Here is a 57,534-nt window from a genome sequence, read left to right as displayed (position 1 = left end):
GCCTGGCCACCAATGGATTCAATATGACTGACCGTTTCCGCCAGCCCACCGTCGTCGCGAAGATCAAAACAGACCACCCGCGCGCCGGCGCTGGCGAGACTGCAGGCGATGGTCTGGCCAATGCCGCTGCCGGCGCCGGTGACAAAGGCGACGCGATCCCGCAGGCTAAACAGCTGTTGTGCAAAGTCTTTACCGATCATAATGATTATTCTCTTCAATATAGTGTCGAACATCGGGAGCCAGGCTTCCCGGTTGGCGGCGCGCCTTATCCGGGCTACCGTGCTCAGGACATAATCAAACCGCCATCGATGTTAATGGTCTGTCCGGTGAGATAGCGGGCGTCGTCGGAGGCGAGAAACGCCACCAGCCCGGCGACGTCTTCCGGCTTGCCGGCGCGCTTCATCGGAATGCCTTCGACCCACTCCGCCATCAGCTCGCCTTTGCCGTAGCGCTTCTGCTCGGTGCTGAGAATTTCGCCCCACACGCGGTCGTTGTAATCCCACATTTCGCTTTCAATAATGCCCGGACAGAAGGCGTTGACGGTGATATTCCACGGCGCCAGCTCATGAGCCAGGCTTTGGGTAATGCCGATCACGCCCATTTTGCTGGCGGCATAGTGCGGGGTATAGATGAAGCCCTGGCGCCCCTGACCGGATGAGGTGTTGATCAGGCTGCCGTGATTCTGTTTCACCATATATTTGGCCGCCTCGCGGCAGCACAACCAGACGCCGGTGGTGTTGACCGCCAGCACTTTTTCGAAATCGGCTTTTGGCATCCGGTCGTAGTAATCGATGGTGATCACCCCGGCGTTCTGAATCGAGACGTCAATGGTGCCGAAGCGGGCGGCGGCCTGCTCATACAGCCCCTGCACCTGCGCTTCGTCGGTCACATCGACCTGCAGCGATAAAATGTCCGCCTGATAGCGCTGACGCAGGGTTTCGGCGGTCTCATGAACCCGTTCGGCGTTGGAAACCATTACCAGGTTCGCGCCGTCGCGGGCGAAGCGCTCGGCAATACCCGCGCCGATGCCGCGGCAGGCGCCGGTGATCACCACCGTTTTGTTCTGGAAATCTCGTTGCATATGTTGTTCCCTTTCGCTGAGCCGGGCACCAGGCCCGGCGGAAGATATGAATCGTTGCCGGTTAGCTGGAGGTGGCGCCGTTGGGGGGGATGGCGGCCAGTTTCTCCTCATGGCGACGCATCAGGATGACCTTGCTCTGCAGCTTCTGCTGGAACTGGTCGACGACCACGGCGGTGACGATCACCACGCCTTTAATCACCATTTGCCAGAAATCGCTGACGCCCATCATCACCATGCCGTCGGCAAGGAAGACGATGACGAAGGCGCCGATAATCGAGCCGGTTACCCGACCACGGCCGCCGGCCAGCGCAGTGCCGCCGAGCACGGTGGCGCCGATGGCGTCCATCTCAAACATGTTGCCGGTCATCGGGTGCGCGGTTTGCAACTGTGATGCGACGATCAGGCCGACAAAGGCCGCGCACAGGCCGGAGAAGGCATAGACGAATATTTTCGCTTTCACAATCGGCACGCCGGCGAGGCGGGCGGCGGACTCGTTGCCGCCGATGGCGTAGATGTAGCGGCCAAGCGGCGTTTTGGTGGTCAGCCAGTAGCCCAGCACCAGGAAGCCGATCATCAGCCAGATGGGCAGATAGACGCCGAGCAGGGTGCCGGAGCCGAGGGTGGCGAAACCGGTGTTGCCCAGCGCTTCCATGCCGTTGAGATTCGGGTAGGTGCTCCCGTCGTTAAACAGCAGCGCGGAGCCGCGGGCGACGTACATCATGCCTAAGGTGCAGATAAACGGCGCCACGCCGAAGCGGGTGATCACCGCGCCGTTGACCAGACCGACCAGCACGCCGAAGATCGCCACGCAGAGGATCACTTCCGGGACGTTAAAGAAGAGGATGTCGCCGTTCCACAGCGGCAGGCCGTTGGTCAGCAGCGCGCCTGCCACCATGCCGCAGATCCCCGCCACCGCGCCGACGGACAAATCAATGCCGCCGGTGAGAATGACCAGCGTCATGCCGATGGCCAGCAGACCGGTGATCGCCACGTGCTGGGTCATGATCAGCAGGTTAGAGGCGGTCAGGAAGTTGGGTACCATCACGCTGAAGAATGCGATCACCAGCAGCAGGGCGATAAAGGTGCGGGCCTTCAGCAGGTACATATAAATCATATATTTCTGGTTCATGATGGATTCCAGCCTGATTAATCTTGAGGTGTTGAAGCCGCGATTAACTGTTCGCGGGTCACCGCATGGCGCGGTAGATCGGCGGTAATGCGGCCATCGGCCATCACCAGGATGCGGTCGGCCAGGGCCATCACCTCATCCAGTTCAGAAGATGAAAACATCACCGCCAGCCCCTGCTGGGCCATTTTGCCGATCAGGTGATAGACGTCGGTTTTCGCACCGACGTCGATGCCGCGCGTCGGTTCGTCGAGGAACACCACCTGCGGCTGGGTCATCAGCGCTTTACCCAGCACCACTTTTTGTTGATTGCCGCCGCTCAGCGAGGTGATGGGCAAATTGGCGTCGCTGACCTTGATCGCCAGCTGCTGGATCATCGCTTTCACGCAGGTCTCTTCTTTTTGCGGATTCAACCAGCGCCAGGCGCGGCGAAAACCCTGCAGGCTGAAATCAGAGAGCGTCATGTTGGCCTGAATCGACATCATCTGCACCACGCCTTCGCCCTGGCGGTCCTCCGGCACCAGCGCCAGCCCTTTTTTCAGACGCTGCTGAAAGCGTGCTTTGCCGATGCTTTCGCCATTGAGGTGCACCTCGCCGCGCTGGCAGGGCATCAGGCCTACCAGGCCTTTGAACAGCTCGGTGCGTCCGGCCCCCAGCAGGCCGTAAATACCGATCACTTCGCCTTTGCTGAGGGTGAAGGTGACGTCATTGAGCTTGTAGCCGCCGCTGGGATGCAGCGCGGTCAGTCCCTTGACGTCAAGCACCGCGTTGCCTTTTGGCGCCGGTTGATAATCGAAATGTTTTTTCTTATCGCCGACCATCTGCTCGATGATCCACGGCACGCTGGCGTCGCTGACGTGACGCTCGCTGATAAAGCGGCCGTCGCGGAAAATGGTGATGTGGTCGCCGATCTCCATCAGCTCTTCGAGGCGATGCGAGATATAGATAATGGTCACGCCGCGGCGCTTAAGCTGCGCGATCACCTTGAACAGCACTTTCACCTCAGACTGGCTCAGCGCCGAGGTGGGTTCGTCCATGATCAGCACCCGGGTGTCTTTCGACAGCGCGCGGGCAATCTCGACTAATTGCTGGTGGCCGATACCGAGTTCGCCCAGCGGGGTGTAGGGATCGACATCCAGCTCCAGTCGCTCCAGCAGCGATTTGGCCAGCGCGTACTGATATTTTTCGTTGATGCGTCCTTTCTGAAAGAATTCATTTGCCATGAAGATGTTGTCCATCACATTCATATTGGGAAATAAATTCAGTTCCTGGAAAATAATGCTGATGCCGAATTTCTCTGCCTGATGGGTAGAGTTTAAAGTCACCGCCTCGCCATCGAGAATAATTTGCCCGGAGGAGGGCGTTTCCACACCGGCAAGCATTTTCATCATGGTGGATTTACCCGCACCATTTTCTCCGATCAGCACGTTGACCTTATTTCGATAGACCCGGTAATTGACATTATCCAGGGCGGTCACGCCGGGATAGACGCGCGACAGGCCACGAGTTTCGATAATCACTTCAGACTCAACGGGCTGGGGAGCGACGAGATCGTGCGGCGCCATATTATTGCCCCCCCGCGTGAACGATTTTCGCCGGGGTAATTTCCGGGAGGGTTGGCGGAATATCCCACGCCGAGAAGACGCCGTACACGTCCACGCTGTCGCCGGTTTTGACGTTGGCTGTCTGAATCATTTTGACCGCCTGGCTGTTGATATTCTTGCTGTACTCGCCGAACAGCACCTGGTCGTTAAAGTCCTGATAGCTGGCGCCGCTGTAGCCGTCGCGCAGCTGGGTGCCGCGCAGGGTGGGGCCAATTTGCACCGTCACATTGCCGACGCTGGCGTCGGACAGGGTCATCTTGCCGCTGCGCGAGGCGGTATCGAGCTTGCTGACAGTACCTGAAACCTTGACGTAGAAGATGCAGGGGTTTTCGTCCTGCGCGCGGTAGCCAAGGGCTTTGCAGGCGCTATCGATATCTTTTGCCGCCTTGAGCGCGCTCATCAGTTCCGCCGCCGGGCGCGCTTTCGCCACCACCTGGGGTACGATGCTCTGCTGCCAGGTTTTATCCATGTTCGCCATATGCGGGTTGGGCGGCGATTTCAGATCTGCCAGCTCCTGCTGCGAGACGATGCGACAGCCCCCAAGCGCCAGTACGGCTAGCGTCAGACAGGTTTTCTTAAACATAATGCTCTCCTCTGCGCCCCCGCGGGGGCGCAACCACCCGAACTCAGGACTTAATGTTGAAATCCTGGACTTTATCGGCGTTATCCTGGGTAATCAGAATGCCGCGGAACATCACGCGCTGTTTGGCCGGCTTTTCGCCTTTTTGCAGGTAATTATCCAGATCGGTGACGCCCTGAGCGGCGATGGCCTGCGCTTGCAGCATCACGGTCGCCTGCAGGGTGCCGGCTTTCACGGCGTCGCGCTCATCGTTGCTGCCGTCGATGCCGACGACGATCACATCGCTACGGTTGGCCGCTTTCAGCGCTGCAATCGCGCCGAGGGCGACCGGCCCGTTGCCGCAGATCACGCCTTTCACGTCCGGGTGAGCCTGCAGAATGCTGTCCATGATGCGCTTGCCGTCGATCAGGGTGCCTTTGGCATCCTGTTTCGCCACGCTGACCATATCCGGATACTGGTCAATGACCTGATGGAAAGATTTAGAACGGGTGACGCAGTTATTATCGGCGAGGTTGCAGGTCAGCTCGGCGTATTTGCCTTTCTCCGCCATCTTCTCGACGAAGACGTTGGCGACCTCGGAGCCGGCCTGGAAGTTATTGTGGGTAATTTGTTCCAGCGCCACATCATCAACCGGAATTTCACGGTTAATTAAGACCACCGGAATGCCGGCTTTTTTGGCCTTTTCAATGGCGGCGACGCTGGCGGTGGAGTCGGCGTTATCAAGAATAATGCCCTGCACCTTTTTACCAATGGCGGTGTCGATAAGCTCATTCTGCTTTTTGACATCTTCGCCATGCGACAGCACGGTGGTTTTATAGCCGAGCGCCTGGGCTTTTTCGCTGGCGCCTTTGGCTTCCGAGGCGTAATACGGGTTATCCAGCGAGTTGACCATGATCATAATGGTGCCTTTCTCCGCGGCGTGCGCGGCAAAGGAGAAGGCGGTCAGGGTAGCAGCGGTTAAAAGGGTTATACGTAATTTCATGACTCTGTTCCTGTATTTTTATATTCGAACAAATGAGCCCCTGAGCGGGCAGGCTTTTACGGTCTGAAATTTCCCCTGATGTATTCGGGGATAGCGATATCGTTATGGGCCGGGTTTCTCCTGTGATAAGTGAATGCGTGTTGTCGCGCAGTCTGGCGGTCAGGCTGGCGAGTCCGGTTTCCATAATGTTCGGTCGACCGCATGGCGCCACTCCTGCCAGCGCGTTTGTAAGCGCTGGTGGCGGGCCATGTCGGGCTGAAAGGCGCTGTGTTCGGTTAAGAAGGCCTGCAGATCGGCGGTCGACCCGGGATGGAGCGCTTTGCGGGCCAGCAACGCCGCGCCGATGGCGGACAGCTCCGGCACGTCGCTGCGCATCACCGGGCAGCCGAGCAGATCGGCCTGGTATTGCATCAGCCAGTCATTGTTGGTCGGCCCGCCGTCCACCATCAGCGCCGTCAGGGTGAACTCCTCATGCTGACGCATCGCCACCACCACGTCGGCAATCTGATAGGTGATGGACTCCAGCGCCGCGCGGATCAGATGCGCGCGTTTCACCCCGCGACTCAGGCCGCAGATCACGCCGCGGGCGCTATCGTCCCACCAGGGGGCGCCGAGACCGGTCAGCGCCGGCACGAAGTACACCCCGAGGGTCGAGTCGACGGAGGCGGGAAGGGTGTTCAGCTCATGGGCCAGCTCGGCGGCAGAGAGCTCGCTCAGACCGGTGCTGTCCGCCATCCAGGCGACGGCATCGCCGGTGTGGGGAATATTACCTTCCAGCCCCCACACTAGCTGATCGCCATCGTGCCAGGCGACAGTGGTCGCCAGCGCCTCGATATCGCACTGCGCCGATTTGACCGGCGCCATCACCGATGAGCCGGTGCCGTAGGTGGCTTTCACGCAGCCCGCTTCGCCGAGCGCGTGGCCGAACAGCGCCGCGTGGGAGTCGCCGATCATCGCCATAATGGGAATACCGTCTGGAATAGCGGCCAGCCCTTTGGTATGGCCGAAGAGGCCGCTCGACGGTTTAATTTCCGGCAACGCCGCGCGCGGAATACCGAATAGCGCTAGCATCTCGTCGTCCCACTCGCCGCGGTGCAGATTCAACAACTGGGTGCGGGCGGCATTGGAGTAGTCGCAGCAGAAGGCTTCTCCGGCGGTCAGATTCCACAGCAGCCAGCTGTCGATGGTGCCGAGGCAAATCTCGCCGCGTTCGGCGCGCAGGCGGCCATCGGCAGTCGCATCCAGCAGCCAGCGCATTTTGGAGGCCGAGAATAGCGGGGCGATCGGCAGGCCGGTGGCCTGTTTAATACGCTGTTCCTGACGTTCGTGACGCAGCGTGTCGCAGAACGCGGCGCTGCGGGTGCATTGCCAGGTAATGGCTGCGTTAATCGGTTCGCCGCTGTCGCGATACCAGCCGATGGCGGTTTCCCGCTGGTTGCTGATGGCCAGCGCGGCGACGTTTTCCGCGCCGACGTGGGCCACCGCGCTGGCGATCACCGCCAGCGAGGCGGCCACCAGCGCCTCGCCCGACTGCTCCACCCAGCCGTCGCGCGGCGTTTGGAGCGCCAGCGGCTGCGAGAATTTGACGATAACCTTGCCCCGGCTATCCAGCACCACCGCTTTGGCGTTGGTGGTGCCTTCATCCAGGGCGATGATGAACTCTTTTGCTGTCGCCTGCATCGTGCTCTCCTCGGTCACCCGGTGTCCTGGAACAGCGGAGACGGGATATCTTCCACCGTCTCATGCGTTTACGCAGGCCATGATGTGACATTTCGTTATCATCTTCTTAATCACTGAATATATATTCGATAGTGATTATTTATTTGATACCTTAAGCCACAAACCCGGTGACGGGCTACCGGAAAAATCATCAATTGTGCTGGCAATCACATTTCGCCGATCGGCGAAAGCGGCGGCAGGCGGCTGGAGTGGTAGATTAACTCATTGAATTTCAATGCAATAACTGAGGCAGCCCTGAGGCTAAAAAAGCGCGTCAGGGCGGCAGAGAGGAAAAACAGCGCGGCAGGTTAGTCGCTGACCAGCATGCGGGCGGTAGGATAATCGGTGATTAAAACGTCAATGTAGCCGCCGGTGAGGGCGCCTTTGATGGCCGCGACTTTGTCAGTGCCGCCGGCCAGCGCGACCACGTTCGGGCATTTTTTGACCTTCTCCAGCGCCATGCCGATCACCGGATCTTCATCATCGCGTAACACCGGATGGCCGTTTTTGTCGTAGTAGTGCAGGCAGATATCGCCCACCGCGCCGCGCGCCGCCAGCACCTGCAGCATATCTTCGTGATAGTAGTTCCCGGAGGTTTTCAGCAGCTGGGAGGGTTCGAGAATGCCGATGCCGACGATGGCGATATCCACCTCGTCAAAGCGCGACACTACGTCCGCGACGTCCTTGCTGGCCAGCAGTCGGTTGCGCTCCTCCATGGATCCCTCAATGCTCTGCGACGGCAGCAGCCAGGCGTCGCAGTTCAGGCGCTGGGCGAGGGTCTGGGTAAGAATCGTCGCCTGCACGTTACCGTTGGGCCCGACGCCGCCGAGCAGCTGGATCACGCCGCTGGCCTTCAGGTTCTGCGCATGAACTTCATCGACCATCGCGCGAATGGTTGAGCTCCAGGAGGAGACGCCAATCAGATCTTTTGGCCGTAGACGGGTTTCCAGGTAGTGGGCGGCGGCGGAGCCAATCGCCCGCTTAATGGTGTGATCGCTGGCCTCTTCCTCGGTATCCACCACCACCGCCTGCTTAAGACCGTAGCGATCCTCAAGCCCTTTTTCGAGCTTCAGAAAAATGTTTGACGGCTGTACGACGCTGATTTTGACGACGCCCTCTTTCTGGCAGCGGGTAATGGCGCGGGAGACAAATGACTGTGAGAGCGAGAGAAGTTGGGCGATATCAGACTGCTTTCGTCCTTCCAGGTAGTAAAGCGTGGCAATCTTAACCAATAGCCGTTGTTCATCCTGCTTAGCCATATTAATCCTCGAAAATCATTTATCGCCTGTGTTCAGGCGCTTAGCGGCAGCCATTTTATTTAGGGTATAGAGGCTTCTATCATACGCGAAAAAAAATCACACTTAAGTGTGACAGGCATCTAACTTTTGCCAATCCTCAAAATCGACTATGGACAAAAACAAAACAGCCAGGTCATAATCGAATAAAGAATCATCATTGAATATATATTCAAGGCGATTTCAAGTCAACGTGTTTCTCCGGGCTAAGTCCGGAGCGGGAGGCAGAATGTTCCTGAGTAGGGCGCTGTGGCAGAAGGCTTACCACCCGGCATAGGGATATCTGGTTTTTTTAGTCCTTGCTGGAATAAATATTCCATGCTGAAAATAAATTCAGAGGTGTGAAATGAATCCCTACAGATTTGATATTCAGACGCTGGAGCGTAAAGCCCGCGCGGTGCGGCGCCACATTGTGCGCTTAAACGCCAATAGTCCGGCCGGCGGCCACACCGGGGCCGACCTCTCGCAGGTCGAATTGTTAACCGCACTCTATTTCCGCGTTCTCAACGTCGCGCCGGATCGGCTCGACGACCCGCAGCGCGATATCTATATCCAGTCGAAAGGCCACGCGGTGGGCTGCTACTACTGCGTCCTGGCGGAGGCCGGCTTCTTCCCGGTCGAGTGGCTGGAGACCTACCAGCATGCTAATTCTCATCTCCCGGGCCACCCGGTGCGGCAGAAAACGCCGGGTATTGAGCTGAACACCGGCGCGCTGGGCCACGGTTTGCCTGTTGCGGTGGGGCTGGCGCTGGCCGCGAAGAAAAGCAACAGCACCCGCCGCATTTTTTTGATCACTGGCGACGGCGAACTGGCGGAAGGCAGCAACTGGGAAGCCGCCCTGGCAGCGGCGCATTACGGTCTGGATAACCTGGTCATTATTAATGATAAGAACAATCTCCAGCTGGCCGGGCCGACGCGCGAAATCATGAATACCGATCCGCTGGCCGACAAATGGCGCGCCTTCGGCATGGCGGTCAGCGAATGCCAGGGGAACGACATGGCCTCGGTGGTCGCAGCCATCGAGGGGCTGCAGCAGAAGGGTAAACCAAACGTCATTATTGCCAACACCACGAAAGGCGCGGGGATCTCCTTTATCCAGGGGCGCCCGGAGTGGCACCACCGGGTGCCGAAAGGTGAAGAGATCGCTCTGGCGCTGGAGGAACTGAAAGATGAGTAATGCAGAACACCTGGCTAACGTCATGGTCGAGGCCTTTATCGCCGCTGTGGAAAGCGGTGTCGATCTGGTGCCGGTGGTGGCCGACTCCACGTCGACGGCCAAAATCGCCCCCTTTATTAAGCAGTTTCCCGGCCGGCTGGTGAACGTCGGCATCGCTGAGCAGAGTATGGTCGGCACCGCCGCTGGTCTGGCGCTGGGCGGCAAAGTGGCGGTGACCTGTAACGCCGCGCCGTTTCTCATTTCGCGGGCTAATGAGCAAATCAAAGTGGATGTCTGTTACAACAACACCAACGTGAAGCTGTTTGGCCTTAACGCCGGGGCCAGCTACGGTCCGCTGGCCAGCACCCACCATGCGATTGACGATCTGGCGGTGATGCGCGGCTTCGGCAATATCCAGATCTTCGCCCCCTCCACGCCGCGCGAATGTCGGCAGATTATCGACTATGCCCTTGCTTATCAGGGCCCGGTCTATATTCGCCTCGATGGCAAGGCGCTGCCGGAGCTGCTTGACGAGTCGTATCGCTTTGTTCCCGGCGCCGTGCTGACCCTGCGCGAAGGCGAGGACGTCGCGCTGGTGGCCACCGGTTCGACGGTGCATGAGGTGGTGGAGGCAGCGCAGCGGCTTGCCGACCTCGGCGTTCAGGCGAAAGTGGTCAGCGTGCCGTCGATCCGCCCCTGCGATACCGCGGCGCTGCTGGCGGCGCTTCGGCCGTGCGGCTCGGTGATCACCGTGGAAGAGCATAACGTCAACGGCGGTCTGGGCAGCCTGGTGGCGGAGGTGCTGGCGGAAGCAGGCGTGGGCATGACTCTACAGCGCTTGGGGATCCCGGACGGGGAGTACGCCGCCGCCGCCGATCGCGGCTGGATGCGCCAGTACCACGGGTTTGATGCCGCCGCCATCGTCGCCCGGGTGCAAAACAGGGGCTGATGGCCTGAACGCCCGTCGCGTGAAGCGCGCGGGCGTTTACTGCTGCAATGCGCAAAGCGTGATGACCTGCTCCTCCGACGCGGTCCAGTGCAGCGGATAGCGTTGCCCCGCAAACCGCAGCGCTACGGTGCTTGCCGTTACCTCCACGATCTGAAAGTCGTCGAACCCCAGCGCGCGCTGGCTTGCCGTCGGCGTCGCCTTAAACCCACTCTCTTTCGCCGAAAACGCCAGCGTCAGCGCCAGCGGGAAGGGCAGGCCGCTGTGTAACAGCACCTTTTTTTCCACCTCGTTGATAATGCTGCTCTCCAGCTCCGCCGCCAGCGGTGGCGTAAACCGGCGCTCGATATCGACCCCCACCGGCCGGTCAGTCACTACCGCCAGCGCGCGCTGGCCGCAGTGGCTGATGCTGCCGAACCAGGGCGCGGGCCACAGCGGCTCGCGCCGATCACCGATGGCGGGAGGCTGTTTTTCCCCGACCTCGCGCAGGGCGTACACCGCGGCGATGCGCCCGGCCAGGTGCTCCGCCTGCCGCTTGCGGCCCCAGCCGCTCAGGCTGGCGTGGTAGGGCAGCCACAACAGATCTTCAGGCTGGAAAGTCGCCGGGTCGAAATCGATCTGCTGCAGCGTATAGCCGGCCAGCGGCAGGGTGGCGTGATGGATGCGCATAGGGCAAGAATACCGTGGTTGTCCCCGCCCTTTGTCTTGCAAGGGCGGGGCAGGGAGAACCCGCTATCAGAAGTGGGTGTTGACGCTCAGGTACCAGGTGCGGCCCGATTCGTTGTAGGTCTCGGCGCCGGCGCCGTACATCGTGCCGGTGGCACCCCCGGTGGTCTGGGCGTTGCCCGCGCGCCAGTGGCGCTTGTCGAAGACGTTATCCACGCCGCCGGTCAGACTAACGTATTTGGTGACGTCCCAGGTCGCGCTCAGGCCGAGGATGCTGTAGGGGCTGACCTCGTTCTTCTCGCTGCCGGTAACCGGTTGACCCTTATAGTTGTACTTCTTCGGCTCCTGTTTGCCGTACCAGGTAAAGGTCGATTGCAGCGAAACATCATCGCGTACCTGCCAGCTCAGCGTGGAGTTTAGCGTGTATTCCGGGATAATCGACAGACGATCGCCGGTCTCTTTGTTCTTACTCTGCAGCATATAGGTGATGTTGTTGGTCCAGTTGACGGTCTCGCTCACCGGGACGTTGAGCGTGCCTTCCAGGCCTTCCACTACCGCTTTCGGCACGTTTTCCCACTGGTAGAGATCGGTACCTTTACCGTTTTGATAGACCGGAGCATAGCCTGCCTCAATCTTGTTGCGGTAATCGTTGCGGAACCACGTGACGCCCGCCAGCCAGCCGTCGCGTTTAAACTCAAGGCCAATCTCTTTGTTGATGCTGGTCTCGGCTTTTAAATCTTCATTCCCCTGCAGATAGCAGCCGTCTTTGCTGGCGTAGCAGCCCTGGCCTTTGCTGTAGAGAATGTAGTTCGGGTTGGTCTGATACAGGCTCGGCGCTTTATAGGCGCGGGCGATGCCCATCTTCAGCGTGAAGTCGTCCCACAGCCCTTGGGACAGGTTAAGGGACGGACTCCAGTTGTTGCCGACGATGCTATGGTGATCGAAACGCAGCGCCGGGGTCAGCATGGTGGTGTCGGTCAGCTCCATGTTGTTCTCAGCGAACAGGGAGAAGATCTCCGCCTGCGAGTACGGGCTGCGGCCGGTGCTGTCGTAGCCCGGAATTTCTCCTCCCGACAGCGCCTGGGTATTGGAGGCATTATCCTTCATCCGCTGCTGGTTCCACTCGCTGCCCAGCGTCAGGTTCTGATTAACCAGATAGTCGAACGGGATGCTGACTTCGCTGTGCAGCATCACATCCGCCAGATCGATATCGGTGAACTGGTTGCTGTTGAAGATCCCCTCGGTACCCCCGGCCAGACCTTCGCCTTTGCGCGAGTTGCGGGTGCGTTCGTACTGCGCCCAGTTGCTGGTGGTCACGCCGTTGTCCCAGGCGCCGTTCCAGGTGACCGAGTAGGTGTTGCGGTACAGACGGTTGGTCTCTTTGCCGTAGTTCTCTTTCACCAGGTCGTTGGAGTTGGTGTTCTGAGTGTCGCCGGCATAGAGGTTCCCCTGGCGGCTGTAGCCGGCCTCAAACTCCAGTGACTGCATCGGGGCGAATTCCCAGCGCACCAGACCATCGATGTTTTTATTTTTTACCCCTTCGCGCCCGGCCGGCAGGGTGTCGGCATAGATCCCGGTGCGTTCGGACTGATGACCCTGGTTGATGTCCCAGGCGTCGGCCTGCGTTTTGTCGAGGTTACCGAACAGGCGGAAGCTGAAATCGCCGCCCAGCGGGCCGCTGAGGCTGAAGTTGGTGCGCTTGGTGGAGCCTTCGTCTTTGTGCTCCGGGGCGTTCATATAGGTGTTCCAGGAGCCGTGCCACTCATCGCCGGTTTTTTTGGTGATGATATTCACCACGCCGCCGGCGGCGCCGTTACCGTAGCGGGCGGCGGCCGGGCCGCGAATCACTTCGATGCGTTCGATCATCTCCGGCGGCACCCAGCTGGTGTCGCCGCGGGTGTCGCGCTCGCCGCGCCAGCCGAGACGCACAGAGTTGCGGCTGGTGACCGGCTTGCCGTCGATCAGGATCAGGGTGTTTTCCGGGCCCATGCCGCGGATATCAATCTGGCGGTTATTGCCGCGCTGGCCGCTGGTGGAGTTGCCGGTCAGGTTGACCCCCGGCATGGTGCGAATGATCTCCGAGACGTCGCGCGCCGGCGGACGCTTGCGGATCTCATCGGCGGTGATGGTGGAGACGCCCGGCGCCTGCAGGTTCTGCTCGGCGGCGGTGACCACCATGGTCTCTTCCGCGGCGCTGTTTTTATCGTCGGTGGCGGTTTCCGCTGCGCTTAACGGAAAAGCAACCCCGTAAATTCCCAGATTGACCAGCAAGGCCAGGGATTTGATCCTGTTATTCATTGTTATTCCTGCTTTTTTGTCGCCACGTTCCCCAAACGCCCCTTCCCACCGGGAGGGGAGGCGGCATAAATGTTGCCGGAAGAGGGCAAAGGCACTCCGTCGCTAGCTGAATAAGCTCTCTTCGACATGTGTTGTGAAAGACGCGCTTCCCACGGCGCGCTAATACGCTATTGCAAATGCAAATAGTTATCAATAATATTATCAATAAAGAATGACAATTAATTAAAAAAGTCACGCGATACATAGGGTTAATGACAGAATGTTAACGACAGGAAGCGAGGAGTGGTGGCGAACCCTGCAGGGTCCGCAGTCCCGGGCGGTGGATGACGCCATCGAGGTGACGTTCTGGTGGCGGGATCCGGCAGGGGATGAAACGCGTTCTCCGCGCCGTCGGGTATGGCTCTATATCACCGGCGTGACCGACCACCATCAGAATGCGCGGCCGCAATCGCTGCAACGTCTGCCCGGGACCGACGCCTGGTGCTGGCGAACCACGCTGTCGCCGACCTGGCGCGGCAGCTACTGCTTTATTCCCTCCGACCGTGACGATGATTTTTCCCCTGAGGTGTTCAGCGCTGATAAGCCGGACCGCGCGCTGCTGCGCGAAGGCTGGCGCAAACTGCTGCCGCGGGCGATAGCCGATCCGCTGAACCCGCACAGCTGGCGGGGTGGACGCGGCCATGGGGTCTCGGCTCTGGAGATGCCGCAGGCGCCGGCGCAGCCCGGCTGGGACCAGCTTAATGCAGCGCATCCTCCCGCTCGTTGCCTTGAGTGGCGCAGCGCGCGTCTGGGCAACCATCGCCGGGTCTGGATCTACACCCCCGGCGAGGCCGTCGATCCGCAAACACGGCCGCTGGCGATCCTGCTTGACGGCCAGTTCTGGGCCGAAAGCATGCCGGTGTGGTCGCCACTGGCCGCGCTGACCCGCGAGGGGAGACTGCCGCCGGCGGTCTACCTGCTGATCGACGCGATCGATAACCAGCGCCGCGGGGTTGAGCTGCCCTGTCATCGCGATTTCTGGCTGGCGGTGCAGGAGGAGCTCCTGCCCCTGGTCCGCGGCCATGCCCCGTTCAGTGACCGCCCGGATCGGACGGTGGTGGCCGGGCAAAGCTTCGGCGGCCTGGCGGCGATGTTCGCCGCCCTCAACTGGCCGCAGCGATTTGGCTGCGTGCTCAGCCAGTCAGGCTCCTACTGGTGGCCGCATCGCGATGGCCGCGGGGAGGGCTTTATCGGCGAACGTCTGCGCCAGGGCGAGGCGTCCGCGGCCGGGCTGCGCATCTGGCTGGAGGCGGGCCAGCGTGAACCGATTATTTTTCGCGCCAACCAGGCGCTGCTGGCGCAACTCACCACCACGCAGCAGACAATTTTCTGGCGTCAGGTTGACGGCGGGCATGATGCGCTCTGCTGGCGAGGCGGGCTGACGGCAGGGCTTATCCAGCTCTGGCAGCCTCTGCTGTCGCCCCCTTAGCACAGCGCTTTACGACAGGAGTTTGATATGCAATTCAGTAACCCCTTCGACAATCCGCAAGGGCAGTTTTACATTCTGCGCAATGATCAGCAGCAGTACAGCCTGTGGCCGGGGCACTGCGCGCTGCCTGCCGGATGGACGGTAGTGTGCCCTCCGCAGTCGGTTGAGGCGTGCAACGCCTGGCTGGCGGCTAACTGGCCGACACTGACCCCCGCTCATCATGCGGCATAAGGAGCTGACCATGACCACTCGTTTACCGCTGGTTGCCGCGCAGCCGGGGATCTGGATGGCCGAGCGCCTCTCCACTCTGCCTGGCGCCTGGAGCGTGGCCCACTATGTTGAACTGCGCGGCGCGCTCGACCCCGCGCTGCTGGGTAAGGCGATTGTCGCCGGTCTGCAGCAGGCAGACACCCTCAGCCTGCGCTTTGAGGAACAGGAGGGGGAAGTCTGGCAGTGGGTAGCGGCGGAGCGCACCTTTGCCGAACCGCCCATCATTGACCTGCGTACGACGCCGGATCCGCATCGTGCCGCCACGGAGCGGATGCAGGCAGATCTGGCGCAGGATCTGCGCGTCGACGGCGGTAACCCGCTGGTGTGCCATCAGCTGCTGCGCGTCGGCGACGACCGCTGGTACTGGTATCAGCGTTATCACCATTTGCTGGTGGATGGCTTTAGCTTCCCGGCGATAACCCGGCAGATCGCCGCCATCTACCGCGCCTGGCAGCGCGGGGAAGCCACTCCTGAGTCGCCTTTCACCTCCTTCGCCGAGGTGGTGGACGAGTACCAGCGCTACGCCGGCAGCGAGGCCTGGCAGCGGGATAAAGCTTTCTGGCAGGCCCAGCGTCAGGCGTTACCGGCTCCCGCCTCACTCTCTGCCGCGCCGCTGGGCGGACGCGCCGCCGGGAGCGATATCTGGCGGATGAAGCTGGAGATGAACGCCGACGCCTTCCGCCGCCTGGCCAGCCATGCGCCGCAGTGTCAGCCCGCTGATCTGGCGCTGGCGCTCACCACGCTGTGGCTGGGCCGCCTGTGCAACCGGATGGACTACGCGGCGGGCTTTATCTTTATGCGCCGGATGGGCTCAGCGGCGCTGACCTCGACGGGGCCGGTGCTCAATGTCCTGCCTCTGGCGGTGCATATTGACGCCCAGGAGACGCTGGCGGACCTGGCGATGCGCCTCGCCGCTCAGCTGAAAAAGATGCGCCGCCATCAGCGCTATGACGCCGAGCAGATCGTCCGCGACAGCGGCAAAGCGGCAGGGGACGAACCGCTGTTTGGCCCGGTGCTGAACGTCAAAGTCTTTGATTACCAACTGGATATCGACGGCGTCGAGGCGGTGACCCATACTCTCGCCACCGGCCCGGTCAACGATCTTGAGCTGGCGCTGTTCCCCGATGAGACCGGCGGCCTGTCGCTGGAGATCCTCGCCAACAAGGCCCGGTATGATGAAGCCGAGCTGCGTCGCCACATGGCGCGACTGACTGCGCTGCTGGCGCAGTTTGCCGCCGATCCGACGCTGCGCTGCGGCGACGCGGAGATGCTCTCCGCCGACGAGCTGACCCGCCTGACGGCGGTCAACGATACCGCTATGCCGCTGCCTGCCACCACCCTCAGCGCGCTGGTGGCCGACCAGGCGCGGAAGACTCCTGATGCCCCAGCGCTGGCGGATGCAAACTGGCAGTTCAGCTATCGCGAGATGCGTCAGCAGGTGGTGGCGCTCGCGCAGCTGCTGCGTCAACGCGGCGTGAAGCCGGGCGACAGCGTGGCGGTGGCCCTGCCGCGCTCGGTGTTCCTGACCCTGGCGCTGCACGGCATTGTCGAAGCGGGGGCCGCCTGGCTGCCGCTGGACACCGGCTACCCGGACGACCGTCTGCGGATGATGCTGGAAGACGCCCGGCCGTCGCTGCTGATCGCCTCGGAGGATCAGCTGGCCCGCTTCAGCGATATCCCCGGGCTGGAGAGCCTCTGCTACCAGCAGCCGCTGGCCGTTGCGGATGACGCGCCGCTGGCGCTGTCAAAACCGGACCATACCGCCTACATCATCTTTACATCGGGCTCCACCGGACGGCCGAAAGGGGTGATGGTCGGCCAGACCGCCATCGTCAACCGCCTGCTGTGGATGCAGGATCGCTATCCGTTATCTGCCGACGACGTGGTGGCGCAGAAAACACCGTGCAGTTTTGACGTTTCGGTGTGGGAGTTCTGGTGGCCGTTTATCGCCGGCGCGCGGCTGGTGATGGCCGAGCCGGAGGCGCACCGCGACCCGCAGGCGATGCAGCAGTTCTTCGCCCACTACGGCGTGACCACCACCCACTTTGTGCCGTCGATGCTGGCGGCGTTTGTCGCCTCGCTGGATGCCGACAGCGTCGCCGCCTGCCGCACGGTGCGGCGGGTATTCTGCAGCGGCGAAGCGCTGCCGACGGAATTGTGCCGCGAGTGGGAGCGCTTGACCGGCGCGCCGCTGCATAACCTGTACGGCCCGACGGAAGCGGCGGTGGACGTCAGCTGGTATCCGGCCTGCGGGCCTGAGCTGGCGGCGGTGACCGGCAGCAGCGTGCCGATTGGCTGGCCGGTATGGAACACCGGGCTGCGCATTCTGGATGCCGCGATGCGCCCGGTGCCGCCGGGGGTGGCGGGGGATCTTTATCTCACCGGCATTCAGCTGGCGCAGGGCTACCTGGGGCGTCCGGACCTCACCGCCAGCCGCTTTATCGCCGACCCGTTTGCCCCCGGCGAGCGGATGTATCGTACCGGCGACGTGGCGCGCTGGCTGGCGAACGGCGCGGTGGAGTATCTTGGCCGCAGCGACGATCAGCTGAAGATCCGCGGGCAGCGCATCGAGCTTGGCGAGATTGACCGGGCGATGTCGGCCCTGCCGGACGTGGCGCAGGCGGTGAGTCACGCCTGCGTCTTCAACCAGGCGGCGGCGACCGGCGGCGATGCCCGGCAGCTGGTGGGCTATCTGGTCTCTGACTCCGGCCTGCCGCTGGATACCGCGGCGCTGAAAGCGCGGCTGGCGGAACAGCTGCCGCCGCATATGGTGCCGGTGGTGCTGATGCAGCTCGCTGACCTACCGCTCAGCGCTAATGGCAAACTGGATCGCAAAGCGCTGCCGCTGCCGACCCTCGGCGGCGAGCGCAGCGGCCGGCCGCCGGAGCCCGGCATGGAAACTCTTGTCGCCGCCGCCTTCAGTCAGCTGCTGGGCTGCGAGGTGAATGATATCGACGCTGATTTCTTTGCCCTCGGCGGCCATTCGCTGCTGGCGATGCGCCTGGCGGCACAGCTTAGCCGCCAGCTGGTGCGACAGGTGACCCCGGGGCAGGTGATGGTGGCCTCGACAGTGGGCAAACTGAGCGCGCTGCTGGCGGCCGATCTCAGCGATGAGCAGGCTCAGCGCCTGGGACTGGATACGCTTCTGCCGCTGCGCGAGAGCGACGGTCCGACGCTGTTCTGCTTCCATCCGGCCTCCGGCTTCGCCTGGCAGTTCAGCGTGCTGGCGCGCTATCTCAGCCCGCGCTGGTCAATTACCGGTATTCAGTCGCCGCGCCCGCAAGGGCCGATGGCCAGCGCCGCCAGCCTCGACGAGGTCTGCGAGCATCATCTGCAAACGCTGTTGGCGCAGCAGCCGCACGGCCCTTATTACCTGTTCGGGTATTCGCTGGGCGGCACCTTAGCCCAGGGCATTGCCGCCCGCTTGCGCCAGCGCGGCGAAGCGGTGGCCTTCCTCGGCCTGCTGGATACCTGGCCGCCGGAGACGCAAAACTGGGCGGAGAAAGAGGCTAACGGGCTGGATCCGGCTGTGCTGGCGGAGATTGCCCGCGAGCGCGAAGCGTTTCTTGCCACCCAGCAGGGGCAAGCCTCCGGCGAGCTGTTCTGCGCCATCGAAGCCAACTATGCCGATGCGGTACGGCTGTTAACCACCGCGCACAGCGCGAAGTTTGACGGCAAGGCGACGCTGTTCGTGGCGGAGAAGACGCGGCAGGCGGGGATGGATCCGCAGGTTGTATGGGGCCCATGGGTGGGCGAGCTGGAGGTGTTCAGCCAGAACTGCGCCCACGTCGACATTATCTCCCCGCAGGCCTTTGAAGCCATCGGTCCGGTGGTCAAGGAGATTCTGGGATAACGGTTGAGTTCGGGCTACAGCAGGTAGCCCGACTCAGGGTAGCGCAAGCCGGGGAAAGGGAGAATTACCGGCGGCCCAGCGGCACCACCAGCGGCGTATGCGCCACCGGATCCTCAATGATCGTGCAGCGCAGGCCGTAAATCCGTTCAATCAGTTCCGCCGTGACGATTTCCTTCGGCGCCCCCTCGGCGACGATCTTGCCGTCGCGCAGGGCGATCAGGTGGGTAGCGTAGCGGCAGGCCTGGTTAAGATCGTGCAGCACCGCCGCCAGGGTATAGCCCTTCTCGCGATTCAGCTCGCTCAACAGCTCCAGCAGGTCGATCTGATGGCTGATGTCCAGCCAGGTGGTCGGCTCATCCAACAGCATGATCTCTGTCTCCTGGGCCAGCACCATCGCAATCCACGCCCGCTGGCGCTGGCCGCCGGAGAGCGTATCGACGCTCTGCAGCGCCAGGTCGCTGATTCCGGTCGCCCGCATTGCGTTGTTTACCGCCGCTTCATCTTCTTTGCGCCAACGGGTGAACAGCGGCTGGTGCGGGTAGCGCCCGCGGGCCACCAGCTCCTGCACCGTGATATCGCCAGGAGTGGTGGCATTCTGCGCCAGCAGTCCGATGCGGCGGGCAACCTCTTTCGTGGCATATTGCTGGATCTGCGCGCCGTCGAGCCAGACATGGCCGCTGGCCGGCGCCATCAGGCGGCTGAGGGTGCGCAGCAGCGTCGATTTGCCGCAGCCGTTGGGGCCGATAATGGCGGTGAAGTGGCCGTCAGGGATGGTCACGTTCAGCGACTCGGCGATAGTCTTGTTCCCGTAGGCCAGGGTTAACTGCTCGCCGCGCAAACGGGAGGGGACAGCACTCATTTTTTGCGGGACTCCTGAATCAACAAAGCAATAAGGTAAATACCGCCGAGGCTGACGGTTAGCACGCCCACCGGCAGTTGCCAGGGCATAAACAGCCGCTGGGCGCCGTAATCGGCCAGCGCCAGCAGCAGCGCGCCGCACAGGGCAGACTGGGTTAATCCCCAGCGGGCCGTGCCGCTCAGGCGGCGGGCGATATGCGGCGCCACCAGCGCGATAAATGAGATTGGCCCGGCCAGCGCCGTCGAGGCGGCGGTGAGCACCACTGCCACTAGCATCAGCAGCAGGCGCGAGCGTTCGACCTGCACCCCCAGCGCGCAGGCGGTATCGTCGCCCATCTCCAGCAGCCGCATCCGGCGAACCAGCAGGGCGCTGCCCACCAGCATCAACAGGATCAGCGGCGCTGACGGCCAGGTTTTACCCCACGTCAGGCCGTTAAGCGATCCGGCGTTCCACAGGCCCGCAGAAAGGGCGGTCTCCAGCGAGGCGCGCAGCAGCAGCCAGGTGTTGAATGCCACCAGCATGGCGCGCACGCCGATGCCGATAATGATCAGGCGGAAGGTCTCGATCCCGTTGCGCCAGGCCAGCAGCCAGACCACCAGCGAGGTCAGCACCCCGCCGGCCATCGCCGCCAGGGCGATCGCCGTCAGGTTCTGGCCGAAGAGCACCATCGCCACCAGCACGCCGCTCCAGGCGCCGGTGTTAAAGCCCATCACGTCCGGGCTGCCGAGCGGGTTACGGGTCTGCGACTGGAAAATGGCGCCGCTGACGCCGAGCGCGGCACCGATGAGCAGCGCCATTAACACCCGCGGCAGCCGCCATTCGTTTACCACCATCGCGACGTTGCGCGGCGCGTCGCCGAACAGCGCCGAGAACACCTGGTCAATCGTTAGCGGCACCGGGCCTTGCGCCAGCCCGAGCAGGGAAATCAGCAGGCTGGCGGCCATCAGCAGCAGACAGCTGGCTATCAGGCGGCGGGACGGGGCAATCACAGGCCACCTCCCCGCGGCTGGCGGCGCACCAGCCAGATCAGCATCGGCGCGCCGAGAAAGGCGCTCACCACCGATACCCGCAGTTCGCCGGGCACCAGCAGGCGGCCAATCACGTCGGCAAACAGCAGCAGCGCCGGGGTGGCGAGCAGGGTGACCGGCAGCGACCAGCGATGATCGGCCCCCACCAGCCAGCGCGCCATATGCGGCATCATCAGACCGATAAAGGCGATAGGGCCGACGACGGCGGTGGCGCTGCCGCACAGGACGGTGATAACGATCAGGCCGATCAACTGGGTGCGGGCGACGCGGCTGCCGAGGGCGGTGGCGGTATCGTTGCCGAGGCTCAGGCTGTTAAGCGCCCTGCTCAGCAGCAGGGCGGCGATCCCCGCCACCACCACCGGCAGCAGGACAATTTTCAGCGTCTGCAGGGTGCGGATATCCAGCGAACCGGCCTGCCAGAAGCGCAGCTGATCGTAGGCGTCGGGGTTGAGCAGGGCGATGCCGTTGGACAGCCCTTCCAGCACCGCCGCAAGGGCGACCCCGGCAAGGGTGAGGCGCACCGGGCTCAGCTGGCCGCCGCCCTGGCTGCCGGTGAAGGCCACCAGCAGCGAGGCGCAGAGCGCGCCGCTAAACGCCAGCAGCAGCTGCTCCTGTGGAGAGGTGATCCCGAACAGCGCCGCGCCGAGGACGATGGCGAAGCTGGCGCCGGAGTTGACCCCCAGCAGGCCGGGGTCGGCCAGCGGGTTACGGGTGAGCGTCTGCATCAGCGCGCCGGCGAGACCGAGGGCGATGCCCGCCAGCAGACCGGCCAGGGTGCGCGGCAGGCGCGCATCCAGCACGATGGTGCAGTCGGCGCTTTGACAGGTTCCGCTAAAGGCGGTGAATACCGTGCCGATCGGCAACGATTTGGCGCCGATCGTCAGGCTAAGCGCGGCGGCTAAGGCGAGTAGTAGCAACAATCCGGGCACGGCGACAGAGCGTACCGCGGTCGTAGAAAACGACATAACTGACATCCCTGATATGATAATGATAGTAATTATCGTTATCGATTTTATTCAGCTATGGTAGCATGACCCACAGGAAAAAGGGTATTAAAAATAACGACAAGGCGCTGTAATGAACCGACAATCCTGGCTGCTTAACCTCAGCCTGCTGAAAACTCACCCGGCGTTTCGCGCCGTTTTTATCGCTCGCTTTATCTCTATTCTGTCGCTTGGTCTGCTGGGCGTGGCCATCCCGGTGCAGATCCAGATGATGACCCATTCGACCTGGCAGGTCGGGTTGTCGGTGACCTTGACCGGCGCGTCGATGTTTATTGGCCTGATGGTGGGGGGCGTACTGGCTGACCGCTATGAGCGCAAACGCCTGATCCTGCTGGCGCGCGGCACCTGCGGCGTGGGCTTTGTCGGCCTGTGTCTGAACGCCCTGCTGCCGGAGCCGTCGCTGGCGGCGATTTATCTGCTGGGGATCTGGGACGGTTTCTTCGCCTCTTTAGGCGTGACCGCGCTGCTGGCGGCGACCCCGGCGCTGGTGGGGCGGGAAAATCTGATGCAGGCCGGGGCCATCACTATGCTGACGGTGCGCCTGGGCTCGGTGATTTCGCCCATGATCGGCGGCCTGCTGCTGGCCTCCGGCGGCGTAGCGTGGAACTTCGGCCTGGCGGCGGCGGGGACGTTTATCACCACCTTAACCCTGCTGCGTCTGCCGCAGCTGCCGCCGCCTCCGCAGCCGCGTGAGCATCCGCTGCGTGCCCTGCTGGCGGGGCTGACCTTCCTCTGTCAGAGCCCGCTTATCGGCGGGATTGCGCTGCTCGGCGGCCTGCTGACCATGGCCAGCGCGGTGCGGGTGCTCTATCCGGCGCTGGCCGGGAGCTGGCAGATGTCGGCCGGACAGATTGGCCTGCTGTACGCCGCGATTCCGCTCGGCGCGGCCCTGGGGGCGTTGACCAGCGGCCAGCTGGCCCAGACCGTGCGGCCGGGCGCGCTGATGCTGGCGACGACGGTGTGCTCCTTTGTCGCCATTGCGCTGTTCAGCCTGATGCCACACTGGGCGTTGGGCGCGCTGTGCCTGGCGCTGTTTGGCTGGCTGAGCGCTATTAGCTCGCTGCTGCAGTACACCCTGATCCAGACCCAGACGCCGGAACATATGCTCGGGCGGATTAATGGTCTGTGGACCGCCCAGAACGTCACCGGCGACGCCATCGGCGCGGCGCTGCTCGGCGGGTTAGGGGCGGTGATGACGCCGGTCGCTTCCGCCAGCGCCAGCGGATGGGCGCTGGCCCTCGTCGGCGTGCTGCTGGTGGGGCTGCTACGCGAGCTGCGCCGCTTCCAGCGCCCGGAAATCGTCAACGAAAGTTAAGTAGGGGGCGATTGCCCGGTGGCGGCTGCGCCTTACCGGGCCTGGGGGTGCGGGCATTGTAGGCCGGGCAAGCGCAGCGCCGCCCGGCAAAGCGTTCAGGCTGGGTTCCCGTCCTGATGGCACAGCCCGTGTTAGCCGAACAGGCTGGAGAGACGCTGGAGCACCAGCAGGGCGCTGTAGTAGTCAAGACGGAAGGTCTCGGTGCCCAGCGGGTAGACGCGTTTCCCTTCGACCGCCGGGAGATGCGCCAGCAGCGGGTTGGCGTAGATGGCATCGACATCTTTCTGGTCGCCAGCGAACAGGAACAGGCTCTGGCCGTTCAGTCCGGCCGCCAGGTTCTCCCCGCCCAGCTGCACGATATCGTGGCGTTTGCCCTGGCTGTGGCTGGCGGGCAGGCCGCCTGGCAGCGTCGCCAGACTAAAGCCCAACTGCTGGAGCATCTGCCCCTGGGCCGATTCCGGCGTCCAGATATTGGCGCTGTGCGCGGCCGCGGTATAGACGAGGGCGGTGACCGGCTGCGGCGGCAGCTTCATTTTTTCTTTTAACGAAACGAGCTGTTTATTGAAGTCGGCGATGCGCGCGCTGGCCTGCTGCTCATGGCCGGTGAACTGCCCCAGCTGGGTGAGCAGCGTTTGCCAGCTTTTATCGTCATAGTTGATGACCAGCGTTGGGGCGATCGTTTTGAGCTGATCGTACAGCGGCAGGGCGGAGTCGCCGCCGGTGGCGCTCACCAGGATCAGATCCGGCATCTGGGCGGCCACCGCTTCCGCGCTCGGTTCGCCGATATACAACCGCGCCAGCTTGCGGGCTTTGGCGACCTCGCTCCACTGGCGCAGAAAGCCCTGGCTATCGGCCACGCGGTTGTTCGGGGTGGTGGCGCCGCTGGCGACCACCGGGGCGTCAATCGCCAGCAGCGAGCCGGTGAGGGTGACGCTGGTGGAGACGATGCGCAGCGGCTGGCTCGGCAGGGTGTGCGTCCCGTAGCTGTCGGTGACCTGGCGCGGCCAGTCCGCCGCCTGGGCTGAGGTAATTCCTAAAAACAACAGCATGCCGGTCAGCGCACCGCGGCGGCAAAAAGAAGAGAAGTTCACGTCATCGCATCCTGATTCGAAGGGTAATAAATGCGTCTCATTTTCAACTTTGCGTTGACAGGATGCAAGCCAAAGTGGCGGCGCGATGACGTAACGCGGTTGACATGGCGGGCAATACCTTTTAGGTTAGCCAACCAAAATACAAATGATAATTATTCGTAATATATTTATCGTTTTTGGAGGATGATATGGAAACGTCACTGGCTGAGGATGTACAGAAACCTACCCGGACCTTGTCGCCGGACAGCTTCTTCTTTATGTCGCCGTACCGCAGTTTTAGCACCTCAGGCTGCTTCCGCCGCCTCTCAGCGCCCGCCGTCGGCGGCGATGCGCTGAACGGCGAGTTCCAGCAGCAGATGGCCGCCGCCTTTGCCGAGGCCCGGGCGGCGGGGATCCGCAAGCCGGTGATGGTCGGGGCCATCCCGTTCGACACCTGTCAGCCTTCCGAGCTTTATATTCCCGAGCGCTGGGAAGCGTTCTCGCGACCGGAAAAACAGCGTTCCGCCCGCTATGCCGCGCCGCTGGAGGCGATGGCGGTGGTGGAGCGCCGGGAGATCCCGGAGCAGGACGCGTTTCTAGCCATGGTGGAACGCGCCGCCGCGCTGACCGCCACCCCGGAAGTCGACAAAGTGGTGCTATCACGACTAATCGATATCACTACCCGCGATCCTGTCGATAGCGGCGCCCTGATGGAGCGCCTGATCGCTCAGAACCCCGCCAGCTTTAACTTCCATGTGCCGCTCGCCGACGGCGGCGTGCTGCTGGGCGCCAGCCCGGAGCTACTGCTGCGTAAAGAAGGGGCGCATTTCAGCTCACTGCCGCTGGCCGGCTCCGCCCGCCGCCAGCCTGACGATGTGCTGGACCGCGAAGCGGGCAACAGGCTGCTGGCGTCCGGCAAAGATCGCCATGAGCACGAGCTGGTGACCCAGGCGATGAAGAGCGTGCTGGGCCCGCGCAGCAGCCAGCTGTCGCTGCCGTCATCGCCGCAGCTGATCACCACCCCGACGCTCTGGCATCTGGCGACGCCGATCGAAGGCACGGCGCTGGCGGAAGAAAACGCCATGTCGCTGGCCTGCCTGCTGCACCCGACTCCGGCGCTGAGCGGCTTCCCGCACCAGGCGGCGAAGCGCCTGATTGCCGAACTGGAACCCTTCGACCGTCAGCTGTTCGGCGGCATCGTCGGCTGGTGTGACGATGAAGGCAACGGCGAATGGGTGGTGACCATCCGCTGCGCGCGTCTGCAGCAGCGTACGCTGCGCCTGTTTGCCGGCGCGGGCATTGTTCCGGCCTCCTCGCCGCTGGGCGAATGGCGCGAAACCGGCGTCAAACTGACCACCATGCTTAACGTATTTGGCTTGAATTAAGAGGCAAGGATGATTGCATTTACCCGTTGGCCGGATGAGTTCGCGGCCCGCTATCGTCAAAAAGGCTACTGGCAGGATCTGCCGTTAACCAATCTGATCACCCGTCACGCAGAAAACGACGCCGTGGCGATTATCGATGGCGATCGACACATTAGCTACCGCCAGTTTAACCAGCGGGTGGATAACCTTGCCTGCTCTCTGCAGCGTCAGGGACTGAAGCGCGGAGAAACCGCGCTGGTGCACCTGGGCAACGTCGCCGAGTTTTACATCACCTTCTTCGCGCTGCTGCGCATCGGCGTCGCGCCGGTGAACGCGTTGTTCAGCCACCAGCGCAGCGAGCTTAACGCCTACGCCGCGCAGATTAAGCCGGCGCTGCTGATCGCCGACCGCGAGCACGCGCTGTTTGCCGACGATAGCTTCCTCCATGCGTTTATTGCTGAACATGCTTCCCTGCGCGTGGCGCTGCTGCGTAACGACGGCGGCGAGCGCGATCTGGCGACGGAGATTAACCGCCCGGCGGATAACTTTATCGCCAACCCAACCCCTGCCGACGAAGTGGCCTTTTTCCAGCTCTCCGGCGGCAGCACCGGGACGCCGAAGCTGATCCCGCGTACCCATAACGATTACGACTACAGTATCCGCCGCAGCAACGAGATCTGCGGGATCAACGCTAAGACGCGCTACCTCAACGCGCTGCCGGCGGCGCATAACTACGCGATGAGCTCCCCGGGGGCGCTCGGCGTTTTCCGCGCCGGCGGACGGGTGATCCTCGCCGCCGACCCGAGCGCTACCCTCTGTTTCCCGCTGATTGAAAAACATCAGGTCAACGTCGCCTCGCTGGTGCCGCCGGCGGTCAGCCTGTGGCTGCAGGCCATTCACGAATGGGGCAGCAACGCGCAACTGCAATCGCTGCAGCTATTGCAGGTCGGCGGCGCGCGCCTGTCGGCGACCCTTGCCGCGCGCATTCCGGCGGAAATCGGCTGCCAGCTGCAGCAGGTGTTCGGCATGGCGGAGGGGCTGGTGAATTACACCCGCCTTAACGACAGTCCTGAGCGGATCATCCATACCCAGGGCTGCCCGATGTGCCCGGACGATGAAGTGTGGGTGGCAGATGCCGAGGGCAACCCGCTGCCACGCGGCGAAGTGGGCCGCCTGATGACCCGCGGGCCCTACACCTTCCGCGGCTACTACAACAGCCCGCAGCATAACGCGGAGGCCTTCGACGCCGAGGGTTTCTACTGCTCCGGCGATCTGATTTCGATCGATGAAGACGGGTATATCACCGTTCAGGGCCGGGAAAAAGATCAGATCAACCGCGGCGGCGAGAAGATCGCCGCCGAAGAGATCGAAAACCTGCTGCTGCGCCATGAGGCGGTGATCCACGCCGCGCTGGTCAGCATTGAAGACAATCTGCTGCGCGAGAAGAGCTGCGCTTACCTCGTGGTGACCTCGCCGCTGCGCGCCGTCGCGGTGCGCCGCTTCCTGCGCGAGCAGGGGGTGGCTGAATTTAAACTGCCGGACCGCGTGGAGTGCGTAGCCGCTCTGCCGCTGACGCCGGTGGGCAAAGTCGATAAGAAACAATTACGTCAGTGGCTGGCCGAAGGCAAGCTGGGCTGAAGGAGAACAGAAAATGGCAATCCCTAAATTACAGGCTTACGCGCTGCCGGAAGCCAGCGATATTCCGGCGAACAAAGTCAGCTGGGCCTTTGAACCTTCCCGCGCCGCGCTGCTGATCCATGATATGCAGGAATACTTTCTCAATTTCTGGGGCGAAAACAGCGCGATGATGGAGACAGTGGTGGCCAATATCGCCGCCCTGCGCGACTTCTGCAAACAGAACGGTATTCCGGTGTACTACACCGCCCAGCCGAAAGAGCAGAGCGATGAAGACCGCGCCCTGCTGAATGATATGTGGGGGCCGGGGCTGACCCGTTCGCCGGAGCAGCAGCAGGTGATTGCCGCCCTGGCGCCGGACGAAAACGACACCGTGCTGGTGAAATGGCGCTACAGCGCGTTTCATCGCTCGCCGCTTGAAGAGATGCTGAAAGAGAGCGGCCGCGACCAGCTGATCATCACCGGCGTTTACGCCCATATCGGCTGCATGACCACCGCCACCGACGCCTTTATGCGCGATATCAAACCGTTCTTTGTCGCCGACGCGCTGGCGGACTTCAGCCGCGAAGAGCACCTGATGGCGCTGAAATACGTCGCCGGCCGTTCCGGCCGCGTGGTGATGACCGAAGAGCTGTTGCCGCTGCCGGCCAGCAAAGCGGCGCTGCGCGCGCTGATCCTGCCGCTGCTCGACGAATCCGACGAACCGCTGGATGATGAAAACCTGATCGACTACGGTCTGGATTCGGTGCGGATGATGGCCCTCGCCGCCCGCTGGCGCAAAGTGCACGGCGATATCGACTTCGTGATGCTGGCGAAAAACCCGACCATCGACGCCTGGTGGGCACTGCTTTCCCGCGAGGTGCAATAATGGCGGCGCTGGATTTTCGCGGCCAGACCGTGTGGGTGACCGGCGCCGGTAAAGGCATTGGCTATGCCACCGCGCTGGCTTTTGTGGAGGCCGGGGCCAACGTCACCGGTTTCGACCTCGCCTTTGACGGCGAACGCTACCCGTTTGCCACCGAAACGCTGGACGTCGCCGATGCCGACCGGGTACGCGAAGTGTGCAGCCGCCTGTTGGCGAACACCGAGCGATTAGACGTGCTGGTGAACGCCGCCGGGATCCTGCGCATGGGCGCCACCGACCAGCTGAGCGCGGAAGACTGGCGGCAGACCTTCGCGGTCAACGTCGGCGGGGCGTTTAATCTGTTTCAGCAGACGATGGCCCAGTTCCGTCGTCAGCGGGGCGGGGCCATCGTCACCGTCGCTTCCGATGCCGCGCATACGCCGCGTATCGGCATGAGCGCCTATGGCGCCTCGAAAGCGGCGCTGAAAAGCCTGGCGCTAACCGTCGGCCTTGAGCTGGCGGGCAGCGGGGTACGCTGTAATCTGGTGTCGCCGGGTTCTACCGATACCGATATGCAGCGCACGCTGTGGGTCAGCGACGATGCAGAGCAGCAGCGGATCCGCGGTTTCGGCGAGCAGTTTAAGCTCGGCATCCCGCTGGGTAAGATTGCCCGCCCACAGGAGATCGCCAATACCATTTTGTTCCTCGCCTCTTCTCACGCCAGCCATATCACCCTGCAGGATATCGTGGTAGACGGCGGCTCGACGCTGGGGGCGTAAATGACCTGGAAACGAGCGCTCACGCTGGCGGCGCTGAACGCCAGTAGCGAAAACACCCTGGTGGCGCATCTGGGGATCGTCTACACCCGGCTGGAAGCTGGGCTGCTGGAGGCGGAAATGCCGGTGGATGCCCGCACCCATCAGCCGTTTGGCCTGCTGCACGGCGGGGCCTCAGCGGCGCTGGCGGAGACGCTGGGGTCGATGGCCGGCTGGCTGATGACCGAAGAGGGGCAGTGCGTGGTGGGCACCGAGCTGAACGCCACCCATCACCGGGCGGTCTCCAGCGGGAAAGTGCGCGGCGAGTGCCGCCCGCTGCATCTTGGCCGGCAGAGCCAGAGCTGGGAGATTGTGGTGTATGACGAGAAGGGGCGGCGCTGCTGCACCTGTCGTCTGGGCACCGCGGTGCTGGGCTAAGGAGCCGCTGTTTCCCCGGCTCGCGCTACGCTTAGCCGGGCTACGGTTTTGACGCCCGGCGGCGCTGCGCTTGCGCGGGCCTACGGTCTGCCCCGGCCTTCCGGGAATGTCTCAGCGATGTTGAGACCGCCAACACCGGCAGTTTCAGTCAGCATCGATGCCGTTGTAGGCCGGGTCAGCGCAGCGCCACCCGGCAAAATCACGGCGTAACTGGACCGATTCGGTCATCGACTGGCAACCCGCATAATCCTTTCATTCATTTTCCTGCCTTAAGTGATCTCGCTAGCAATGTGAGACAAATCTCTGTGGGTGGACGGCATCTGCGCTGTTTCGATGTTGTTAAATTCTGCGTTGTGATCTAGAAACAAAATGTAACATCCTGATTACCCTACCGGTGGACCACAACAATGAATAATTCAGGGAAATACCTTATCTGGGCACTGCTCTCCGTGATCGGAGCCTTTGCCCTCGGCTACATTGCTTTAAACCGGGGTGAGCAGATCAACGCGCTGTGGATTGTCGTCGCGGCAGTCTGCGTTTATCTGATCGCGTATCGTTTTTACGGCCTGTATATCGCCAAAACCGTGCTCGGCGTCGATTCGACGCGCATGACGCCCGCGGTGCGGCATAACGATGGCCTCGACTATGTCCCGACTGACAAAAAAGTGCTGTTCGGACACCATTTTGCCGCCATCGCCGGCGCGGGGCCGCTGGTGGGCCCCGTGCTTGCCGCGCAGATGGGCTATCTGCCGGGGATGATCTGGATCCTCGCAGGCGTGGTGCTGGCCGGGGCGGTGCAGGACTTTATGGTGCTGTTCGTCTCCACCCGTCGCGACGGCCGTTCGCTGGGCGAACTGGTGAAAGAGGAGATGGGGGCGACCGCCGGGGTGATTGCCCTGGTGGCGACCTTTATGATCATGGTGATCATCCTCGCGGTGCTGGCGATGATCGTGGTGAAAGCGCTGACCCACAGCCCGTGGGGAACCTATACCGTGGCCTTTACCATTCCGCTGGCGCTGTTTATGGGGATCTATATTCGCTATCTGCGCCCGGGACGCATTGGCGAAGTGTCGGTGATTGGCCTGATATTCCTGGTGTTCGCCATTATCTCCGGCGGCTGGGTAGCGGAAAGCCCGACCTGGGCGCCGTTCTTTGACTTTACCGGCGTCCAGCTCACCTGGATGCTGGTGGGCTATGGCTTTGTCGCCGCGGTGCTGCCGGTCTGGCTGCTGCTGGCCCCGCGCGACTACCTCTCCACCTTCCTCAAAATCGGCACTATCGTCGGTCTGGCGATCGGCATTCTGATTATGCGTCCGACCCTGACCATGCCGGCGCTGACCAAATTTATTGACGGTACTGGCCCGGTATGGACTGGCAACCTGTTCCCGTTCCTGTTTATCACTATCGCTTGCGGCGCGGTGTCGGGCTTCCACGCCCTGATTGCCTCCGGTACCACGCCGAAGATGCTGGCGAATGAAAATCAGGCCTGCTTTATCGGCTACGGCGGCATGCTGATGGAATCCTTCGTGGCGATTATGGCGCTGGTCGCCGCCTGTATCATTGACCCGGGCGTCTACTTCGCGATGAACAGCCCGATGGCGGTGCTGGCGCCGGCGGGAACCACCGATGTGGTGGCGTCGGCGGCGCAGGTGGTGAGCGGTTGGGGCTTTGCGATTACCCCGGAAACGTTGACGCATATCGCTAATGAGGTGGGCGAGCAGTCCATCATCTCCCGCGCCGGCGGGGCGCCTACGCTGGCGGTGGGCATGGCCTACATTCTCCACGGCGCGCTGGGCGGGCTGATGGACGTCTCGTTCTGGTACCACTTTGCCATTCTGTTTGAAGCGCTGTTTATCCTGACGGCGGTGGATGCCGGCACCCGTGCGGCGCGCTTTATGCTGCAGGATCTGCTGGGTGTGATCTCCCCGAACCTGAAGCGTACTGATTCGTTACCGGCTAACCTGCTGGCGACGGCGCTGTGCGTGCTGGCGTGGGGCTACTTCCTGCATCAGGGGGTGGTCGATCCGCTGGGCGGTATTAACACCCTGTGGCCGCTGTTCGGTATCGCCAACCAGATGCTGGCGGGGATGGCGCTGATGCTCTGCGCAGTGGTGCTGTTCAAGATGAAACGTCAGCGCTATGCGTGGGTGGCGCTGGTGCCGACGGCCTGGCTGCTGATCTGTACCCTCACCGCCGGCTGGCAGAAAGCCTTCAGCCCGGACAATAAAGTGGGCTTCCTGGCGATTGCCAACAAGTTCCAGGCGATGATCGACAGCGGCAAAATTCCGGCGCAGTATACCGAGTCGCAGCTGGCGCAGCTGGTGTTTAACAACCGTCTCGATGCCGGGCTGACCATCTTCTTTATGATCGTGGTGGTGGTGCTGGCGCTGTTCTCGATTAAAACCGCGCTGGCGGCGCTGAAGGAGAATAAACCGACGGCGAAAGAGACACCCTATGAGCCAATGCCTGAAAACCTGGACGCGATGGTGACCCAGGCGAAAGGGGCGCATTAACCTGTGTGCCGGGTGGCGGCTTCGCCTTACCCGGCCTGTCTTTCTGATCCTCCCTCTCCCTTTGGCAGAGGCTCGGGGTGAGGGAAACAAAAGAGAAATGACTTATGTTCGACACCCTTTCCAAAGCAGGTAAGTACCTGGGCCAGGCCGCCAAAATGATGATCGGCGTGCCGGATTACGACAACTACGTCGAGCACATGCGCGTCAACCATCCGGATCAGACGCCAATGACCTGGGAAGAATTTTTCCGCGAACGCCAGGACGCTCGCTACGGCGGCAAGGGCGGGGCGAAGTGCTGTTAACCCTCTTTCGGCAGATAGAGGCTGATCTGCTCCTGCTTACAGCCGTAGAGCGCCGCCAGCTTTTCGCGGGTGCGCTTCTGCGGCCGGGAGTCCAGCGCTTCCAGCTGTGACACGGCGGACTGGCTGATGCCGAGTTTCTCCGCCACCTCCTGCTGGGATAACCCACGCAGGATACGCCACGCGGCCTGCAGGCTGACGTTCTCGCTATGCATGATGTCGCACACTTCACCCGGTAAACCTACGTTATCGTAGATATCTGATTCGTAAGGGATGTCTTCCCAGTCGTTTTCATCATCGTCATCATACTCAAGCATGGCTAAACGCATGCGAAAATATTCACCGTAGGGAATGACAACATACTGTTTTTTTCCTTCTTCATCCTTGATGAACTGAATAGTCATATTCCGTATGCTCCTCATGAAGGTAGGTGGTGGTTGTCCGGCGTTTTACCGCCACTACGTAACAGGTATCACCCGGCGGGTCTCCGAAGGTGTAAATGACCCTGTAATCACCTAATCGCAACCTGTAGTGGTTTTCGGGAGAAGATAATTTCTTGATATCCGCGACAGGTGATGTTTTATCATCCATCTTCTCCAGCCTGAATTTAATGCGGTTCTGATATCGCGTATCGATTTTAGAAAATTGCTTCTCTGCTGTTTTTGACCAGACAATCTTCATCCGTACCTCCACTGTACGCCCACACAGAATATAAGGAAATAATAAGACTATTAGATAAATTCCGAATTTCTAATGGGTTACTGTAGAGCGGAGAAAAACCGGGAGAAAGCGGCAAAACGGGAACCGTCGAGGGTGCTCGGGAAGGCCTCTGCCGGACGACAGAGGCTTGCAGGAAATGTGCGATCAGGCGTTCAAACCACCGTCCACATCGAGACCGGTGCCGGAGATCTGCCCGGCGGCCGGGCTGGCGAGGAAGGTGACCGCCGCGGCGATGTCTTCCGGCTGGCCGTAGTGGCCTAACGCAATAAGTTGACGCTGAGCATCGGCCTGCTCGCCGTCTTCCGGGTTCATATCGCTGTTGGTCGGGCCGGGATGGACGAGGTTAACGGTGATACCGCGGGGGCCTAAATCGCGCGCCAGGCCGCGGGTCAGGGAGTTGAGAGCGGACTTGGTCATTGAGTAAACCGCGATGCCCGGCTGCGCCACGCGGTTAGCCAGACAGCTGCCGATGTTGATGATGCGGCCGCCGTCGGACATATGCACCAGCGCCTCCTGGATAGCGATAACCACCCCACGAATATTGACGTTAATAAGCGCGTCAATGTCCGCCAGCGTCATGGACTCCAGCGGGCCGCCGCGCGCGATCCCGGCGTTGTTGACCAGAATATCCAGCCCGCCGAGGGACCGCGCCGCATGGGTCACAGCATCCTGTATCGCCTGCGCGCTGGCGCTGTCGGCCTGCACCGCTTCACCGTGCCTACCCAGCGCCTTTATTTCCTCGGCGACCGCCTGGGCTTTATCGGCCGATTTTTCATACGTTATAACCACATCTGCGCCGGCGCGCGCCAGCGACAGCGCGATAGCGCGCCCCAATCCACGGCTGGCGCCGGTAACCAGCGCCTTCTTACCTGTTAAATCGATCTGCATGATGACCTCGTTGCGAGAGTGGTGAGCATCATCATTAGGTATAGACGGTCGGGGTGATTAACGGCTGAAGTATTCCACCTTCTCAAACGCCGCGCGCAGAACCCCAGGGGTTAAGGTCACCGGTAAATAATGAATCGACTCGCCCGGGCGCAGGGTATGGGCAATGACCCGGTCAAGCTCTGCGCGGTTATTGATATCAACCTCCAGCGCCGCCAGCGTCGCCGGCAGGTTAAAGCGCTGCCAGGCCTGCACCAGCTGCGCCAATACCTCATCCTGACCGAGCAGGGCGCTTTGCACCAGAATGCCGTAGGCCACCTTGGTGCCATGGAGGAATTTATCCGTCTGCGGCAGCACCGTCAGCCCGTTGTGCACCGCATGGGCGGCGGCGACCCGGGTGTAGCGTTCCCCCAGCCCGCCAACCATCCCGCCGCCGGCGATAACTGCATCCACCACATCGCGAAACGCCTGGGTCAGCTCGCCGCGGCGCTGGTCCGCCAGCGCCGTTTCGCTGCTGTCCAGCAGCACGTCGCGGATCGCCAGCGCGCCGTTAATCCCCAGCCGCACGGTGAGCGGCAGAGCCTCCGGCTGCGGCGCCAGTACCACGGCCTCATACCATTTGGCTAAGGTGTCGCCAATGCCCGCCAGCAGGTACTCCGCCGGGGCGTTGAGAATGATGCGCGGCTCGACCAGCACCAGGAAATTCGCGTCATCGAACATCTCAAAATTCAGCGCCTGTCCGGCGTCGCTGTACCACACCGACAGCGGCGTCCACGCCGCGCAGGTGGCGGCGATGGTCGGGATGGCCACCAGCGGAACCCCCAGGCGGCGGGCCAGCACTTTCGCGCTGTCGAGCAGCGCGCCGCCGCCGACGCCAATCACTACCGCCCGATCGTCACCTGAGGCCTGCACCAGCCCCGCCACGTCGCGTTCGCTGCAGTGGCCGGTAAAGCGGATCTTTTTCGCTTCCGGCAGGTGGAAGGCCGCCGGCAGAAAAGGCTCGGCGCCGACCAGGGCGCGCTCGCCATAGACCCACACCGCCCGCGACAGCTGGTCGGCGTTAAAAAAATCGCTTAGCCGCTCAAGGCTGCCAGGGTGGGAAAAATAGTTGGCCGGGCCGGGCACGACGCGGATATCGCTGTTGCTCATGGGTGCTGTCCTTATTGGTGTTGGGCTAACCTGATGTTATGTCTGGACATCCAGATGGCTAATATTATTTCGTTGTATCTTATGCTTTTTACGCAGTTGTCAGCCAGCAGCGGCTATGAAAAATTCGTTAAATCAGAAGATTAATTGCCGCACGGGAGCAGTGATGAGCGCGAATCGCCTTGAGATGCATAACATTAGCCTGGCCTTCTCCGGCTTTCAGGCGCTGAACAAGGTGGCCTTCACCCTTTATGGCGGGTCGGTGCATGCCCTGACCGGCGCCAACGGCGCGGGTAAGTCGACGCTGATGGCCGTGTTGTGCGGCACCCACGCCCACTATGAAGGCGAGGTGACGATCAACAACCAGCCGGTCACCATTCGTTCGCCGCGGGATGCCAAACAGCTGGGGATCCACCTGGTGCAGCAGGAGGTGGACGTGGCGCTGGTGCCGGGCCTGAGCATTGCCGAAAACATCATGCTGGACAGGCTGGCTGAGCCGGGGACGACCTTCCGCTGGGCGCGGGTTCGGCAGCTGGCGCGCGAGGCGCTGGCGCAGCTGGACGTGGCGCTGGACGTCAGGCGTTCTATTGATAGCTGCACCCTTGCTGAAAAACAGCAGATCCTGCTGGCCCGCGCCCTGTCGCACCATTGCCGCTTTTTGATTCTGGATGAACCCACCGCGCCGCTGGATCAGCATGAAAGCGAACGCCTGTTTGCGGTGGTGCGCCGTCTGCAGCAGCAGGGGATCGGGGTGGTGTTTATTTCGCACCGTATTCACGAGCTGAAGGCGATCTGCGACACCCTGACGGTGCTGCGTGACGGGCGGCTAATTGAGAGCGGCCCGATGGCGCCGCTGAGCGGGGAACAGATTGTCGAAAAGATGCTGGGCCACGAGCTGAGCGATATCTTCCCGCCGCCGCGACCGCCGCACGGTGAAGAAGTGCTGCTGCAGGTAGAAGGGCTGCACGATGAGGCGCTGCTGCAGGATATCTCGCTGCGCCTGCGCAAGGGGGAAATTCTTGGTATCGCTGGGCTGGCCGGCGCCGGCAAAACTGAGCTGTGCAAAGCGCTGTTCGGCGCCAGCAAAAGCCGGGTACAGCGCGGCGAGCTGAACGGCCAGCCGTGGCGGCCGCGCGATCCGGCCGATTCGGTAGGGCGCGGCCTGGCGCTGGTCCCGGAGGAGCGGCGCAAAGAGGGCATTTTCATCGAAGAGCCGATCGCGATGAACCTGGCGGTCAGCGCCGATAACAGCTTTTCGCGCTGGAGCCTGTTCGGCCATCGGCAGGCCTGGCGCTGGGCGGAGGAGGTGATTGCCCGCCTCGGCGTGCGCGCCACCGGTCCCGGTCAGACGCTGCGCCGTCTGTCCGGCGGCAATCAGCAGAAAGTGGCCATTGGCAAATGGCTGCGCAGTCATGCCAATGTTTTGATTTTTGACGAACCGACCAAAGGTGTCGATGTGAAAGCGAAAACCGATCTGTTCATGCTGATCGATGGTCTGGCACGGGAAGGCAAAGGGGTGATTTATGCCTCGGGTGAATTCGCCGAGCTGGTCGGTTTATGCGACCGCATCTGCGTACTGTGGGACGGACGGATCGTGGCGGAGATCCCCGGCGCGGAAGCCCGGGAAGAGACACTGCTTTATTATTCAACCGGAGGAGCGGCAGCGTGAGCAAGGCCCTGGCAGTGAACGCGACGGTATCGGGCCGTCAGCGATTTTTTGATTTTCTCTATAAGTGGGGCATGTTGCTGACCGTGGTGCTGCTGGTGGCGGTCTTTGGCCTCGCCTCGGACAATTTCCTTGACCCGTTCAACATCATCAACATTCTGCGCTCGATTGCCATCGTGACGGTGATTGCCATTGGGGTGTCGATTTCCCTCACCATCGGCGGCTTCGATCTGTCCGTCGGATCGACGGCATCGCTGGCCAACGCCCTGGTGATCTCCCTGTTCGTCTGGCATGGCCTGGGGACCACCGAAGCAATCCTGATCACCCTCGTGCTCTGCACTCTGGTAGGACTGTTTAACGCCTTTCTGATCGTGGTGCTGCGCATCCCCGACATGCTCGCCACCCTGGCCAGCCTGTTTGTGATTCAGGGGGTGGCGATGACCTACAGCTACGGCGGGTCGATTACCGAAAACATGGTGCTGCCGAGCGGCGAGATGGCGGAAGGCACCATCCCGGCGGCGTTTGGCGCGCTGGGCCAGGTGCCGACAATCGTCATCATCATGCTGGTGGTAACGCTGGTCGCCCAGCTGGCGCTGTCGTTCACCACCCACGGCCGGCGGATGTACGCCATCGGCGGCAACCCGGAGGCGGCGAGGCTCTCCGGCCTGCGGATCACGCGTTATAAAGTGGCGGCGTATGTGATTGCTTCGCTGCTGGCCGGGCTGGGCGGCATTCTGCTGGCCTCGCGTATCGGATCCTCGCAGGTTAATGCCGGCGGCGGCTATTTGATGGACGCGGTGGCGGCGGCCTGGATCGGCTTTTCGCTGGCCGGTTCCGGGAAACCGAACGCCCTGGGGACGCTGGTGGGGGCGGTGATCCTCGGCGTGCTCTCCAACGGCCTGGTGATGCTCTCGGTGCCGTATTACGCGATGGACATTATTAAAGGGCTGGTACTGGCTGGCGCGCTGGCACTGACCTATTTTCAGCGCCGTACTTAACATTTTACAGGGTAAACCGCATGAAAAAGATCGCACTCTCTCTCATTACGCTGGGTCTGCTGCAGTCGACGGCGGCGCTGGCCACCGCCCCGACGCCGGTGCCGGCGGCCATTGCCGAACACAACGGCCCGATCCGCATTGCCGTGATCCGCAACCTGGGGTCTGACGATAACACCACCCAGTTTGTCGCCGGGGCGCTGCAGGAAGGCAAAAAGCTCGGTTTCAAAATCAGCACCTTCCTGAGCAACGGCGATGACGCCAAGTTCCAGGACTTCGTCAACCAGGCGATCAGCCAGAAATATGACGGCATTATTCTCTCCCAGGGGCGTGACCCCTATTCGACGGCCCTGGTGAAGAAGGCGGTGGACGCCGGGATCAAAGTGGCGGTGTTCGATACTGCGGTGAGCGGTGAGATCCCGGGAGTGACGGTCAGCCAGCAGGATGACGCCTCACTGACCGAGCTCTCCTTTGGCCAGCTGGTGAAAGACTTCAACGGCAAGGCCAACATCGTCAAGCTGTGGGTGGCGGGCTTCCCGCCGATGGAGCGCCGTCAGGCGGCTTACCAGACACTGCTGAAGCAAAATCCGGGAATTAAAGAGCTGGAGTCGATCGGCGCCGTTTCATCCGATGTGCAGGGCGACACCGCTAACAAGGTGGGGGCGATCCTCGCCAAGTATCCGAAAGGGAAAATCGACGCTATCTGGGGCACCTGGGATGCCTTTAGCCAGGGGGCCTATAAAGCGCTGAAAGAGAACGGCCGCACCGAGATCAAACTCTACAGCATTGATATTTCCAACCAGGATCTGCAGCTGATGCGCGAAGCTGGCAGCCCGTGGAAGGTGAGCGTGGCGGTGGATCCGAAGCTTATCGGCGCGACCAACGTGCGGCTGATCGCTAATAAGATCGCCGGCGAGCCGACGCCAGCCACCTACGACTTCAAGGCGGCGGCGATCCCGCAGGCGCTGCTGGCGGCCCAGCCGGGGGCGGTGAACGTGGCCTCGCTGGGGAAAATCATTCCGGGCTGGGGCCAGACGGAAGACTTTATCGCCCCGTGGTTCGCGACGCTGGAAGCGAAAAACAAATAAAACGAAGCCGGGTGGCGGTGGGGCGGTCTGGTGCCCTCACCCCGGCCCTCTCCCGCAGGGAGAGGGGGAACACCAACTGCACCCGTAGGCCCGGTAAGCGTAGCGCCACCGGGCGTAAGGAATCCACTATGTCAGCATTACCTTCCCCCGAATACAGCCGCAATATGCGGCTGATTGGCCATAGCGACCAGGGCGGTCGTCCGGACGGCGTGCAACTGATGGTGCACCGCGGATTCGCCTATATCGGCCATATGGTGTCGCAGGGTTTTTCCGTGGTCGATGTTCGCGATCCGACCCGGCCCACTACGGTCAACTATATTGCCGCGCCGTCGGGCACCTGGAACGTGCACCTCCAGGCGCATGACGATCTGCTGCTGGTGATCAACGCCCGGGACCTGTTTGCCGACGCCCGTTTTGCCGATGAGAAGGTGTACTACACCCGATCGGTGGGTGACACAGTCAGCGATGTGCAGGACAAAGGCTGGAGCGCCGGGCTGCGCGTGTTTGATATCTCCACGCCGGATAAGCCGCGTGAAATTGGCTTTCTGTCGCTTAATGGCATCGGTATTCACCGCATCTGGTACGTCGGCGGCCGCTGGGCGTATGTGTCCGCGCTGATCGACGGTTTTACCGACTACATCTTCCTGACCATCGATCTGGCCGATCCGCGTAAACCGCAGGTTGCCGGGCGCTGGTGGCTGCCGGGGATGCACCAGGCAGGCGGCGAAACACCGGACTGGCCGCAGGGCAAACGCTACGCGCTGCACCACGCCATTATTGCCGGGGATACCGCCTACGGCAGCTGGCGCGACGGCGGCCTGACGCTGCTGGACGTCAAAGACAGAACCCAGCCGACGCTGATTAGCCATCGCAACTGGAGCCCGCCGTTTGGCGGCGGAACGCATACCGCGCTGCCGCTGCCGGATCGCGATCTGCTGGTGGTACTGGATGAAGCGGTGCTCGACAACCAGGAGGACGGCGAGAAGCTGATCTGGCTGTTTGATATCCGCGAGCCGGCGAACCCGGTGAGTATCTCGACTTTCCCACAGCCGGATGAAATCGACTATGTGGCGAAAGGGGCGCATTTTGGCCCGCACAATCTGCATGAGAACCGGCCGGGGAGCTTTGTCAGCTCAACGCTGATTTTTGCCACGTATCAGAATGCCGGCGTGCGGGCTTACGATATCTCCAACCCGTATCGTCCGCTGGAGACCGGGGCGCTGGTGCCGGCTGCGCCTGAGAGAATGATGGATACCCGTCCCGGCCGCCCGCGGGTGATCCAGTCCTGTGACGTGTTTGTCGATGCGCAAGGCATTATCTACAGCACCGATTACAACGGCGGGCTATCGGTGATTGAGTATCTGGGGTGAGGGCAAGGTCAACGCAAAATTGTGCTCGCATTTCTGCCGGGTGGCGGCTTTCGCCTTACCCGGCCTACGAAAGACTGCAACATCAAACCGTTATGCGGTTATCTGTAGGCCCGCGCAAGCGCAGCGCCGCCGGGCAATCCCAGAAAATTGCACTTTTTTAGGGCTTGCTCCCTCTCCCTGTGGGAGAGGGCCGGGGTGAGGGAAAACAGGCCGCACTCAGCTGTACTGGCGCACCCGCGCCAGCAGCTCGTCGACGCTGTCGATACGCTCGGCCAGCACGATCAGCGCTCTGCCGAGGGTAATGGCGTGGCGCAGGCACTCATGACGCATGGCGTCGTCCTGGATAGTGTCGATATCCGCGACGTGCGACAGTCCGACGCTGCGGCGGATCAGTTCGCTGCCGCAGAAGCCGACCGCGTCCGCCCACACCTTTTTCAGAAAGGCGGAGGCATAGCCGGGGTAAGCCAGCGCCGCGTCGCGGGTTTTCTCCGCCGCCAGCGCCTGGAAGCGCTCGGCAAAGGTGGTCCACAGTTGGTGGATGTCGTTCAGCCGCTGCTCGCGCGCGGCGGCGGCATCGCGAATGCCGAGCTGGCCCGGCAGGCCGCAGTAGTTCAGCAGCAGGTTGCCGATGGCGGTGCCGATATCGAAGCCGATGGGGCCGAAGTAGCCGAACTCGGCGTCGATGGCCTTCAGGCTGCCTTCGGCAACGAAGATCGACCCGCTGTGGATATCGCCGTGCAGCAGCGCTTCCGCATGGGCAAAGAAACGGTGCTTCAGCGCCGCCACCGCCAGCTTAAGCTGGGCGTCGTCGCGCAGGGCGGCGACATCGGCCTCCAGCTCCGCCGGGTAGTTATTGCGCTCGTGGATCTGATACGGGTCGTTAAAGAACAGATCCTCGGTGATCTCGCACATCGCCGGGTTAATAAACTGCGCTACCTGCGCTTTTTTCTCGTGGGGATGAAGATAGAAATCGCTGGTGTGAAACAGCACCTGCGCCAGATAGTCGCCAAGCTGGCGGGCCGCCTGAGGGTAGTAGACGTTAGCGATAAGCTCCCCGCGCCAGATGCGGTGGTCGGAAAGATCTTCCATCACCATCACCGCCAGCTCGGGATCAAAGTGATGGATTTTTACCGTGTGCTGCGGGCTGTGCTGATAGTGGGCGACCAGGGTCTGCGCTTCGAGACGGGCGCGGTCGAGGGTCAGCGGCCAGGATTCGCCGACGCAGCGCACGTAGGGCAGGGCCTGTTTGACGATCGCCCGGCTGACGCCCTGGCGATCGAACACTTTAAACACCAGATTGAGGTTGCCATCGCCCACTTCCTGCGCGCTGACCAGCTCAGATGGGTTGTCGATGCCGGCGAACTGCTGCGCGTAAGCCACGGCGTCATGGGCGGTGAAGGTATGGTATTGCGACATTGCCTCGATCCTCGAATTCTGATTAAGCCGTTCAGACGTCTATACTTCTGGATTCCATCCTGACACAATGTGATACAACAACGCAACAGGGATTTAACGACATGCAGACATTACAGACCACCAGCCTGCGGGTGAGTGAAAATCAGCTTTTTATTCTCGACCAGCAGGCCTTGCCGCAGGAAAAACGCTGGCTGGCGGCGGATAACGTTGCGCTGCTGGTGGACCATATTCACGCCCTGCGGGTGCGCGGCGCGCCGTTGATTGGCCTGTCCGCCAGCCTGCTGCTGGCCCTGCTGGCCCAGCGCGGCCTTAGCCGGGATGAACTCCAGCTGGCGCTGGAGACGCTGCGCGCGGCGCGGCCGACGGCGGTCAACCTGATGAATAATCTGGATCGCATGAAGCAGGCGCTGGCCCGGGCGGATTACACGCAGGCGCTGGAAGCGGAAGCCTTGCGTCTGGTCGAAGAAGATAAACAGCTGTGCGACCGCATCGCTGAGGCGGGCAGTGCGCTGGTGAAGCCCGACAGTCGACTGCTGACCCACTGCAACACCGGTGGCCTGGCGACCGCCGGGGTAGGTACCGCCCTGGGGGTCATTGCGCTGGCGCATCAGCAGGGAAAAGTGGCCAGCGTGTGGGTCGATGAAACCCGGCCGCTGCTGCAGGGCGGTCGTTTAACCGCCTGGGAGCTGGGCGAGCTGGGCGTGCCCTATCAGCTGATCGCCGATTCAATGGCCGCCAGCCTGATGGCGCAAGGGAAGGTGGATGCGGTGTGGGTCGGCGCCGACCGCATCGCCGCCAACGGCGACGTGGCGAATAAAATCGGCACCTATTCCCTGGCGGTATTAGCCCATTACCACCAGATCCCGTTTTATGTCGCTGCGCCGCAGACGACCCTTGACCGCCATTGCCCGAACGGGGCGGCCATTCCCATTGAGCAGCGCGCCGCGGCCGAAGTGACCGGAGTGGCGGGCAGCTTTGGCGCGGTACAGTGGGCGCCGACCGGGGCCGCCGTGTACAATCCGGCGTTCGATGTCACGCCTGCTGGGCTGATAAGCGGCTGGGTGCTGGACAGCGGGGTGGTCACCCCGGCGCAGGTCTCCGCCGGGGCGTTTGCGCCGGATAACGGATAACGGACGCCGTGCCGGGCCTGGAAAAAACGGCTTTCCCTGGCCCGGGCAAACGCCGCTACGGCAGGACCATCGCTACCGTCGGGGCGGAGGGCCGATCGATACGCTGACCCAGCGCGGTGATGGCCGCCTGGAAGGGGCACAGCGTACCGACGTCGGTCTGACGGCAGCCCGGCTGACGCCACTCCTGACGCAGCATCGGGTGCTGCGCGTCCGGCGTCTGCAGACGACGCAGGTCGTCGAGGCCTTGCGCCTGGAAATAGACCCGCAGATAGCGTTCACCGCTCTTCGCGTCGCGCCAGCGCTCCAGCACCAGGCTACTGCCCGGCGGGATATTCCCCCGGCTGTAGCCCGGCAGCTGCCAGCTAAAGTTCATCAGCGTGCGCACCATGGCGATGTTGGTGTCATGCGCCACCAGCAGCAGCCAGCGTACGTTCGGACTCGCCTCTGGTTTGACGCCGTCGAGCATGGCGTTGAGCAGCACCGACCCGCGTTTTTGCGCGGTATACAGCACGTCGTTACTCAGATCGTAGTTTTCCGTTAACAGCGGCAGCAGGGCCGTGATCTGACTGGCCTGGGCGATCTTGCCCCACGCCAGCTGGCTGAGAGGCAGGTTTTCACTCCAGCCGAGACGCAGCGTTTCCACCATATTGGCCATCACGCTCAGTCCGCTAATAGTGGTCTTCCCGCTTTTGCTCTGCTCGACCTGCCATGGGGTATCGAAGATAGGGCAGGGCTTATCGGCCTGGCAAACCGCCTGTTTCAATAGCTGGATAGTCGGCGCCAGCGCCTGCCGACGCTGCGCCAGATCCCCGGCCTTCTCTTTCACCGCCGCCAGCTGGCGGGCGGGGTCGGTTTGCGTGGCGGCGAACTTGTCGGTCTGAAACAGCGGATCGGCATCCCCGCTGACGTAATGGATAGCGACGCCACAGCCGGGGAAGGCGCCATCCACCAGCGCCTGGGCGGTCGCCCGCGTCCGCTGCAGCGGACTGGCGCGCACGTAAATCGACTCCGCCGTCGGGCATCCCGCCTGCAGCAGGCCGAGCTGGCGATAGTGCTGGCCTTCCTCACGCCCTTTGTTGACCACGGCGGCATAGCCATGACCGGTGAGCTCGCCGTCATGGGTGGTCCACTCGGTCCATGGGTGTCCGGTGGCGGCCTCGATGGCTTCCCGGTTGCCGGCCGTCGGCGGACGAATGCCGTGGCGGCTAAGCTCCACCACTTTCTCCAGCTGCCAGTCTGCGGCGGCGGCTGATTGCAGCGCCAGCAGCGGCAGCGCGCAGGCGATAAACAGGCGTAACAGCCCCTGATGTCTTGCAGGCATCATATCTTCTTCCTTAATTCGTTAATCGGTTATGAGGAGAACGAGGTCTGCCGTTCGACGGCATGGCGCCGGGCGAGATGGCGGCAGTGGTAAAACAGAGTAGCGCGGAACCCAGACCGGTACCCACCCAGAACAGCGCCAACGTGCTGAAATCATACAGCGTTTTGCCGTTCTCAAGGATAGCTGTTTTATCAATAATGATCCCGGTGAGAAACTCGCCCAGGCCGGCGCCGGCGTAGCTGGCGATGCCGATGGTGCCGAGCGCGGCCCCCGCCGCTTTGCGCGAGGAGATATCGACGGCGATCAGCCCGCCGAGGAAGCAGGTCAGAGCGCCAATGGTGGCCCCGAAGATAATCATCGCCAGAATATCAGTGTAATAATTGTGCGGCGACCAGAGCATCAGGGCGAAGCCGGCGGTGTTCAGCAGGCTGATAAACCCGGCCATCACGCTGCGGTTGCGCGGGAAAAAGCGGTCGGAGAGCATGCCGGCAATGATGGTCCCGGCGATGCCGGCGATGGCGTTGACGCCGATAATCCCGGATGCCTCCAGCGTGGAATAGGCTTTATCCTGCTCGAGGAAGAAGATCCCCCAGGAGTTGACGGCGTAGCGGTCGATGTACATAAAGGCGGAGGCGAGGGCGAGGGTCCACAGCGCCGGGTTGCGCAGCGCCAGCAGCTGGTTTTTAAACACCGAGCCGCGGGCTTCGACCTCCTCCTGCGGTTCATCGCGGATGACGTTGATGGACGGGAAGCCGCTGCTCTGCGGCGAATCGTGCATGAACAGCACCAACAGCACCACGCCGGCGGCGCCGAGCGCGGCGGTGGACAGGTAGCCCATCTGCCAGCCAAACCCGGCGATCACCGCGGCGATCACCATATAGGTGACGGCCTCGCCGATATTATGCGCCGTCGACCAGATGCCATAGAAGGTGCCGCGCTCTTTAACGCCGTACCAGCGCGCCAGCGAGACCGCGCAGGGGCCGACGCCCATCGACTGCGCCCAGCCGTTGATCCCCCAGAAGATGGCCAGCAGCAGGGCGTTGGTGGTCATCCCCATCATCAGGTTCATCCCGGCGCTGAGCAATAAACCGAGGCTCATATAGCGCACCACGTTGGCGTGATCGGCGATAAAGCCATTGACCAGCTTGCCGATGGCGTAGCTGAAGAACAGAGTGGAGCCGATCATGCCGAGCTCCGTCGGGGTGATCCCCAACTCCACCAGCGCGCTTTTGGCGACGGTGAAGGATAACCGGCAGACGTAAAAGGTGACGTAGGCCAGGGTCATGGCGATAAAGGTTTGCCAGCGCACCCGGCGAAAACGCTGTTCATCAAACGCGGCGCCCGCTTTCGGCGGCGACGCCCGGAAAAAAGCGATAATTCCAGACATAGGTGGTTCTCCGCAGGTCGGAGGCCTGACTGATTGATGTGGTTCGTCCGTGAATGAAGTTATCGTTACTGTGTAGAGTACATAATCAGAAATAGCCTGACCCGTAAGGGTTAATGTAATGGTTGTGGGATCATCTTTTTCAGCTGCGGGTAGAGCGTTGAGCTGGCCAGCAGCAGCGGGTTGCCGCGCTGGATCCCCTCCTGCGCCAGAAAATCGTTGCTGGCGCCGCCCGCTTCGCGCATCAGCACCAGCCCCGGCAGGGCGTCCCACGGGTTCATGTGCGGCTCGTAGTAGCCAATCAACCGGCCTGCCGCCGCCCAGGCGCTCATCAGCGCGCCGGAGCCGTTGCGGATAAACATGCCGCCGTCGCTGAGCAGCGCCTGCAGAAACGGCAGAAAGTCCGCCGGGGTGACGCGATGCGAGGTGCCGACGCCCATCACTCCCTCCCTGACCGTCGCCGCGGGGTGCGGACGGATCGGGGCGTCATTGAGCCAGGCGCCATGACCCCGCAGGGCGTGAAACAGCTCGCGATGGTTGGGGTCGTAGACCACGCCGATGACCGGTTCGCCGTCGGCGACGATCGCCAGCGACAGGCACCAGGTGTGCAGGCCGTTGAGGAAACAGCTGGTGCCATCGATGGGGTCGACTACCCACAGCACTCGCGCGTCGGGCAGGCGGGCGCCACTCTCTTCGCCGAGAAAGCCATCCTCCGGAAACGCGCTCTGAATGCGCTGTTTCACAAAGGCCTCCACCCGCTTATCGGCCACGCTGACCACGTCCTGCAGGTCGTCGCCTTTATGGTCGACGGTCAGCGCTTCGCGTTGCTGATAGTATTCAAACGCCAGCTCAGCCCCTGCTTTCGCCAGCTCGCAGGCCAGGCGGTAGCGGGCCTGTAGCGCTTCTGATTCCTGAGATTGCATATTGACTCCCTATTTTGCACACGTGTGCATTTTGCGTGAAAAAAACAGCCCCGAAGGGCCGAATGAGTGTGGCCGGGTTTCGCAGAAGATTCTGTGATCGCTCCAGCATAAAATGATTTTTTCATTTCGCACTTTGACGAATAATTAATTTCACCGGCACTTCGCGATGGCGCGAGGGCAGGCTGAAGCGGGCGATCCGCGTCATTAACAGATCCACCGCGTGGTGGGCCAGCAGGGCGGTATTCTGCTGAATGGTGGTAAGCTGGTAGGGTTGCCAGTCCGCCTGCGGGATATCGTCAAAGCCGACGATGGCCGGCAGCGGGGCAGCGGCGTCCCGCAGGCCGTCCTGGGCGCCCAGCGCCAGCATATCGGTAGCGCAAAACAGCGCTTGCACCCCGGGGTTTTCAGCAACGAATTCTCTGGCAGCCTGGTAGCCAGCCTGATAGCCGCCGCCGTCGCAGAAGCGGCTGGTCACCGTCATGCCCGACGTCTGCGCGATGAAAGCGTCATAACGCTGGCGGGTGCTGAAGTTCTCGCGATTTTCGCCTATAAAGCCAACCTGCCGCCAGCCTCGACGACTGAACAAGCCCGCCACCAGCTTCGCCCCCTGGGCGTTATCGCTGCACACCCGGTCGCAGCCGGCGAGATCCGCATGACGGTTGATCAGGGTGACGGGGATCTTGCGCGCCAGATACTCTTCTGCCAGCGACAGCGGCGGCGCGCCGGAAGTGATGATCACCCCGGCGACGTGGTAGCTCAGCAGTTGCTTAAGCGAAGGGGCGAGCTGCTGCGGATCGTCAGCGTTCATCAGCAGCGGCATAAAGCCGTTGAGCGCCAGCTGATGGACCAGCGGCGCCAGCAGTTTGCTGCGAAACGGGTTGTCGAAACCGGCGGTGACGATGCCGATAAAATTACTGCTGCCGGTGATCATCGTCCGGGCGATGATATTCACCTGATAGCCCAGAGCTTCCGCGGCGTTCAGCACCTTCTGCCGGGTCTTCTCCGACACCGAGGCGCCGGGGGTGAAGGTGCGGGAGACCGCCGAGCGCGAGACCCCGGCCAGTCTGGCCACGTCCTCGGCCTTAATCCATTTTTTATCGCTCATCGTCGTTTCGCGCCGTCTGTTTTCCAGGAAGCCGACGCCCGGACGGGCGTCGGTCACGCACACTGCCTGAAAAGGTATCACAGAAAGGCGCCGACGCGCAGCGCCTTGCGCCTTATGCCGGATAGCGGATGTGCTCCACCTCACGCTGCAAAATCACCTTGCCGTGGCGAATGGAGGTCAGCACCCGCGCCTGGCGGCGGACGGCCTCGTAGTCGTTTTCCGCATCGAGGATCAACAGGTTAGCCGGGCGGCCTTCGGCGAGGCCGTAGTTATCGCCCAGACAAAGCGCCCGGGCGCTGTTGTCGGTGACGAAGTCGAGACAGCGCTGCAGATCGTCATAGCCGAGCATATGGCAGATGTGCAGTCCGGCATCCAGAATGCGCAGGATATTGCCATTCCCCAGCGGATACCACGGATCCTGAATCGAGTCCTGAGCAAAGCAGACGTTGATGCCGGCGCGATCCAGCTCCGCCACCCGGGTGACGCCGCGCCGTTTCGGCCAGCTGTCAAACCGGCCCTGCAGATGAATGCTTTCGGTCGGGCAGGAGATAAAGTTGATCCCCGAGGCTTTCAGCAGGCGAAACAGCTTCGAACAGTAGGCGTTGTCATAAGAGCCCATCGCGCAGGTGTGGCTGGCGGTAACCTGCGCCCCCATACCGCGCACCCGGGCCTCTTCCGCCAGCACTTCGAGGAAACGCGACTGCGGATCGTCGATTTCATCGCAGTGGACATCCACCAGGCGGCCATAGCGCTGGGCGAGGTCCATCAAAAACATCACCGAGCTGACCCCTTTGTCGCGGGTATTCTCATAGTGCGGAATGCCGCCCACCACGTCGGCGCCCATCTCGATGGCGCGCGTCATCAGCTCCCGGCCGTTGGGATACGATTCGATCCCCTCCTGCGGAAAGGCGACAATCTGTAGATCGATGAGATCGGCGGCCTCTTGTTTCACCGCCAGCAGCGCCTGCAGGGCCGCCAGCGACGGGTCGGTGACATCCACATGGGTCCGGACGTGCTGAACGCCGAAATCGCGCAGCATGCCGATGGTTTTCAGCGCCCGCTGGCGGGTGTCCTCCGGGGTAATGCTCGCTTTGCGCTGGCTCCAGCGGGTGATGCCTTCAAACAGGGTGCCGCTGCGGTTCCACTCCGGCTCGCCCGCGGTTAGGGTGGCGTCAAGATGGATATGCGGCTCGACGAAGGGCGGGATCGCCAGCCGACCCTGGGCGTCGATATCCCCGGTGTCGGCGGTCCGCATCGCGGTTTGGGCGGTCATGCCGCGAATGATGCCGTCCTGCAGCTCAAGGGTAAACAGCGCCTCCTGGCGGCGCAGGCGGGCGTTAACAATTTTCATGGTTGGTCCTGTAAATGGTTTTGCGATAAACGCCAGATCACCAGCGCGACCGAGGCGTTGAGATGAAACTGAGGGTGGCTGACCGGGTAGCCGGTCAGTTTTTCAATACGCTGTATGCGCTGATGCAGGGTGTTGCGATGGAGACCCAGCCGGTCGGCGGCTCGTACCACGTTGCCGTTCTCCTGCAGCAGCGTCTCGAGGGTCTCCAGCAGCAGCCACGGCGCTTTACGGCCCGGCTCGATCAGGCAGCCCAGGGTGTCGTGCATAAAATCGTTGAGCAGCGCCGGGTCGCTGACCGCGGACAGCAGTTTGATAAACCCCAACTGCTGATAGTCGCTGATGCGCTGGGTCGGCCGCAGGGTTTCGCACAGATCCAGCGCCTGGCGCGCCTGCGACAACGCCCGCGGGTAGCCCTGCAGCTGCCTGACCGGCGCCGAGAGGCCGCAGAGCAGTGACAAACGCTCTTCCCCCTCCGCCAGCGTCTGCAGCCACTGCTGCAGCCACTTTTTCTGCTGAAAGTCTTCCCCCTCCTCATCCGGCAACAGGAAAAGGAACATGTTGCTGCGTTCCAGAAGCGGGAAGGGGTTGCCCTGCTGGTTGAGCTGCTGCTGCAGCTGCTGGCGCACGCTGCGGTGGGCCTGCTGCAGCCAGGCTTCGGCCTGTTCGGGCGGGAACTGGCGAAACAGGCGGGACAGCCCCTCCAGGCGCAGCGCCGCCAGCCGCAGCGGGCGGGTAAAATCGAGCTGCTGGTGGAGGGCGCGCTGGTGAAGCATCTGCAGGTCCGGATAGTCGCCGGTGACCAGCTGCATCAGGATGTCGCGCTGCGACTGCAGGGCGTTTTCGCTGCGGACCAGCGCGGTGCCGACCCGCTCGGTGACAATCACCATCTTCAGCAGGTAGGGCTGCTCGATCAGCGGAATGCCCAGCTCGTCGGCGAGGGCGATCAGCGTGGCGGGAATGGCGTGGATATAGGCCTCGCCGGTGAGGATCACCATCCCGGCGATGCCGCGCTGTTTGCCCTCCATCAGCAGCTGGATCAGGTTGGCTTCATCCCGGGGATGGTTGATGCCGGTGATAAAGACCAGCTCGCCGCCCATGATCCACTCGGCGATATGCTCATTTTCCGCCACGTAGTACCAGCGTACCGCCCGCTGCAGCCCTTGCTTTCCCGCCCGCAAACGCAGGGCGGAGAGTCCCTCAAGGGCCAGCAGTTCGCTGACTGTCAGGCTCATTGCTCTTGCTCCGCGACGGCGGCAGGCTGACGTTTGCTGACCATGGTCAGGGCGATATAGACCAGCGCGGAGACGGTGATCCCCACCAGCGGCGCGATCCACGGTGACAGATAAGCCACCACCGCGCCGGCGGCGTAGGCGCCGAGTCCCGGCCAGTTAAAACGCGGCAGGCAGGCGTTCTGCAGCAGGGGATAGCGCCCGCCGCGGGCGAACCAGTAGTCGGCGAGAATCACCCCGCCGATGGGCGGGATAATGCTGCCCAGCAGCACAAGGAACGGGATCAGCATTTCGTACATTCCGCCAATGGCCAGCACAATGCCCACCCCGGCGGCGGCGAGGGTCAGCGTGCGGCGGCGTTCGCTGCGCAGCAGATGGCAGGCGGCGGCGGAGACGTTATAGATGGTGGGGCCCTGGATGGTCAGCAGGTTGAGACACAGCATGATCACCGCGGCGACTGATAGCCCCTGCAGGATCAGCACTTCGACGATATCGGCCTGTTGATAAACGATGGCGCACCAGGCGCCGGCGACGATCATCAGCCCGTTGCCGATGAGGAAGCTGCCCATGCTGGCGAGAATGGCGGTCCGGCTGGAGTTGGCCAGCCGGGTCCAGTTTGTCGCCTGGGTGGCGCCGCTGGCGAAAGTGCCAAAGACCATGGTGATGGCCGCCGACCAGGTCATGGTGTCGCTCGGTGTAATGCGGGTCATCGCCTGCCAGCCGCCCGCGTGGTGCAGCGCCAGATACATGGAGACCACCAGCAGCACGAACATCAGCGGCACCGACAGGCGCGACAGCGCGTCCAGCCCCTTGTAGCCCACCAGCGCGGTGACGCAGAACAGAATGCCAAACAGCACCATCAGCGGCTGGGTCAGCGCCTCGGGCAGGGCGAGGATCTTCACCAGCGAGATAGCGACCGTGGCGGTCCCCCAGGCGTACCAGCCCAGCTCGGCAAAGCCAAGGATAAAATCGGCCAGCTTGCTGCCGATCTCCCCGAAGCAGAACCGGCCCATCAGCACCGTATTCAGGCCGCTGCGCGCGGCAATCCAGCCCAGCGATGCGGCATAGAGAGCCAGCAAGGCGTTGCCGATGACGGCTATCCACAGCAGATTGACGATGGAAAAGGAGACGCCGAGTTTGCCGCCGGCAAACATCGTGCCGGTGAAAAAGGTAAAGCTGAATAACACCATGGCGATGGAAAATACGCCTTTGCGTCCGGCGACAGGCGCTTCGACGAGGGGAAAATCATTGCTGTTTGACATCCTGGAACCTCTGGCTGGTAGATGAGCGGTGATTGCCGGAAGTAGCAAGAGATGTGCCAGGAAAAACCGGGCATGAGGAATAGCGCATAGTGTGCAATGTGCACGGTTATTGAGGGATTCAGGAGGAGTAATGCCATTTTAGTGTGCATCCTGCCATGTTTTGCACCAGTCCGGGGCAGAGGAGGGCGGCGACGGCATGCCTGGCGCAGAAGGAGAATTTCAGCCAGCACAATCCGCCAGCGTTGTGGCGCCAGGCAGCAGGGGATCGTAGCGGATTCACTGCGGTTGGTTAAATTGCTGTGAATAAAGGTTATTTAATATGCATTTATGATATAACCATTTATCTTATGTGTGTTTCCTGAAATATTGTTCCCTCCGGTTAGCGGTGTTAGTATCGGATAAATAGCCATTTAGACGGCTAAACAAATCATCGCTAACCTAAGGAACTGCTATGTGGCAAGAAAGACTCGCGCAACTGGTCACCACCTGTCATTGGATCGGCGCGAAAGGCTGGGCGCCGGCGACCGGCGGCAATATGTCGGTGCGTCAGGATGATACCTGGTGCTGGCTAAGCGAGTCGGGCCGCGATAAAGGCAGCCTGACGACCGAGGATTTTCTGCAGGTGGAGATCGCCACCAATCAGGCCCCTTCCGGACGGAAACCGTCGGCGGAGACCGGCCTGCACACCCTGGTCTACCGCCTGTTCCCGGAGGCCAACGTGGTGCTGCATGTGCATACCGTCAATGCCACCGTGCTGTCGCGCATCGAAAAAAGCGACACGCTGGCGCTGCAGGGGTATGAAATGCAGAAAACCCTCAGCGGGCAGCACAGCCATCTCGATACCGTTCCGGTCCCCATCTTTGATAACGATCAGGATATTGACGCCCTGGCGGCGCGGATTGCCGATTATGCGCAAACCCGCCCGCTGCGTTACGGCTTTCTGCTGCGCGGACATGGCCTGACCTGCTGGGGGAAAGATATTCAGGAGGCCCGCCGGCAACTGGAGGGGCTGGAGTTCCTGTTCGAGTGCGAGCTGATGCGCCGCCGCTACGAGCCCTGAGCCGGAGCAGGTATGGATTTTTATCTTGGTATCGATATCGGCACCTCCCGGGTGAAAGCGGTGCTGTTTGATCAGCATTTCACCGCGCGCGCCAGCGCTGCGGAAAACACCTCCCCCCGCCTGTCGGCCAATGGCTACGCGGAACAGGATATGACCCAGCTGTGGCATTCGGTGCTGGCTATTCTGCGCCAGATTGCCCGCCACCCGGCGCTGCAGGAGGGGCGGCTGCGGGCCATCGGCCTCGCCGGGCAAGGGGAGGGGGTCTGGCTCAGCGATGCGCAGGGCGAACCGGTGGGGCCGGGGATCCTGTGGAGCGATACCCGCAGCCACGAGCTGATGAGCGAACTGCTGCGCCGGCCCGGTTTTGACCGCCGCTATTTCGCCGATACCGGCACCCACCTGCAGCCCTGCAATACCAGCCTGCAGCTGTACTGGCTGAAACAGTATCAGCCGGAGCGGCTGGCGGCCGCGCGCTATCTGTTTTTCGCCAAGGACTGGATCCGCTTTCGCCTGACCGGCGTGGCGGCGCTGGAACTGACGGACGCCAGCAGCTCATTACTCAATCAGCAGAGCGGCAGCTGGTCCTCGGTGGTGATGAACGAGATGGGGCTGGACGAACTGCTGCCGCTGTTTCCCCCTCTGCTGGCCCCGGACGCTCCGGCCGGTACGCTGAGCGACGCGGTGGCGGCGCTGACCGGACTGCCCGCCGCGACGCCGGTGGCCGCCGGGGCGCTGGATGTCTGTAGCGCAGCGCTGGGCTGCGGCGCGGTCAACGAAGGGGATATCTACACGATCCTCGGCACCACCTGCTGTACCGGAATCGTTTGCCGCGGTCCGCAGACGGTGAACGAGGCGACGCGCTTCGTCACTCACACCGAAGCCGGGCAGGTGATCTCGCTGTTTCCGATGCAGGCCGGTACGCCAAACATTGACTGGCTGCAGCAGCATATTTCGCTGGACGCCGATCTGGGTCGGCTGGAACAGGCGATCGCGGAGGTGGAGCCAGGCAGCGGCGGCGTCTTCTGGCAGCCGTATCTTAATGGCGAACGCGCGCCGTTTTACAGCCCTGACGCGCGGGCCGGCTTTATCGGCATTAGCCCGCACACCACCCGCGCCGAACTACAGCGCGCGGTGTTTGAAGGCCTGGCCTTCGCCATTGTCGATGCGCTGCAGGGTTATCCCCAGGGCGGCGAGCTGTATCTGACCGGCGGCGGCGCAGCCTCGGCCACCTGGCTGCAGATTATCGCCGACTGTACCGGGCGCACGGTGGTCTCCAGCGCCTTTAATGAACTAAGCGCGCGCGGTGCGGCGATTCTGGCGGCCCGCAGCGTCGCGGCGCTGGCCGAGACGCCTCCGCTGGCGCAGACCCGCTATCAGCCGCGCCCTCAGGCGCATGCCCGCTACGCGGCGCTGTATCCCGTTTATCGCCTGCTGCGTGAGCAGATGCTGCCGGTATGGCAGGCCAGGCAGGCCGCTCTTCAACGTCTTTCTCAGGAAGTACAACCATGAAAATCGTTTTTACCGCCGAGCATGCTGGCGACCTTAGCGCCTTCCACCAGCTGGGTGAGCTGCTGGTGGAAGGGTGGGCGCTGGGCAAACCGAAACTCAGCGCCGGTCAGCTGATTGAGCTGGCCCACGACGCTGAGGTGCTGGTGACCAGCTATGATGAGGTGACGGATGCGGTGATGGCCGCCTGTCCGCGCCTGCAGGTGATCGCCTGTACCCGCGCGAATCCGGTGAATATCGATACCCAGGCCGCGCAGGCGCGCGGCATCCGGGTACTCTACACCCCGGGGCGCAATGCCGATGCCGCCGCGGAGCTGACGCTTGGCCTGATGCTCAGCCTGGCGCGCCATATTCCGCAATCCCATGCGGCGCTGAAGCGGGGGGAATTCACGCAGGCTGACAATGCCGCCGCCGCCACCCAGCAGGGGCTGCGCCGGGATGTGGTCTGGGACGTGAGTCCGGAAAGCCCCTATGAAGTGTTTAAGGGCAGTGAACTGCGCAATAAAACGCTGGGCCTGGTGGGGTATGGCAACATTGGCCGCCGGGTGGCGCGTATCGCCCGGGCGTTCGGCATGGCGGTGCGGGTGGTGGATCCGTTCGTCGCCGCAGAGGATATCAATGAGCCAGGGCTACAGAAAACCACCCTGGAGGCGCTGTTCCGAGAGGCGGATATCGTCAGCCTGCATCTGAGCAGCGGGCCGCACAGCGACGGGCTGGTGAATGCGGCGCTGTTAAACAGCATGAAGCCCGGCGCGCTGCTGATCAATACCTCCCGCGCGGCGGTGGTCGACGAAGCGGCGCTGATTGAGGCTCTGCGTCACGGCCCGTTGGGCGGCGCGGCGCTGGACGTGTATCATCGCGAACCGCTGTGGCGCGATCACCCTTTTGTCACCGAGTTCGATAACGTGATTATCACGCCGCATATCGCCGGGGCCACCCGGGAGAGTATCGCCAAACACACGGCGATGATTGCCGCCGATCTTCAGCGCTATGTCGCCGGGGAGCCGCTGCTGTACCAGTGGCGTTAAGCCGCTTGCGTCGCCGCGGCGGCGCGGGCCCGGCGTCAGGGGCGATGGGCCGCCATAAAAGCCTGGGTCTGTTCCCAGTCTACCACCCCGGCATCCGAGCCCATCCCGGTCGCCACCAGCGCGGCCACCGCCGAGGCGACGTCGCACGCCGCTTTCACGCTGAGCCCGCGCGCCATCGCGGCAATAAACCCGCCGCAGTAGCTGTCGCCGCAGCCGGTGGTATCCACCGCCTCGACGGGCCACGGCGCAATATGCTCCAGCGCGCCATCGCGGCCGATAAGCCATGAGCCGTTCTCGCCGTCTTTCAGAATGCAGGTGCCCACGCCCAGCGCAAAGAAGAAGCGGGCGATGGCCTCCGGCTGCGTCTCCCCGGAGAGAAAGGCGGCTTCCTCCAGCGAAGGCATAAAATAATCCACCGACGGCAGCAGGGGCCGCAGCAGTTCCAGGGTGTGTTCATTCGGCGCGATAAGGTCAAAGCTGGTGGTGACTCCACGCGCTTTGGCCGCCTGCAGCAGCCGTGCGCTCTGTCCCTGGTCCATTGCCGCCAGCAGTCCGCTCCCGCCGTGATGCAGGAAGCGACAGTCAAGGACGGCGTCAAATTCCGCTTCACTGACGAACAGGGCGTCAGACGCGCCCCGGCAGTGCAGGGCCGGACGTTCGCCGTTGGGGCGAATCGGCAGGATCGTCGCCGAGGTCTCCTTCAGCGCGGTGCGCTGGATAAGCGAGCAGTCAATGCCCAGCCGGGCATAGCTGGCGAGGATAAAGTCGGCCTTTTCATCTTCACCCAGGCAGGCCACCGCCGCGGTGCGGATCCCGAGCTTCGCGGCGTTAATATTAGCCCCCGCAGCGGTGCCGGCGGGGTTGAGGCGAATTTGCTCAATAAAAGCGACGCCACCGCGCGGCGGGATCGCCACCACCGGGCGCCCGGCAATATCCAGAATAGTCAGGCCGACAAATACGGCGTCAAAGGTTGCCATCGTTCTCCCGTTTAGCGATGCGTTTGGCGCAGACGCGCCTGCCAGAAGGATAGGGCGAGGGCCACCACCAGAATCACGCCGACCAGCGCGTCCTTCACCAGATAATTGAGGCCCATCAGGTTCAGACCATTATCAATAATGGCGAGGAACAGCACGCCGCCGAGGGTGCCGGCGATGCTGACCCGGCCCAGACGGTTAAAGGCGGTGCCGATAAACACCGCCGCAATGGCGTCCATCAGGTAAGACTGCCCGGCCAGCGGGGTAAATTGCCGCAGGTTGGCGGAGAGGATCACCCCGCCGACGGCGCAGAGGGCTGAGGCGGCCACCAGCACGCCGAGCATGGTCAGGCGATCGCGGATCCCGGCGATGCGCGCCGCTTCGCTGTTCTGACCGATGGCGCGGATATATTTGCCCCACAGGGTGCGCTCGGTCACCAGCCAGGCCGCCAGCCACAGCACCAGCACGATCGCTACCGGCGTGGGGATCCCGCCAAGGTTACCCACCGCCAGGTCGTGATACTCGGGAGCCATCCGCCGATAGGCTATCGCGCCGCCGCCATCGGTATAGATACGTTCGGCGCTGCTGGCGATAAACCAGGTGCCGAGGGTGGCGAGGAAGGGGCGGATCCGGCAGATGAGGATCAGAAAGGCATTGAGCAGGCCAATCAGCACCCCGCCGAGCAGGGCGCAGCCCACCGCCGCCTGCCACGGCAGATGCCAGGTTTTCAGGGCGACGAGAGCGAAGGCGGCGCCGAAATCGAGCGCCACGCCCACCGACAGGTCAATCGCCCCGGCGCTGACAATCAGGGTCATCGCCATCGCCACAATCAGCAGGATCGCGCTGCCCTGCAGCAGGTTGGCCCAGTTATCCACGGTTAAAAATACTGGATTCGCCCAGCCGAACAGGGCGATGGCCAGCAGGGTGATGATGCCGAATCCGGCCCGCGACAGCCAGGCCAGCGGGCTGCTGGCCGTCTGTTCCGCAGGAGCTGGGGTTTTCAGAGTGATTTGGCTCATGCCTCGCCTCCTTTGTGTCTGACCGCCGAGGCCGCCAGTACCACCAGGATCAGGCCGCCTTTAATGGCGCCCATCCAGAAGATATTGACCCCCAACAGGCCGAGTCCGTTAGAGAGGGCGTTAACCAGAATCGCCCCCAGCAGCGCGCCCCAGATGGTGACTACCCGACGGCGGGAGAAGGCGGCGCCGATAAAGGTCGCGAGCACGGTTTCCAGCAGCAGCGGCGTGGCCGTTCCGCTGGAGCTGCCGGAGCCCTGGCTGAGCAGCGGCAGAATAGCCAGCCCGGCGGCGATGCCGGCTAACAGCCAGACCTGCAGGGTTAAGCGGCGCACGTTCAGGCCGCTCATTTGCGCCATATCGCGATTGCCGCCCACCGCCTGCACATGCTGACCGAAGCGGGAGTGATGGAGCAGGAACTGGAACAGGATAAATACCCCCAGCAGATAGACCAGCGGCCAGGGCAGGCCGAGGAGGCTGTTATCGCGAAAGGCGACCATCAGCGGATCGCTGACCGCGATGCGCCGCTGGCCGGTCAGCAGGTCCGTCAGGCCGGTAAACGCCACGGAGGTCGAGAGGGTAGCCAGCAGCGGCGGCAGGCCGGCCGCCAGCACCAGGAAGCCGTTGATCGCCCCGCAGAGCAGGCAAACCGCCGCCAGCAGCGCCAGCAGCAGGAGATACGGCGTGTGCCATTCGGCCAGCCCGAGGCTGAGCAGCGCGACGCCGAGCACCGCCGTCGCCGGCAGGGAGAGGTCGATGCCGCCGGAGACCACGTCATCTCCGCCAACGGC

49 protein-coding genes and 1 pseudogene (2 of these 50 only partly in view) are annotated in these 57,534 nt (G+C 62.5%); 21 read left to right on the top strand and 29 right to left on the bottom strand.

Annotation, left to right across the window (positions count from 1 at the left end):
* The 8 genes from MKS11_RS07520 to MKS11_RS07485 form a co-directional block, all read right to left on the bottom strand.
* Positions 1-200: the 5' portion of an SDR family oxidoreductase gene (locus MKS11_RS07520; protein ID WP_023319932.1), read on the bottom strand. It extends 586 nt beyond the left edge of the window; only the first 200 of its 786 coding nucleotides appear in the window; its start codon is at positions 198-200; its stop codon lies off the left edge, out of view.
* Between the two features lie 83 nt (positions 201-283).
* Complete coding sequence (locus tag MKS11_RS07515; protein ID WP_002893589.1) at positions 284-1,081, bottom strand: SDR family oxidoreductase; 798 nt, start codon at positions 1,079-1,081, stop codon at positions 284-286.
* 61 nt (positions 1,082-1,142) lie between these two features.
* The gene (locus MKS11_RS07510; protein WP_002893591.1) at positions 1,143-2,210 is read right to left on the bottom strand and encodes an ABC transporter permease; all 1,068 of its coding nucleotides are present in this window, start codon (positions 2,208-2,210) and stop codon (positions 1,143-1,145) included.
* A 17-nt stretch (positions 2,211-2,227) separates the two neighbouring features.
* The gene (locus MKS11_RS07505) at positions 2,228-3,772 is read right to left on the bottom strand and encodes a sugar ABC transporter ATP-binding protein (RefSeq protein ID WP_017899044.1); all 1,545 of its coding nucleotides are present in this window, start codon (positions 3,770-3,772) and stop codon (positions 2,228-2,230) included.
* A 1-nt stretch (position 3,773) separates the two neighbouring features.
* Positions 3,774-4,394 (bottom strand): DUF2291 family protein, encoded by a 621-nt coding sequence (locus tag MKS11_RS07500; protein WP_017899045.1) that lies wholly within the window; start codon positions 4,392-4,394, stop codon positions 3,774-3,776.
* Positions 4,395-4,437: 43 nt separating this feature from the next.
* The gene (locus tag MKS11_RS07495; RefSeq protein ID WP_004176926.1) at positions 4,438-5,373 is read right to left on the bottom strand and encodes a D-ribose ABC transporter substrate-binding protein; all 936 of its coding nucleotides are present in this window, start codon (positions 5,371-5,373) and stop codon (positions 4,438-4,440) included.
* Positions 5,374-5,532: 159 nt separating this feature from the next.
* Positions 5,533-7,053 (bottom strand): FGGY family carbohydrate kinase, encoded by a 1,521-nt coding sequence (locus MKS11_RS07490; protein WP_053810663.1) that lies wholly within the window; start codon positions 7,051-7,053, stop codon positions 5,533-5,535.
* Positions 7,054-7,400: 347 nt separating this feature from the next.
* On the bottom strand, positions 7,401-8,351 hold the full coding sequence (locus MKS11_RS07485; protein WP_002893602.1) for a sugar-binding transcriptional regulator: 951 nt from the start codon (positions 8,349-8,351) through the stop codon (positions 7,401-7,403).
* Positions 8,352-8,733: 382 nt separating this feature from the next.
* On the opposite strand from MKS11_RS07485, the gene MKS11_RS07480 reads away from it, so the two are divergent.
* The gene (locus MKS11_RS07480; RefSeq protein ID WP_017899047.1) at positions 8,734-9,564 is read left to right on the top strand and encodes a transketolase; all 831 of its coding nucleotides are present in this window, start codon (positions 8,734-8,736) and stop codon (positions 9,562-9,564) included.
* Positions 9,557-10,492: a transketolase family protein gene (locus MKS11_RS07475; RefSeq protein ID WP_043521714.1), complete on the top strand. Its 936-nt coding sequence runs from the start codon at positions 9,557-9,559 to the stop codon at positions 10,490-10,492. Before MKS11_RS07480 ends, MKS11_RS07475 begins: the two co-directional genes overlap by 8 nt.
* Positions 10,493-10,528: 36 nt before the next feature.
* Here the strand turns inward: MKS11_RS07475 and entD are convergent, their stop codons facing one another.
* Positions 10,529-11,158, bottom strand: coding sequence for an enterobactin synthase subunit EntD (gene entD / locus MKS11_RS07470; protein ID WP_080837315.1), 630 nt, complete (start codon positions 11,156-11,158; stop codon positions 10,529-10,531).
* A 66-nt stretch (positions 11,159-11,224) separates the two neighbouring features.
* Positions 11,225-13,453, bottom strand: coding sequence for a siderophore enterobactin receptor FepA (gene fepA, locus MKS11_RS07465; protein ID WP_017899050.1), 2,229 nt, complete (start codon positions 13,451-13,453; stop codon positions 11,225-11,227).
* A gap of 259 nt (positions 13,454-13,712) precedes the next feature.
* Between fepA and fes the strand changes: the two genes are divergently transcribed.
* The 3 genes from fes to entF are packed head-to-tail and all read left to right on the top strand — an operon-like array spanning position 13,713 to position 19,044.
* On the top strand, positions 13,713-14,921 hold the full coding sequence (gene fes, locus MKS11_RS07460; RefSeq protein WP_048294363.1) for an enterochelin esterase: 1,209 nt from the start codon (positions 13,713-13,715) through the stop codon (positions 14,919-14,921).
* 27 nt (positions 14,922-14,948) lie between these two features.
* On the top strand, positions 14,949-15,152 hold the full coding sequence (locus MKS11_RS07455; protein ID WP_017899052.1) for an MbtH family NRPS accessory protein: 204 nt from the start codon (positions 14,949-14,951) through the stop codon (positions 15,150-15,152).
* A gap of 10 nt (positions 15,153-15,162) precedes the next feature.
* Positions 15,163-19,044, top strand: coding sequence for an enterobactin non-ribosomal peptide synthetase EntF (gene entF, locus MKS11_RS07450; protein ID WP_284109465.1), 3,882 nt, complete (start codon positions 15,163-15,165; stop codon positions 19,042-19,044).
* Positions 19,045-19,108: 64 nt separating this feature from the next.
* On the opposite strand, the gene fepC is transcribed toward entF, so the two are convergent.
* From fepC to fepD, 3 genes are read right to left on the bottom strand one after another with little or no spacing between them, the layout of a single operon-like run.
* Entirely contained in the window at positions 19,109-19,903 is a 795-nt protein-coding gene (gene fepC / locus MKS11_RS07445; RefSeq protein WP_065878914.1) for an iron-enterobactin ABC transporter ATP-binding protein, read from the bottom strand.
* The gene (fepG, locus tag MKS11_RS07440; protein WP_284109464.1) at positions 19,900-20,892 is read right to left on the bottom strand and encodes an iron-enterobactin ABC transporter permease; all 993 of its coding nucleotides are present in this window, start codon (positions 20,890-20,892) and stop codon (positions 19,900-19,902) included. Before fepG ends, fepC begins: the two co-directional genes overlap by 4 nt.
* The gene (gene fepD / locus MKS11_RS07435) at positions 20,889-21,896 is read right to left on the bottom strand and encodes a Fe(3+)-siderophore ABC transporter permease (protein WP_284109463.1); all 1,008 of its coding nucleotides are present in this window, start codon (positions 21,894-21,896) and stop codon (positions 20,889-20,891) included. Before fepD ends, fepG begins: the two co-directional genes overlap by 4 nt.
* A 112-nt stretch (positions 21,897-22,008) precedes the next feature.
* Between fepD and entS the strand changes: the two genes are divergently transcribed.
* A complete protein-coding gene (entS, locus tag MKS11_RS07430) occupies positions 22,009-23,250 on the top strand; it encodes an enterobactin transporter EntS (RefSeq protein WP_023288782.1) in 1,242 nt (413 codons plus the stop codon).
* Between the two features lie 131 nt (positions 23,251-23,381).
* Here entS and fepB read toward each other — a convergent pair whose 3' ends face one another.
* Entirely contained in the window at positions 23,382-24,341 is a 960-nt protein-coding gene (fepB, locus tag MKS11_RS07425; protein WP_087771313.1) for a Fe2+-enterobactin ABC transporter substrate-binding protein, read from the bottom strand.
* A 188-nt stretch (positions 24,342-24,529) separates the two neighbouring features.
* On the opposite strand from fepB, the gene entC reads away from it, so the two are divergent.
* The 7 genes from entC to MKS11_RS07390 all read left to right on the top strand — a co-directional run bounded on the left by entC (position 24,530) and on the right by MKS11_RS07390 (position 32,171).
* Positions 24,530-25,705 carry an isochorismate synthase EntC gene (gene entC / locus MKS11_RS07420; protein ID WP_004885741.1) on the top strand — a complete coding sequence of 392 codons (1,176 nt, stop codon included), beginning with the start codon at positions 24,530-24,532 and terminating at the stop codon, positions 25,703-25,705.
* A 9-nt stretch (positions 25,706-25,714) separates the two neighbouring features.
* Positions 25,715-27,322: a (2,3-dihydroxybenzoyl)adenylate synthase EntE gene (gene entE, locus MKS11_RS07415; protein ID WP_284109462.1), complete on the top strand. Its 1,608-nt coding sequence runs from the start codon at positions 25,715-25,717 to the stop codon at positions 27,320-27,322.
* A 13-nt stretch (positions 27,323-27,335) separates the two neighbouring features.
* On the top strand, positions 27,336-28,187 hold the full coding sequence (gene entB, locus MKS11_RS07410; protein ID WP_064178062.1) for an enterobactin biosynthesis bifunctional isochorismatase/aryl carrier protein EntB: 852 nt from the start codon (positions 27,336-27,338) through the stop codon (positions 28,185-28,187).
* Positions 28,188-28,195: 8 nt separating this feature from the next.
* The gene (entA, locus tag MKS11_RS07405) at positions 28,196-28,942 is read left to right on the top strand and encodes a 2,3-dihydro-2,3-dihydroxybenzoate dehydrogenase EntA (protein ID WP_087771335.1); all 747 of its coding nucleotides are present in this window, start codon (positions 28,196-28,198) and stop codon (positions 28,940-28,942) included.
* A complete protein-coding gene (gene entH, locus MKS11_RS07400; RefSeq protein ID WP_017899059.1) occupies positions 28,943-29,356 on the top strand; it encodes a proofreading thioesterase EntH in 414 nt (137 codons plus the stop codon).
* A gap of 407 nt (positions 29,357-29,763) precedes the next feature.
* Positions 29,764-31,869 (top strand): pyruvate/proton symporter CstA, encoded by a 2,106-nt coding sequence (cstA, locus tag MKS11_RS07395; protein ID WP_043521693.1) that lies wholly within the window; start codon positions 29,764-29,766, stop codon positions 31,867-31,869.
* A gap of 104 nt (positions 31,870-31,973) precedes the next feature.
* Entirely contained in the window at positions 31,974-32,171 is a 198-nt protein-coding gene (locus MKS11_RS07390) for a YbdD/YjiX family protein (RefSeq protein ID WP_004885759.1), read from the top strand.
* Here MKS11_RS07390 and MKS11_RS07385 read toward each other — a convergent pair.
* The 4 genes from MKS11_RS07385 to MKS11_RS07370 all read right to left on the bottom strand — a co-directional run bounded on the left by MKS11_RS07385 (position 32,168) and on the right by MKS11_RS07370 (position 34,922).
* Entirely contained in the window at positions 32,168-32,572 is a 405-nt protein-coding gene (locus MKS11_RS07385) for a helix-turn-helix transcriptional regulator (RefSeq protein ID WP_023319945.1), read from the bottom strand. The genes MKS11_RS07390 and MKS11_RS07385 overlap by 4 nt on opposite strands.
* A complete protein-coding gene (locus MKS11_RS07380; protein WP_017899060.1) occupies positions 32,547-32,849 on the bottom strand; it encodes a type II toxin-antitoxin system RelE/ParE family toxin in 303 nt (100 codons plus the stop codon). The genes MKS11_RS07385 and MKS11_RS07380 overlap by 26 nt, the downstream gene beginning before the upstream one ends.
* Before the next feature lie 183 nt (positions 32,850-33,032).
* The gene (locus MKS11_RS07375; protein ID WP_004885764.1) at positions 33,033-33,776 is read right to left on the bottom strand and encodes an SDR family NAD(P)-dependent oxidoreductase; all 744 of its coding nucleotides are present in this window, start codon (positions 33,774-33,776) and stop codon (positions 33,033-33,035) included.
* A gap of 57 nt (positions 33,777-33,833) precedes the next feature.
* Complete coding sequence (locus MKS11_RS07370) at positions 33,834-34,922, bottom strand: oxidoreductase (RefSeq protein ID WP_032455703.1); 1,089 nt, start codon at positions 34,920-34,922, stop codon at positions 33,834-33,836.
* Positions 34,923-35,085: 163 nt separating this feature from the next.
* Between MKS11_RS07370 and MKS11_RS07365 the strand changes: the two genes are divergently transcribed.
* The 4 genes from MKS11_RS07365 (at position 35,086) to MKS11_RS07350 (ending at position 40,038) form a co-directional block, all read left to right on the top strand.
* Complete coding sequence (locus tag MKS11_RS07365) at positions 35,086-36,588, top strand: sugar ABC transporter ATP-binding protein (RefSeq protein WP_004885779.1); 1,503 nt, start codon at positions 35,086-35,088, stop codon at positions 36,586-36,588.
* On the top strand, positions 36,585-37,583 hold the full coding sequence (locus MKS11_RS07360) for an ABC transporter permease (protein ID WP_004885781.1): 999 nt from the start codon (positions 36,585-36,587) through the stop codon (positions 37,581-37,583). Before MKS11_RS07365 ends, MKS11_RS07360 begins: the two co-directional genes overlap by 4 nt.
* A 20-nt stretch (positions 37,584-37,603) precedes the next feature.
* Positions 37,604-38,668 carry a sugar ABC transporter substrate-binding protein gene (locus MKS11_RS07355; RefSeq protein WP_004885784.1) on the top strand — a complete coding sequence of 355 codons (1,065 nt, stop codon included), beginning with the start codon at positions 37,604-37,606 and terminating at the stop codon, positions 38,666-38,668.
* A gap of 128 nt (positions 38,669-38,796) precedes the next feature.
* Positions 38,797-40,038: an LVIVD repeat-containing protein gene (locus MKS11_RS07350; RefSeq protein WP_004885786.1), complete on the top strand. Its 1,242-nt coding sequence runs from the start codon at positions 38,797-38,799 to the stop codon at positions 40,036-40,038.
* A gap of 216 nt (positions 40,039-40,254) precedes the next feature.
* Here the strand turns inward: MKS11_RS07350 and mtnK are convergent, their stop codons facing one another.
* Positions 40,255-41,454 carry an S-methyl-5-thioribose kinase gene (gene mtnK / locus MKS11_RS07345; protein WP_004151657.1) on the bottom strand — a complete coding sequence of 400 codons (1,200 nt, stop codon included), beginning with the start codon at positions 41,452-41,454 and terminating at the stop codon, positions 40,255-40,257.
* A gap of 101 nt (positions 41,455-41,555) precedes the next feature.
* Between mtnK and mtnA the strand changes: the two genes are divergently transcribed.
* Complete coding sequence (gene mtnA / locus MKS11_RS07340) at positions 41,556-42,584, top strand: S-methyl-5-thioribose-1-phosphate isomerase (protein WP_032455706.1); 1,029 nt, start codon at positions 41,556-41,558, stop codon at positions 42,582-42,584.
* 55 nt (positions 42,585-42,639) lie between these two features.
* Here mtnA and MKS11_RS07335 read toward each other — a convergent pair whose 3' ends face one another.
* The 7 genes and pseudogenes from MKS11_RS07335 to codB all read right to left on the bottom strand — a co-directional run bounded on the left by MKS11_RS07335 (position 42,640) and on the right by codB (position 51,159).
* Entirely contained in the window at positions 42,640-43,908 is a 1,269-nt protein-coding gene (locus MKS11_RS07335) for a histidine phosphatase family protein (RefSeq protein ID WP_284109460.1), read from the bottom strand.
* Between the two features lie 26 nt (positions 43,909-43,934).
* Positions 43,935-45,292 (bottom strand): annotated as a pseudogene (locus MKS11_RS07330) (MFS transporter).
* Positions 45,293-45,402: 110 nt separating this feature from the next.
* Complete coding sequence (locus tag MKS11_RS07325; RefSeq protein ID WP_043521680.1) at positions 45,403-46,212, bottom strand: inositol monophosphatase; 810 nt, start codon at positions 46,210-46,212, stop codon at positions 45,403-45,405.
* 121 nt (positions 46,213-46,333) lie between these two features.
* On the bottom strand, positions 46,334-47,284 hold the full coding sequence (locus MKS11_RS07320; RefSeq protein WP_074186556.1) for a LacI family DNA-binding transcriptional regulator: 951 nt from the start codon (positions 47,282-47,284) through the stop codon (positions 46,334-46,336).
* A gap of 145 nt (positions 47,285-47,429) precedes the next feature.
* Entirely contained in the window at positions 47,430-48,668 is a 1,239-nt protein-coding gene (gene codA / locus MKS11_RS07315) for a cytosine deaminase (RefSeq protein WP_032455710.1), read from the bottom strand.
* Positions 48,665-49,900 carry a PucR family transcriptional regulator ligand-binding domain-containing protein gene (locus MKS11_RS07310; protein WP_049093803.1) on the bottom strand — a complete coding sequence of 412 codons (1,236 nt, stop codon included), beginning with the start codon at positions 49,898-49,900 and terminating at the stop codon, positions 48,665-48,667. The genes codA and MKS11_RS07310 overlap by 4 nt, the downstream gene beginning before the upstream one ends.
* On the bottom strand, positions 49,897-51,159 hold the full coding sequence (gene codB / locus MKS11_RS07305; RefSeq protein ID WP_087771316.1) for a cytosine permease: 1,263 nt from the start codon (positions 51,157-51,159) through the stop codon (positions 49,897-49,899). Before codB ends, MKS11_RS07310 begins: the two co-directional genes overlap by 4 nt.
* Positions 51,160-51,610: 451 nt before the next feature.
* On the opposite strand from codB, the gene MKS11_RS07300 reads away from it, so the two are divergent.
* The 3 genes from MKS11_RS07300 to MKS11_RS07290 are packed head-to-tail and all read left to right on the top strand — an operon-like array spanning position 51,611 to position 54,753.
* Positions 51,611-52,219: a methylthioribulose 1-phosphate dehydratase gene (locus tag MKS11_RS07300; protein WP_004885806.1), complete on the top strand. Its 609-nt coding sequence runs from the start codon at positions 51,611-51,613 to the stop codon at positions 52,217-52,219.
* A 12-nt stretch (positions 52,220-52,231) separates the two neighbouring features.
* Positions 52,232-53,728: an FGGY-family carbohydrate kinase gene (locus tag MKS11_RS07295; protein ID WP_004885807.1), complete on the top strand. Its 1,497-nt coding sequence runs from the start codon at positions 52,232-52,234 to the stop codon at positions 53,726-53,728.
* Positions 53,725-54,753: a 2-hydroxyacid dehydrogenase gene (locus MKS11_RS07290; protein ID WP_004885809.1), complete on the top strand. Its 1,029-nt coding sequence runs from the start codon at positions 53,725-53,727 to the stop codon at positions 54,751-54,753. The genes MKS11_RS07295 and MKS11_RS07290 overlap by 4 nt, the downstream gene beginning before the upstream one ends.
* A gap of 35 nt (positions 54,754-54,788) precedes the next feature.
* On the opposite strand, the gene MKS11_RS07285 is transcribed toward MKS11_RS07290, so the two are convergent.
* The 3 genes in view from MKS11_RS07285 to MKS11_RS07275 are tightly spaced (at most 11 nt apart) and all read right to left on the bottom strand, a layout consistent with a single transcriptional unit that may run on beyond the window.
* On the bottom strand, positions 54,789-55,730 hold the full coding sequence (locus MKS11_RS07285) for a carbohydrate kinase family protein (RefSeq protein ID WP_043521668.1): 942 nt from the start codon (positions 55,728-55,730) through the stop codon (positions 54,789-54,791).
* Between the two features lie 11 nt (positions 55,731-55,741).
* The gene (locus tag MKS11_RS07280) at positions 55,742-56,746 is read right to left on the bottom strand and encodes an ABC transporter permease (RefSeq protein ID WP_004885814.1); all 1,005 of its coding nucleotides are present in this window, start codon (positions 56,744-56,746) and stop codon (positions 55,742-55,744) included.
* Positions 56,743-57,534: the 3' portion of an ABC transporter permease gene (locus tag MKS11_RS07275; protein ID WP_004885817.1), read on the bottom strand. 198 nt of this gene lie beyond the right edge of the window; the window shows 792 of its 990 coding nt (coding positions 199-990); its start codon lies beyond the right edge, outside the window; it ends in the stop codon at positions 56,743-56,745. Before MKS11_RS07275 ends, MKS11_RS07280 begins: the two co-directional genes overlap by 4 nt.

This window comes from Klebsiella sp. K5-45 (genome assembly GCF_030128605.1).
Classification (GTDB): Bacteria; Pseudomonadota; Gammaproteobacteria; order Enterobacterales; family Enterobacteriaceae; genus Klebsiella; species Klebsiella quasipneumoniae.
Note: the sequence above shows the minus strand (reverse complement) of the source record. Positions and strands in the feature narration are given on the sequence as shown.

Excerpts from the sequence above, each read along its gene's own strand:
- entD (WP_080837315.1), bottom strand. The coding sequence starts at position 11,158 with ATGCGCATCCATCACGCCACCCTGCCGCTGGCCGGCTATACGCTGCAG.
- MKS11_RS07505 (WP_017899044.1), bottom strand. The coding sequence starts at position 3,772 with ATGGCGCCGCACGATCTCGTCGCTCCCCAGCCCGTTGAGTCTGAAGTG.
- entH (WP_017899059.1), top strand. The coding sequence starts at position 28,943 with ATGACCTGGAAACGAGCGCTCACGCTGGCGGCGCTGAACGCCAGTAGC.
- MKS11_RS07280 (WP_004885814.1), bottom strand. The coding sequence starts at position 56,746 with ATGAGCCAAATCACTCTGAAAACCCCAGCTCCTGCGGAACAGACGGCC.
- MKS11_RS07335 (WP_284109460.1), bottom strand. The coding sequence starts at position 43,908 with ATGATGCCTGCAAGACATCAGGGGCTGTTACGCCTGTTTATCGCCTGC.
- MKS11_RS07325 (WP_043521680.1), bottom strand. The coding sequence starts at position 46,212 with ATGCAATCTCAGGAATCAGAAGCGCTACAGGCCCGCTACCGCCTGGCC.
- MKS11_RS07490 (WP_053810663.1), bottom strand. The coding sequence starts at position 7,053 with ATGCAGGCGACAGCAAAAGAGTTCATCATCGCCCTGGATGAAGGCACC.
- MKS11_RS07300 (WP_004885806.1), top strand. The coding sequence starts at position 51,611 with ATGTGGCAAGAAAGACTCGCGCAACTGGTCACCACCTGTCATTGGATC.
- MKS11_RS07285 (WP_043521668.1), bottom strand. The coding sequence starts at position 55,730 with ATGGCAACCTTTGACGCCGTATTTGTCGGCCTGACTATTCTGGATATT.
- entF (WP_284109465.1), top strand. The coding sequence starts at position 15,163 with ATGACCACTCGTTTACCGCTGGTTGCCGCGCAGCCGGGGATCTGGATG.
- MKS11_RS07500 (WP_017899045.1), bottom strand. The coding sequence starts at position 4,394 with ATGTTTAAGAAAACCTGTCTGACGCTAGCCGTACTGGCGCTTGGGGGC.
- fepA (WP_017899050.1), bottom strand. The coding sequence starts at position 13,453 with ATGAATAACAGGATCAAATCCCTGGCCTTGCTGGTCAATCTGGGAATT.
- MKS11_RS07380 (WP_017899060.1), bottom strand. The coding sequence starts at position 32,849 with ATGAAGATTGTCTGGTCAAAAACAGCAGAGAAGCAATTTTCTAAAATC.
- MKS11_RS07495 (WP_004176926.1), bottom strand. The coding sequence starts at position 5,373 with ATGAAATTACGTATAACCCTTTTAACCGCTGCTACCCTGACCGCCTTC.
- MKS11_RS07485 (WP_002893602.1), bottom strand. The coding sequence starts at position 8,351 with ATGGCTAAGCAGGATGAACAACGGCTATTGGTTAAGATTGCCACGCTT.
- MKS11_RS07370 (WP_032455703.1), bottom strand. The coding sequence starts at position 34,922 with ATGAGCAACAGCGATATCCGCGTCGTGCCCGGCCCGGCCAACTATTTT.
- entS (WP_023288782.1), top strand. The coding sequence starts at position 22,009 with ATGAACCGACAATCCTGGCTGCTTAACCTCAGCCTGCTGAAAACTCAC.
- codA (WP_032455710.1), bottom strand. The coding sequence starts at position 48,668 with ATGAAAATTGTTAACGCCCGCCTGCGCCGCCAGGAGGCGCTGTTTACC.
- MKS11_RS07475 (WP_043521714.1), top strand. The coding sequence starts at position 9,557 with ATGAGTAATGCAGAACACCTGGCTAACGTCATGGTCGAGGCCTTTATC.
- fepC (WP_065878914.1), bottom strand. The coding sequence starts at position 19,903 with ATGAGTGCTGTCCCCTCCCGTTTGCGCGGCGAGCAGTTAACCCTGGCC.
- MKS11_RS07385 (WP_023319945.1), bottom strand. The coding sequence starts at position 32,572 with ATGACTATTCAGTTCATCAAGGATGAAGAAGGAAAAAAACAGTATGTT.
- MKS11_RS07375 (WP_004885764.1), bottom strand. The coding sequence starts at position 33,776 with ATGCAGATCGATTTAACAGGTAAGAAGGCGCTGGTTACCGGCGCCAGC.
- mtnA (WP_032455706.1), top strand. The coding sequence starts at position 41,556 with ATGCAGACATTACAGACCACCAGCCTGCGGGTGAGTGAAAATCAGCTT.
- MKS11_RS07350 (WP_004885786.1), top strand. The coding sequence starts at position 38,797 with ATGTCAGCATTACCTTCCCCCGAATACAGCCGCAATATGCGGCTGATT.
- fes (WP_048294363.1), top strand. The coding sequence starts at position 13,713 with ATGTTAACGACAGGAAGCGAGGAGTGGTGGCGAACCCTGCAGGGTCCG.
- mtnK (WP_004151657.1), bottom strand. The coding sequence starts at position 41,454 with ATGTCGCAATACCATACCTTCACCGCCCATGACGCCGTGGCTTACGCG.
- MKS11_RS07455 (WP_017899052.1), top strand. The coding sequence starts at position 14,949 with ATGCAATTCAGTAACCCCTTCGACAATCCGCAAGGGCAGTTTTACATT.
- MKS11_RS07290 (WP_004885809.1), top strand. The coding sequence starts at position 53,725 with ATGAAAATCGTTTTTACCGCCGAGCATGCTGGCGACCTTAGCGCCTTC.
- MKS11_RS07310 (WP_049093803.1), bottom strand. The coding sequence starts at position 49,900 with ATGAGCCTGACAGTCAGCGAACTGCTGGCCCTTGAGGGACTCTCCGCC.
- entB (WP_064178062.1), top strand. The coding sequence starts at position 27,336 with ATGGCAATCCCTAAATTACAGGCTTACGCGCTGCCGGAAGCCAGCGAT.
- MKS11_RS07355 (WP_004885784.1), top strand. The coding sequence starts at position 37,604 with ATGAAAAAGATCGCACTCTCTCTCATTACGCTGGGTCTGCTGCAGTCG.
- MKS11_RS07510 (WP_002893591.1), bottom strand. The coding sequence starts at position 2,210 with ATGAACCAGAAATATATGATTTATATGTACCTGCTGAAGGCCCGCACC.
- entE (WP_284109462.1), top strand. The coding sequence starts at position 25,715 with ATGATTGCATTTACCCGTTGGCCGGATGAGTTCGCGGCCCGCTATCGT.
- MKS11_RS07365 (WP_004885779.1), top strand. The coding sequence starts at position 35,086 with ATGAGCGCGAATCGCCTTGAGATGCATAACATTAGCCTGGCCTTCTCC.
- MKS11_RS07480 (WP_017899047.1), top strand. The coding sequence starts at position 8,734 with ATGAATCCCTACAGATTTGATATTCAGACGCTGGAGCGTAAAGCCCGC.
- cstA (WP_043521693.1), top strand. The coding sequence starts at position 29,764 with ATGAATAATTCAGGGAAATACCTTATCTGGGCACTGCTCTCCGTGATC.
- MKS11_RS07295 (WP_004885807.1), top strand. The coding sequence starts at position 52,232 with ATGGATTTTTATCTTGGTATCGATATCGGCACCTCCCGGGTGAAAGCG.
- MKS11_RS07515 (WP_002893589.1), bottom strand. The coding sequence starts at position 1,081 with ATGCAACGAGATTTCCAGAACAAAACGGTGGTGATCACCGGCGCCTGC.
- entC (WP_004885741.1), top strand. The coding sequence starts at position 24,530 with ATGGAAACGTCACTGGCTGAGGATGTACAGAAACCTACCCGGACCTTG.
- codB (WP_087771316.1), bottom strand. The coding sequence starts at position 51,159 with ATGTCAAACAGCAATGATTTTCCCCTCGTCGAAGCGCCTGTCGCCGGA.
- MKS11_RS07390 (WP_004885759.1), top strand. The coding sequence starts at position 31,974 with ATGTTCGACACCCTTTCCAAAGCAGGTAAGTACCTGGGCCAGGCCGCC.
- fepD (WP_284109463.1), bottom strand. The coding sequence starts at position 21,896 with ATGTCGTTTTCTACGACCGCGGTACGCTCTGTCGCCGTGCCCGGATTG.